Source organism: Ruegeria sp. Ofav3-42 (genome assembly GCF_022347725.1).
GTDB lineage: Bacteria > Pseudomonadota > Alphaproteobacteria > Rhodobacterales > Rhodobacteraceae > Ruegeria.
Map to the genome: position 1 here is coordinate 1 of NZ_JAKRGB010000008.1, position 55362 is coordinate 55362.

Consider the following 55362-nt stretch of genomic DNA (forward strand, 5'->3'; position numbering starts at 1 on the left):
CCCCCCGGGCTCCATGGGCGTCGACAAATACTGGTCCCCCGTCAACCGCGTCGACAACGCATACGGCGACAGAAACCTAATCTGCACATGCCCGCCAATGGACGCGTATGAGGAAGCCGCCGAGTAAGAGTAAGACCCCCGCATTAAAGCGGGGGTTGTTCTTAGGGAACGAAGTCGATGGGCACGCCAAATGGTGGGGTGTCCACGCTGCTGCCGGTCAACGCATGTAGAAATGCGACCAGATCGGTGATTTCCGCTTGTGACAGTGTCAACGGCGCGATGTCGATTTTACGGCGCACACGCTGCATCTCAAACTGGTCCTGCCAAACGACAAAATCCGCCTTTTGCAGCCACGGAACCTTTGGCAAAGCCGCCATTTCTGGCACCCAATTTGCCAAACTGGCCGCAGGATCCAGATGATGGCGGATCATGCTTTCAAGGTCGGGAAAGGCACCGTTATGTCCGTAAGGCGCGGTTAGGGCCACATTTCGCAGCATCGGGGTGCGGAAGCGATAGGCATCTTCGAGGCGATCACTTTCACCCATGCGGCCCACGTCGCGCACATAGGGGTCCCATTGCCGGGTGCGGCCGGGCCCAAAAGGTGGCAGGGCCAAAGCGTGGAATTTCTGGTCAGACAACAAAGGGCCGGAGTGACAGATCGAACACTGGGCTTTGCCGAAAAACAGGTCCATCCCGTTTGTCTGGGCAGGGGACAGCGCGTTGGTGTCGCCTGCAAGGTACTGGTCGAACGGGCTGTCTGTGCTGCGCCATTCAATGGCCATGAAAGCGGCCAGCGCATTTGCGATCTGGGTTATCGTGATGTCTTCGGCAGTCTCGATCCCTTCGAAGGCGGCAACCATTGCGGGGCCGTATTTTGGATCGGTACGCACACGTTTCGCCAAAATCGGCCAGCCCTTGTCTATGCGGTCATGCACCGCGCCTGTGACCTGATTTTCTGCAACGTTGCCGGCCATCTCGAACTGCGACGTGAGCGGGAACAGCGCTTGCGCGGCCAGCAGTGAGTTCAGCCCGCTGGGCAGCCACTCCTGTGCCGGTGAATTGAAACCGTTGCCATAGACATCCGAGATGCTCAGACGGCCATCGTGAAACACCGTATGAATGTCCTTGGCCCCGAGGTTCCACAGTCCCGGCGAATTTCGGGGAATACGTTTCCGGATTTTGTCGTCGCCTGTGCCCGGAGTGCGGTCAGGCCCCAGCCCTTGACCGCCTTCACCTATGCCAAGAGACAACCCGTCCGACGTGCCGAAATCCGGGTGATGGCAATGGGCGCAGGCGATGTTCTGATTGCCCGACAGGATCGGATCGTAAAACAGTTGATGACCGATGGCGGCCTGTTCCATATCAAAGGACAGAAAATCGTCATCTGTCAGCGGTCGTGGTAGTTCTTGTGCCATTGCCGTCCCGGCCCAGAGGAAAGCAGCCATCCCATGCGCAAGTTTGTTTTTGCCCTTTGTCTTCTTGCGTCTCCAGCGTTGGCCGAACTGGAACAGGCCCGTGACATGATGGAGGCGGGTGAGTTCGAAGCAGCGCGAGAAGAACTTTGGCCCGCCGCGCATTCTGGCAACGCCGAGGCTGAGGAGTTGATCGGTGTGATGTACGGCCTTGGTCTGGGTGTCGAACAGGACTATGAGAGGGCCTTTGAATGGTACTTGCGTGCTTCGATGAAGGGGCATCCCGGGGCGCAGTCTGGCGTCGGCTGGTACTATGAGCTGGGTCTGGGCATGCCCGCGCCCGATCTGGTTCGGGCTTACATGTGGTATACGCTCAGCGCCATTGGCGGTGATCCCGACGCGGCGATCAGCCTTGAGGAAGTGGTCAAGAAAATGTCGCCGGAGCAGATCGAAAAGGCTCATGTTCTGGTCAACGACTACAAAGGGTGGATGTACCCGTTTCGGTAAGGGCCGGACCATCAGGCCCGACCCACTATCGATTAGTTCAGATCGGCATCGCGCGACGCATTGATCTCGCCTTCGGCGATGGACACGGCTTCGGTCAGAGCGGCAAAGATTTCATCACCACGGGCCACGTTTGACTGGAACCATTCGTAAACAGGCGTGGCCGCATCTTTGAACGCGGCTTTCTGTTCGGGTGTCGGAACGTACAGATCGCCGCCGCCGGCAACGAAATCTTCATAGGCCTGGATCGACTTGCGCTTGGGCGAGGCAAAAGTGGCTTGCTGCAAAGCGTAGAAACCATCAACGACCACACGGCGCATATCCTCGGGCATCTCCTGGAACTTGGCGTTGTTCATCCACCACAGGGCACCCATGTATGCGTGACCGTCCAGCGTGACGTATTGCAGGCCAGCATCCGGGAATTTCATACCCATGATGTCGGTGATGCCGTTCTTGGAGCCTTCAACAACACCGGTCTGGAAACTGGTGAACAGTTCCGGCCACGGGATCGGAGTGGGCGAGGCGCCCAGTGCTTTGACCAGTTCCTGTGGCAGGTCGGCGACCACGGTGCGGATCTTCAATCCTTCCATGTCGGCGGGTTCGGCAATGCGGCGTTGCGTGTTCGCGAAGTTACGCCAGCCGCCCGTGTTGCCGATGGTCATCAGACGAATCGCGCCGCCGGAATCCTCCAACGCCATCTCGCGCATTGTGCGGGTGAAATCACCGGACAGTACACGCTCGGCCACACGGTCATCTGCCATCAGGTAGGGCAGGTCGAGGACCTGCACATAAGGGAAGATCCCCGAGGCTCCGCCAGAAGTAGAGATGTAGATGTCGATGGTGCCATCTGCCACACCCTGCAGGCATTCCGCGCCGTTCGAACACAGTTGCGTTCCGATGAACAGTTCGACTTCGATCGCACCGTTCGAAGCCGCTTCGACGTAGTTTTTGAAGACGATCAGGCCGTCATAATCTTCGTCGTTTTCATTCGAGTTCGCCGTAGCGCGCAGCGTGTAATCGGCGGCGGTTGCCGCAATGGCGGACGCGGCCACAAGCGATGTGGCCACCGCTGCGGTTTTGAAGAAAGATCTGAGCATGCGTTTCCTCCCTGTGGATCTCAGTCAGTTTGCAAATCCCGTTATGCGCGGGATCGTCATTGATAGTGCGGGGATATAGGTGATCAGAAAGATCACGATGATTTCGACAGCCAGGAATGGCAGGATCGCCTTGGCAATGGTTTCGACCTTTTCGCGTGACACGGCGGCGGCCACGAACAAAACCAGCCCCATGGGCGGTGTCGCAAGGCCAACGGTCAGGTTGACGCTCATGATGATCGCAAAGTGGATCGGATCAACGCCGAGGCTGGTAAAGATCGGGGCCAGGATTGGGCCAAGGATGATGATTGCGGGACCTGCGTCCAGGAACATTCCGACGATGAACAGCAGCAGGTTGATCAGAAACAGCAGGATCAGCGGGTTTTCCGACAGGCTGAGGATTAATGATGCCAGTTGTTCAGGCGCGTGGCTGAGGCTGACAACGGTTTTGAATGCCATCGCGGCACCGACAAGCAACAGGACGACGGCAGAGGTCAGCCCTGCATTGCTGAGAATCTCGGGAACCTCTTTCAGGGTCAACGTACGCAGGACAAAGAATCCGATGATGAAGGCATAGCCAACAGCGACGGCTGCCGCCTCGGTTGGCGTGAAGATCCCACCCAGAATACCGCCCAGAATGATGACAGGCGTCAAAAGGGGGAAGAACGCCTTGAGGCTGGCCTGGCGGCGCTCGGGCCAGGTGTATTTGCGGCTGGCGACCGGGAAGTCGTACTTGTCGGCCATGACCTTGATCATCAGCATCAGACCAACGCCCACCATGACACCCGGCACGATGCCAGCCAGGAACAGCGCCGCAACGCTTTCGCCCATAACATAAGCGTAGATGATCATGATGCCTGAAGGTGGGATGATCGGACCGATCACCGAGCTGGCTGCCGTGATGGCAGCGGCGAACTTTCGTGTATAGCCTTGCTTTTCCATTGCCGGGATCAGCATCGACCCAAGCGCCGATGTATCGGCCACGGCCGAGCCAGAGAGACCCGCAAAGAGGATGGAGCTCAGAACATTGACATGCGCCAAACCTCCCCGAAAGTGACCCATCAGAGCCTGACTGAATTCAACGAGGCGGATGGTGATGCCACCCCGATTCATCAGCTCTCCGGCCAGCATGAAGAAGGGGATCGCCATCAGTGGAAAGCTGTCCATGCCGTTATAGACATTGCGGTACAGCAGCGTGATGTCGTTGGTTTGGCCATTCAGCCATAGAAGGATACCGGGTGCAGCCAGCAAGGCGAAAAAGACCGGCAGGCCGATCAGCAGGAACACCAGAAACGTGGGCAGGAACCATATCAGCATTTATTCGGCCCCCACAGGTGCATCGGCGATGTCCGGCAGCAGATGTCCGCCGCCCATTAGGGTTACGAAGGCGCGCAGGATCAGTTCGATGTTTACCGAAATCAGCAGGATCACCCCCACCAACAGCGATGCCATCATCCAGCTGCGCGGGATGCGATACCACTCGTCAAAGCCAAGGGACGTTGGCAAGTACAGCGCGGCGGTGGCGAATTTTCCGCCAAACCCGGTGACCTCGGACCAGCCGATATTGACGGCTACCAGCAGTACGGCCAGCGAAATCAACAAGAGCAAGATATTCAAGATCTGACCCACTGCACGAGGCAGCATCAACGGTACCATGTCGATGGCGACGAACCCGCCACGCCGGAATGCCGTGGGCGCCATCAGGCCGGTCATCCATAACATGCAGAACCGTGCGGCCTCATCCGGCCAGGGTAGCGCGTTGCCCAGAACGTATCTGAAAAACACCTGAATCAGGATCGCGATCACCATAAGCGCAATCGCAACGATACCAACCGCGCGGCCCAATCGCAGCACGGTTTCATTCACAAACGCGATCGGCGCAAGCACCGATGTCAATCCGCCCATGCGGATCCTCCCTTTTCAGCCGCGAGTATTTCCCGCGACAGTTATCCCGCGCCTACTGGTGCGCGAATTGGCCGAGCTTTCCGGCGTAGAAGGTCAATGCGTCTCCGTCCGCCATACTGGCACGCAGGACCTTTCCAACAACAATCACGTGGTCGCCTGCATCGTGATAAGCGTGCTGCTCGCACTCGAAGCGGGCCAGGCAATCGGGCAGCAGCGGCGTTCCGTTTTCACAACGGTCGTGTTCGAGGTCCTGCAACGCGAAGGCGTCTTTCGAACATCCAAAGCACAGCTCGGCCTGTTCAGATGACAGGACGTGAACACTGAAATGGCGTGCCTCTTGGAAATAGCGGAACCGCCGGGAATTGCGGTCCCCCGCCCACATCACAAGCGGCGGATCCAGCGACAGCGACGAAAAGCTGTTGGCCGTGATGCAGACCGGTCCATCGGCGCTGTCGCAGGTGACGACGGTCACACCGGTGGCAAAGCGGCCAAAGGCGTCGCGCAGGGTTCGGGTATCGTCCTTATGCGGGACGAAGGTGTGGGTCATATCCTTTGAGATTGCATTCATCATGGTACCTCATGTCCCAGCGCCGCCTCGTACAGGCGGAACCAGCTCTCGCGATCCAGATTGACTTTCAGCGCATCGGAAATGCTTTTGATGCGGTCCAGATTGTTGGTGCCCAGAACCGGTAGAATGCCCGCCGGATGCGCCAACAGGAACGCTATCGCGACAGCGGCACGGTCCACGCCGAACTCTGCTGCGATCTCATCCGCAACCACTCCGACCGGAGGGTTGCCGGCCATCAACATGCCTCCACCAAGCGGAGACCAGGCCATCAGGGGGTGACCGTGTTGCTGGTGAAAGGCCAGATCGCCGTTGGTAAAAGGGCTGATCTCACCAAGCGAAATTTCGATTTGGTTGGTCACAAGCGGGGTTTTCATCGCCGACTGCAGCAGGTTCCAGTCCCGCGGGCGGAAATTAGAAACGCCAACCGCGCGCACCTTGCCGCTGGCGACGATTTCGTCCAATGCCGTCCCGGTTTCATTGTGGTCCATGAACGGGTCAGGTCGGTGGATCAGCAGCAGGTCGATATGGTCGATGGCCATTTCGGACAGAGACGTTTCGACCGACTTCAGGATATGCGCCCGCGAGGTGTCGTAGTATTTGACCTTCGCATGCGAATAGCGGCCGCAGGGCGCAACGATATCGCATTTGGTGACGATCTCCATCTTCTGGCGCAGTGCAGGGTTTTCCCGCAACGCAGCCCCAAGAACAGCCTCGGCGTTGTAGTCGCCGTAGATGTCGGCCTGATCGAAGGTGGTGATGCCCTGATCCAGACAGGCCTGAATCTTGGCCTCGACATGGGCTGCCGAGGTATCGCTGTCGTCGCCCAGGCGCCACATGCCATAAACAAGGCGGCTCATTTCCAGCGTGTCAGACAGTTTCACACGTTGCATCAGCGACGAACTCCGTTGCCCAGCGGAGTCGCTGGGGTGGTTGCAGGCACGCGCCCATAAGCTTCGGGCAGCGAGCAGGTTTTCAGGTTCGGCAGAACACGGCTGCCGAAATGGCGGGCTTCGTCCATGTGGGGATAGCCCGAGAAGATGAAGGCACGGATGCCCATCTTCTGATATTCTTCGATCTTGGACATGACTTGATCGGTCGACCCGACCAGCGCGGCGCCACAGCCAGAACGCGCACGTCCAACGCCTGTCCAGAGGCCGGGTTCGACATAGCCATACTCATCCGCCAGATCGCGGTTCTTGGCCTGATGCGCGACGCCCAGAGAAGTTGAATCCAAAGCCCGCTCTCGGATCGCGCGGCCGTATTCGTCATCCAGTTTCGAGACGATGTAATCGGCGTATTCCTGCGCCTCGGCCTCGGTATCGCGCACGATCATGTGCACGCGCAGGCCATAATCCAGCGTCCGGTTATAGGTCTCGGCAACAGTGTGAACGGCCTTCATCCGTTCGGCCAGTTGATCCTTGGTTTCGGGCCACATCAAGTAGACGTCACAATGCTCGCCGCACAGGTCCAGAGCCGACGGGGAATAGCCACCAAAGTACAGCAGCGGGCCGCCGGTCTGATAAGGTTTCGCCGGATCGGTGGTCAGGCCCGAGAAGTCATAGACCTCACCCGCATGATTGATTTCGTCCTGCGCCCAGGCCTGTTTCAGGATCTCGACCACCTCGCGCGAACGCTGATAGCGGTAGGCACTGTCGGCTTTCTCACCGGGGAAGTCGGATGAGATGATGTTGACCGTCAGCCGCCCCTTCAGCATGTGATCCAGCGTTGCGATTGTGCGGGCCAGCATGATCGGCTGCATCTCGCCGCAGCGGACGGCGGCCAGCATGTTGATCTTTTCGGTGATCGGCGCGCATCCCGCGACAAAGCTCAGCGTGTCCTGACCAACCTGATACGAGGACGGGCAGAGGATGTTCCGAAATCCCTGCGCTTCGGCTTCTTTCACGATGCCTGAGCAGTGGTCCCAGCTGGATCGCAGGTCGCCTTCCGGCACTCCGAGAAATTGATAATCGTCCGAACACAGCGCCGCGAACCACGAAACCTCGGCCGCGTCCAGATCGGGTGAGGTGATGGGGACGATGGTCATCTGATTCGTTCTCCGGTCGGCTGTGACTTTCCTCTTGCGTAGCAATCACATTGATGTAGATCAATGGTGTATCAATTTTTCCTGCGACCGAGTGAAGCGCCCCACGATGTCCTCAGCCAACCGAAACCCGAATGCTCTGCCTGTTTACGTCCAGATCGCAGAGCTTCTGATCCGCGACATTGCTGCTGGACGCCTGATCGATGGCGAGCGTTTGCCGCCGGAAAGAGATCTGGCAGCCGAACTGAAGGTTTCGGTCGGGACGCTGCGAAAATCGCTCGCTGAGCTTGAAAAAAAAGGAATGCTGGAACGTATTCAGGGATCCGGGAATTACGTTCGTGAGACCGGAACGCAGAACAGTGTTTACGCGATGTTCCGACTGGAATTGCCCGAGGGCGGCGGGTTGCCGCGCGCTGATATCCTCTCGGTCGATCATCTGAAAAAGCCTGCAGACCTCCCGCGTTTTGGGGCGTCTGAAATGGGATCGCGGGTGCGTCGGATGCGGTATTTGAATGACACAATTATCGCGGTCGAGGAAATCTGGCTGGATGATGCCGCCGGACGCATTGATCGGCAGCTGCTGTCGGACTCGCTGTATAGGTACTACCAGCACCAGCTTGGGTTCTGGATCACACGGGCCGAAGACAGGGTTTCGCTTGGGGCGCTGCCAGACTGGACGCCCCCTGACTTCACCAAACCAGCCGGGCAAACAGTCGGCTATATCGAACGGTTCAGCTGGTCGGAAAAACCCGAACCGGTTGAGTTTTCAAAAACATGGTTCGACCCGGATCGGGCCACCTATGTCCAACGACTGAAGTAAAAGGAACTGCGCATGACCCGGACCATCCACTACGGGCTGATCGGATGCGGTATGATGGGGCAGGAGCATCTGCACAACATTGCCCTGCTAGAGGGCACGCGCGTTTCAGCGATTTTCGAACCGGATGCCGGGATGGCGAAGGCGGCGCAGGCGATTGCGCCGGATGCGGTAATGGTGTCGTCGGTTGCCGAGTTGCTGGCGGTCGAAGACCTGGATTGCGTTGTCATCGTCAGCCCCAATCACCTGCACGTGGATCAGATCGAAGAGATTGCCCGGACGCGCCCGTTGCCGTTGTTGGTTGAGAAACCTCTTTTCACAGATCCGGTGGATGCGTCGCGACTTGAGGAGCTTCAGCGTGACTATCCGCACCCAATCTGGGTTGCGATGGAATACCGTTACATGCCGCCCATTGCTGCGCTGATTGCCGAGGCAGAGGCCACGGGCGGCGTAAAGATGCTGTCAATTCGCGAGCATCGGTTTCCGTTTCTGGAAAAGGTCGGGAACTGGAATCGGTTCAATCGGAATACGGGTGGCACTTTTGTCGAGAAATGCTGCCATTTCTTCGACCTGATGCGCCTGATCCTGCAATCCGACCCGGTGCGCGTCACTGCAAGCGGCGGGCAGGCGGTGAACCATCTGGACGAGACTTATGAGGGGGAAATGCCGGATATCCTAGATCATGGATATGTCCTCGTGGATTTCGCCTCGGGCGCGCGCGCAATGCTTGAATTGTGCATGTTCGCGGAGGGCTCCCGGTATCAAGAGGAAATCTCGGCCGTTGGGCCAGATGCCAAGATCGAAGCCTTGGTTCCGGGGCCGGGGCGGTTCTGGCCGGACCATCTGGGCGCGCCGCCGGTGCCGCAGGTCATCGTGAGCCCGCGTGACCCAAAGGGGCCTGTTTCAAAAGACATTCCCGTCGACCCGCACCTGCTGGCCGCCGGGGATCACAACGGCTCGACCTTCTATCAACATCAGGGCTTTCTGGCGGTTCTGAGGGGCGAAAAGGCTCAGCCGGACGTCACTCTGCACGATGGCCTCTGGGCCGTTCGCATGGGGCTGGCGGCACAAGAGGCGCTTGAAACCGGAGAGACGGTCCGCTTCAAGTCGTGATGCCGATAGGAAACTTGCGTTCCTGATTTGCACATAGTCGGGTGTCGTTTTTGGCACCCGATGCGTCTTTTCCGCTTGCTGAGCGATTTGCGACGCAATAGCTCTGTCCGTGGGACACCCCTCCCCAACGAGGGGCGTGTATCTGGAAGGGTAATACACATGAGCATTGAACAACCGGCAACGCGGCCGGCGAATCCGCGTTTCTCCTCTGGCCCCTGCGCCAAACCCCCCACATTTGATCTGACCAAACTGGCCGATGCCGCGCTGGGCCGGTCGCACCGAGCTGCGGTTGGCAAGGACAAGCTGAAAGCCGCGATCGAGGGTACGCGCGAGGTGCTGGGCATTCCGGCAGATTACAAGATCGGCATCGTTCCCGCCTCGGACACCGGCGCGGTTGAGATGGCGCTGTGGTCGCTGTTGGGCGAACGCAAGGTCGAGATGCTGGCCTGGGAAAGCTTTGGTTCCGGTTGGGTGACCGACGTCGTCAAGCAGCTGAAGATCGACGCCGAGGTCAAGACTGCGGATTACGGTCAGATCGTTGATCTGGCATCTGTCGATTTCGCCAATGACGTTGTCTTTACATGGAACGGTACGACCTCGGGTGTGCGAGTTCCAAACGGCGACTGGATCGCTGATGACCGTCAGGGATTGACGATTTGCGACGCGACCAGCGCAGCCTTTGCGATGGACCTGCCGTGGGACAAACTGGATGTGACCACCTTCAGCTGGCAAAAGGTGCTGGGCGGAGAAGCTGCCCATGGCATGCTGATCCTGTCGCCCCGTGCAGTAGAGCGGTTAGAGAGCTACACTCCCGCGTGGCCCCTGCCCAAGATTTTCCGCCTAACCAAAGGTGGCAAACTGATCGACGGTATCTTTACCGGAGCCACGATCAACACGCCGTCGATGCTGGCGGTCGAAGACTACCTGTTTGCCCTTGATTGGGCGCGCTCGGTCGGTGGTCTGCAAGGCCTGATCGCTCGCGCTGATGCCAATGCCGGTGCGGTGCATGCGTTCTGCGATCAGAACAACTGGATCGCCAATCTGGCCGAGGATGCGGCGACGCAGTCGAATACCTCGGTGTGCCTGAAATTCACCGACGCGCGAATTCAGGACGGTGCGACATTCGCCAAAGCCGTGGCCAAGCGGCTGGAAGCAGAGAATATCGCGCTGGACATTGGTGCCTACCGCGACGCGCCTGCGGGCCTGCGCATCTGGTGCGGCGGCACAGTCGAGACTTCGGATATCGAGGCGATGTTGCCCTGGCTGGCATGGGCTTTCGAGGCTGAGATTGCGGCGCAATCTGAGGCTGCCTGATCCTTTCCAATCTTCACCGGGCCGCCTCAGGCCCGGACATCTCATTACATTCAAGGACCACAAACATGGCTCCCAAAGTACTCGTCTCTGACAAGCTCAGCGAAACCGCTGTTCAGATTTTCCGTGACCGCGGCATCGACGTGGATTTCATGCCGGACCTCGGCAAGGACAAGGACAAATTGGCTGAAGTGATCGGCCAATATGACGGCCTTGCGATCCGGTCGGCCACCAAGGTGACGCCGACTATTCTGGAAAAGGCTGACAAGCTGAAAGTGATCGGCCGCGCCGGGATCGGCACCGACAATATCGACAAAGATGCGGCCTCGAAAAAAGGTGTGATCGTAATGAACACACCCTTCGGCAACATGATCACCACCGCCGAGCATGCGATTGCGATGATGTTCGCAGTGGCGCGTCAAATCCCCGAGGCCAGCACCTCGACCCATGCGGGTAAATGGGAAAAGTCCAAGTTTATGGGGATCGAACTGACCAACAAGACCCTGGGCGTTATCGGCGCAGGCAACATTGGCGGTATCGTCTGCGAGCGCGCGCTGGGCCTGAAAATGAAGGTGGTCGCCTATGATCCCTATCTGGGCGAAGAGAAAGCCGCAAAGATGGGTGTCGAAAAGGTCGAGCTGGACGAACTGCTGTCTCGGGCCGACTTTATCACCCTGCACGTGCCGCTGACCGATCAGACGAAAAACATCCTGAGCCGTGAGAATCTGGCCAAGACCAAGCCCGGTGTGCGGATCGTAAACTGCGCGCGCGGCGGACTGGTCGATGAGGCGGCTCTGGCCGAGATGCTGACAAACGGTCACGTTGCGGGTGCTGCCTTTGACGTGTTCAGCGAGGAACCAGCCAAGGATAACCCTCTGTTCAACCTGCCGAACGTGGTCTGTACGCCCCACCTTGGCGCGGCAACGACCGAAGCACAGGAAAACGTGGCGTTGCAGGTGGCCGAGCAGATCTCGAACTACTTGCTGACCGGTGCTGTCGAAAACGCGCTGAACATGCCCAGCGTGACCGCCGAAGAGGCCAAGGTCATGGGACCGTGGATCAAACTGGCGGGTCATCTGGGCAGCTTCATCGGCCAGATGACCGATGAGCCAATCAAGGCGATCAACATCCTCTATGACGGCGTTGCGGCGGAAATGAACCTGGCCGCACTGAACTGTTCCGTAGTCGCGGGGATCATGAAGAAATTCAATCCCGAGGTGAACATGGTCTCGGCCCCGGTCGTGGCAAAAGAACGCGGAATTCAGCTTTCGACAACCAACCAGGACAAGTCCGGGGCCTTTGAAGGCTACATCAAAGTGACCGTGGTGACCGAAAAGCGCGAACGTTCCATCGGGGGCACCGTGTTCAGCGATGGCAAGCCGCGTTTCATCCAGATCAAGGGTATCAATATCGACGCTGAAGTCGGCGCGCATATGCTCTACACCACGAACGAGGATGTTCCGGGCATCATCGGTGCGCTGGGTCAGACCATGGGCGAGAACAACGTGAACATCGCCAACTTTACGCTGGGCCGCTCCGAAGCCGGTGGCGAAGCCATCGCATTGCTTTACGTAGACGAGCCGGTTCCGGCCGAAGCGCGGGCGAAACTGGCGGAAACCGGGCTGTTCACCCAGATCAAACCGCTGGAATTCGACGTAGCCTGAGTTTTGGTCCAAAAAATTGTGATTTCGAAGATGCCCGTGCTTGAAAAGTGCGGGCATTGTCTTTTGTCTGCGATCAAGTTGCTTCCCAAGGCAGATTATATTTTGAAAGAGGCACCGTTTTGAGCACCACAGTTTACGCAATCGGCGACATTCATGGTCAGCTTGAGATGCTGCAGCAGGCGCTGAGCCTTATCGAAGCCGACGGTGGGACGGACGCCCGCGTGGTGTTTCTGGGTGATTACGTGGATCGTGGCCCGGACAGCCGCGCTGTTCTGGACCTCTTGGCCGCGGAACACCGCGCCGGGCGGAATTGGGTCTTTTTGCTTGGCAATCATGACCGGATGTTTGCCCGCTTCCTGCGCGATGGCTCCACGACCGAGGCCAAACTGCGGGTAGGGGAACACTGGTTGCATCATCGTCTGGGCGGGGCAGAGACCTTGGCGTCATACGGCGTCGTATTCTCGGAGGATGACCGCATCTACCGGCTTCTTGAGCGGGTGCGCGATGTTGTTCCGCAAACTCATATCGAGTTTCTGGACAGCCTTGTGACACATCATCAGGTACGAGAGGTGTTCTTTGCCCATGCAGGCATTCGCCCCGGTGTCGCTTTGGCGGATCAAACCGAAGAGGATCTGGTTTGGATACGGGGCGAGTTTCTGGACGACCCGCGCCCGCATCCCTGTCTGATTGTCCACGGCCACACGCCCGCTCAACGGGCCGAGCATCTTGGCAACCGGATCAACCTGGACGGCGGTGCCGGGATGGGCCGACCGCTGGTTCCGGCGGTGTTCGAGGGTCGCGACTGCTGGCTGTTAACCGAAAATGGCCGTGTGCCTTTGATCCCTAGTTCTTGACGAACAGGTCCCTGAACCGTTCGCGCAAGGCATTCTTCTGCACCTTGCCCATCGTGTTGCGCGGCAGTTCCTCCAGCACGATCAGCTTTCGGGGATGCTTGAACCGTGCCAACTCGTTCTGAACGCTGGCCAGAATGGCTTCAAGGTCATGCGTCCGGCCAGGTTCTGCCACCAGAAGGCCCAGCACTGTCTCGCCAAAATCAGGGTGCGGCACGCCGATCACGGCGCTTTCCAGCACGCCGGGTTGGTCGTCCAGCACCAGTTCAATCTCTTTGGGATAAATGTTGAACCCGCCCGAGATGATCAGGTCTTTGCCGCGCCCGACGATATGGACATAGCCATCCTCGTCCACGCGCCCCAGATCGCCTGTGATAAAGAACCCATCCGCTCGCAATTCCGCAGCAGTTTTTTCGGGCATCTGCCAGTACCCTTCGAACACGTTTGGGCCGCGTACTTCTATCATGCCGATCTCGCCTTGCGGCAGTGTTTCAGCTGTATCAGGGTCTGTTACCTTCAGTTCAACACCCGGCAGAGGAAACCCGACAGTCCCTGCGCGGCGTTCACCGTCATAGGGGTTCGAAGTGTTCATGTTGGTTTCCGTCATCCCATAGCGTTCAAGGATGCGGTGCCCGGTGCGCGCCTCAAACCGTTCATGGGTTTCAGCCAGCAAAGGGGCCGAGCCCGAGATGAACAGCCGCATGTGTCGCGCCAGATCGCCGGTAAAGTGCTCATCCCCCAACAGTCGGGTATAGAAGGTCGGCACACCCATCATCGAGGTTGCCTGGGGCATAAGACGCAGGATGTCATCCAGATCGAATTTCGGCAGAAAGATCATTGACCCGCCCGAGGCCAGAATGATGTTCGTCGCGACAAACAGGCCGTGGGTGTGAAAGATAGGAAGGGCATGCAGCAGCACGTCTTCCTTGGTAAACCGCCATTCCTGTACCAGCGTCTCGGCATTGGACAACAGGTTTTCCTGCGTCAGCATCGCACCTTTCGACCGTCCGGTTGTGCCAGAGGTATATAGAAAGGCGGCAAGGTCTTCCTCGGCCCTCTTCACCGGTTCAAATGCTGGCAGCATACCCAACGCCCGGCGCATGAGGGTGCCGGATCCGTCAGCGTTTAGCGTCTCTAATCTGGCGTTTTGCGCCTCGGCGATCGGTGTCAGTTCCGCCTCGCTTGCGGCGTCACAGACCACCAGTGCCGCGCCGCTGTTTTCGATGAAACAGCTGAGTTCGCCTGCCTTGTAGGCAGTATTCAGCGGCAGAAAGATCAGCCCGGTCTGAGCGCAAGCGGCGTATAGCGCCAGTGCTTCTGGCGACTTCTCCACCTGAACCGCAACCCGGTCGCCGGGCTCAAGCTCAAACCCTGTCAACGCGTTGGCAATCCGGGCTGCCATGTCCAGAAATACCGCGTGTGTGATGATTTGGCCGTCTGGCAGATGCAGGAATGGCGTATCCTCGCCTGCATGAATACCAAACAGTCGGTCATACAGTGGGTTGCCCATCCCATAGTTCCTTCGCGCCGGACCAAATTGCTCTGAATCTGGCGTGGATTACAGAGACGGTAAAGCGGAAATCGAAGTCAAATTCAGAACTGTGTGGTCATGCGGTAACCGGCGGCAAAATACATCTTCGCGAAGGTGACCGGCTGACCCTCCAGCCATGTGATCCTCTCGCCCGTGAACACCGGTTCGCCCACGGGGACATCCAAGAACCCAGCCACGGTTTCGTCAGCACGGCTGGCCAGGAAACTCAGCTCTACGTTGGTGAAAGGAACGGTTTGGATCAGCCACTCATTCGGGCCGATGGCAGCAAAATCCGCCTCAGTTACCTGCGGAACCGAGTCGATGACGATCCAGCGATCTTCGTACTGGAACGGGGTGTTGCCGTTGAAATGCATGCAGCGCACATGCATGACGCATTGATCCGGGTTCAACGCGAGACGCGCACGCAGCCAATCCGGGGCGTTCGAGACTTCCGACGAAACCAGCGCATAGCGATAGGTGCCGCCCAACGCCTCGACCTCGTCCCGCACCATGGGGATGGTAAAGCGGGCCTGCCGTTGCGGTGCGCTCAGGACGCGCGTGCCCGCTTTTCGACGACGCTCCAGATAACCTTCTTCGGCCAGTTCCCGCAGCGCGCGGTTCACCGTGGTCCGAGTGCAGGAAAATTCGACGGCAAGGTCCTGTTCATTCGGCAGCAGAGAATCGGGCCGCCACTGACCCGACCGAATGCGCGCCAGCACGGTTTCCTTGATGTCCCTGTAGCTGGTGGTTTCCGTCGGTTGAGCCATAGCCTGCTTTCCTTGATAGGTCGATTTAGACGTCAGCGAGAAGATCGGCAATTGCTGACCGATAGGCAGGGATGATCCTGTCCCGGTATACGTGGCGGCCTTGCTGCACCATGTGCCTTCCGGCCGACCACAGATCTGTCACCAACCCATCCGGGGCAGCAAAACTAAGGCCGTCCAGCAATTGTTCGTCGGTCAACGCACACAGCGTGGGATGGGTCCGGTCGATTGCAACGAGATCCGCCAGTTTGCCGACAGCTATTTCCCCGGCATTCCGCCCCAAGGCCTGGGCTCCCCCTAACGCGGACGCGGTGTAAAGCGCCTGACCGACCGACCCTTCGTCCTTGACCAGAACAGTTCGCGATTGGTCCCTCAGCCGTTGGGAGTACTCCAGCGTCCGCAGCTCCTCGGGCAGGGATATCCTAATATTAGAGTCTGATCCGACCCCAAATCGCCCGCCTTCGTTGATGTATTCGGCGCCGTTGAAGATGCCGTCACCCAGGTTGGCCTCGGTGATCGGACACAACCCCGCAACCGCGCCGGACTGCGCCAGAGCACGGGTTTCTTCGTCCGTCATGTGGGTTGCATGGATCAGGCACCAACGATGGTCGACCTCTGCATTGTCCAGCAACCAGGCAACTGGGCGCTGACCCAGAGCCGCTTCGACATCAGCGACTTCTTTGACCTGTTCCGCGATGTGAATGTGCACCGGACCATTAGGAGTGGCGTGCAGTACATTCTGCAAATCTGTGGGCGAAGTTGCCCGCAGTGAGTGCGGAGCGATCCCGATGACTGAGTCTGTATGAGGCAGCGCCGCTCGGCATTCCTCGACCAGATGCAAGAACCGATCCGGCGCATTGCCAAATCGTAATTGCCCGCCCGTCAAAGGTTGCTGTTCGACGCCGCCGTAAGTGTAGAGAACAGGAAGGTGAGTCAGTCCGATACCGGTTTGGTTGGCCGCAGAAAATACGCGCTGGCTTAGTTCGGACATGCGGTCGTAAGGTGTTCCGCCCGGTTCGTGATGGACATAATGAAACTCGCCGACCGAGGAATACCCGGCCTCCTGCATCTCCATAAAGACCAGCGCCGCAATGGCTTCGACGTGATCTGGCGTCAGCTTGTCCAGAAATCGATACATCAGAGTGCGCCAGGTCCAAAAGCTCTCGCGCCCGGCGGCGCGGACCTCGGTCATACCGGCCATGGCGCGTTGAAACGCGTGGCTGTGCAGGTTGCCCAGGGCCGGCAGCAGCACATCAACTTGTGTGTCACCGCGCAGCGCAGACGTTCCGGTTTGCACGTTCAGAATCTGCCCATGCTCGATTTCTACCCGCAAGTTGCTGACCCAATCAGAGCCTAACAAAGCGGTTTTTGCGTGGATCGACATCGTATTTCCATTTTGTGTAGACTTTAACTTTTTATACGTATACGAAAAAACCAACTGCAAAGGGAGCCCAAAAGAATCGTCATGGTGAAAAAATCTGTTCTTTTCAGCACGCGGGTGGCGACCATGGTCCATGGGGCCGAGCCTTACGGGATGGTCAAGGACGCGGCGCTCGCTGTCGACGGCGGAAAGGTCGTTTGGATTGGGCCCAAAGAGGCGCTGCCCGAAAAATATGACGATTGGTCCGCGACGGATTACGGCGACCGGCTGATCACGCCTGCTCTGATCGATGCCCACACACATGTGGTGTTCGGTGGGAACAGGGCGGTCGAGTTCGAAATGCGCCTGAACGGAGCCTCATATGAGGAAATAGCGCGCGCGGGCGGTGGCATTCTGTCCACGGTCACCGCGACCCGCTTGGCCAGTGAGGATGAACTGTTGGCGGATGCCTTGACCCGAGTGGATGCGTTGCTGTCCGAAGGGGTGTCCTGCATCGAGGTTAAGTCGGGCTACGGGTTGGACACGGATACCGAGTTGAAGATGTTGCGCTCTGCGCGCCGGATCGCCGAAGCGCGTCCGGTTCGCGTAAAGACCAGCTTTCTGGGCGCACATGCGGTGCCGCCCGAGTACAAAGCACACCCGGACGACTACATTGACAACGTTTGTATACCCACCCTGCGCCGGGCCCACGAAGAAGGGCTGGTGGATGCCGTAGACGGGTTTTGCGAAGGGATCGCCTTTAACCCGGCGCAGATCGCTCGTGTCTTTGACGTTGCAAAAGAGTTGGACCTTCCTGTCAAGCTCCACGCAGAGCAGCTTTCGAATCTGGGCGGCGCGGCGCTAGCGGCCTCGTATGGCGCGCTATCCGCCGATCATATTGAATACCTGGACGAGGCAGGTGTTGCCGCGATGGCGAAGGCTGGCACCGTTGGCGTGTTGCTGCCCGGGGCTTTTTACACGCTGCACGAGACACAAGTGCCGCCGGTTGACCTGTTACGCCAGTACGGGGTGCCGATCTCACTTGCGACGGACTGCAATCCCGGTTCGTCTCCTTTGACCTCGCTGTTGCTGACCATGAACATGGCTTGCACGCTGTTCCGTCTGACACCCGAAGAGGCGTTGACCGGTGTTACGCGTCACGCCGCGCAAGCCCTCGGGTTGGATGACACGGGGAAGATTGCTCCGGGTCAGCGCGCGGATCTGGCGGTCTGGGACGTCGAACATCCGGCCGAGCTGTCCTACCGCATTGGCTTCAATCCACTACACACACGCATTTCCGGAGGTTCGGTATGAAGGCCCTCTCGCTTGTCCCCGGACAGGTTACCTTGTCTGATCTGGCAGAGGTTTATTGGAACCAAACGGCCGTATCGCTGGAGCCCGCTTTCAGACCCATTGTGGAGTCTGCAGCCCGACGTATTCTGGACGCTGCGGCCGGTGAAGACCCCGTTTATGGCGTCAACACTGGGTTTGGCAAACTGGCCAGCCACAAGATTGCCGCCAAGGACACATCGACCCTCCAGCGTAATCTGATCCTCAGCCATTGCTGCGGTGTGGGTCCTGCGGTGTCACGTCGTGTCACGCGGTTGATGATGACCCTGAAGTTGCTGTCTTTTGGTCGTGGTGCGTCGGGCGTTCGTTGGGAATTGATCGATCTTCTGCAACAGATGCTGGCCAAAGGCGTTACGCCGGTGATCCCGGCACAAGGCTCTGTCGGTGCATCGGGTGACCTTGCGCCGCTGGCCCATATGACCGCTGTCGTCATTGGGGCAGGGAAAGCTGAGGTCAACGGTTCCATCCTGTCGGGTGACGAAGCGCTGAAATCCGTCGGATTAGAGCCTATTGAGTTGGGTCCGAAAGAAGGGTTGGCCTTTATCAACGGTACCCAGTTTTCGACTGCATTTGCGCTGGCGGGTTTGTTCGAGGCCTGGCGCGCCGCGCAGAGCGCGCTTGTGATCTCTGCCCTGTCGACCGATGCGATCATGGGGTCGACCGCTCCGCTACAACCCGAGATTCACACTTTGCGCGGTCACCGGGGGCAGACCGAGGCCGCCAGTGCCATGCGCGCCGCCCTGGCTGGGTCCGAAATCCGGGAAAGCCACCGGGATGGCGATACCCGCGTTCAGGACCCTTACTGCATCCGGTGTCAGCCACAGGTCACGGGTGCGGCGATGGACGTCATGCGTCAGGCCGCAGCTACGCTTGAGATCGAGGCCAACGCTGCCACCGATAACCCCCTTGTGCTGACTGAAGCCGGGATCATTGTTTCGGGTGGTAACTTCCATGCAGAACCGGTTGGCTTTGCTGCCGACATGATTGCGCTGGCGCTGTCTGAGGTCGGCGCAATTGCGCAACGGCGCATCGCGTTGATGGTGGACCCGACGCTCAGCTTTGACCTGCCGCCGTTCCTGACGCCAGACCCCGGACTGAACTCTGGCCTGATGATTGCCGAGGTTACTACGGCTGCGCTGATGAGCGAGAACAAGCACCTCGCCAACCCTTGTGTAACTGACAGTACCCCGACCTCAGCCAACCAAGAGGATCATGTGTCGATGGCCGCGCATGGCGCGCGACGTCTGACACGGATGGTCGAGAACCTGAATTACATTCTGGGCGTTGAACTGCTGTGTGCGGCGCAGGGAGTGGAGTTTCGCGCACCTCTGGCAACAAGTGAGCCGTTGCAACACGTGATCAACAGGCTTCGGGCAGACATTCCTCCGCTGGCAGAGGATCGCTATCTGGCGCCGGAACTGGAGACCTCTAAGCAACTGGTGGCTGAGGGCGAGATTCTTGCGGCCGTGGGCACGCCGATGCCGGGGTTGTACTAATGCAGGTCTTCAGCGTTCAACGTGGTGACGGGCCTGTGGTCCTGGGTCAGCCGCATGGGGGGACCTATGTGCCCGATGAAATAGCGGCCCGTCTGAATGACACCGGGCGCGGTTTGGCGGATACGGACTGGCACATAAACAGGCTCTATGAGGGGCTTTTAGGCAGCGCCACTGTCGTTCAGTCCCATGTGCACCGCTATGTCATCGATGCGAACCGTGACCCCGCAGGGGCCTCGCTGTATCCCGGACAGAACACGACGACCTTGGTGCCCCTGACCGATTTTGACGGGCAGCCGATCTGGCGACCGGGCCAAGAGCCGTCAGCGGATGAGGTCGAGGACCGGCGGCGAAAGTTCCACGCTCCGTACCATGCTGCTTTGCAAGAAGAGCTGAGCAGAGTGTGGGACAGGCACGGGGTAGCGATCCTGTTTGATTGCCACTCGATCCGCTCGGTGATTCCGTTTCTGTTCGAGGGCGAGCTGCCAGTGTTCAATACTGGAACGAATGACGGGCAGACATGTGATCCGGCGATTGAACAGGAGGTGCACCAAGTTGCCGCCAATGCTGGCGGATTTGACGCGGTTCTGAACGGTCGTTTTCGAGGCGGCTGGACCACCCGGCATTATGGTCGTCCGGACGAGGGCATCCATGCCATCCAGATGGAGATCGCCCAGCGGGCGTATATGGATGAAACGCCGCCTTGGGCATGGCGCGAGGATCGTGCCGCAAATCTCCGCCCTCATTTAAAAACCATGCTGACCCGCCTAAACGAACTTGCCCTTTCGGGCGCACTTACCGCACAAGGAGCCCAGACATGAGCGATCCGCGCAAGAATACCCGCGACATCTATCCGCCGACCGGCCCCGAGTTGAACACCAAAAGCTGGGTGACAGAAGCCCCCCTGCGGATGCTGATGAACAACCTACACCCGGATGTGGCCGAGAATCCGCATGAGCTGGTGGTCTATGGCGGCATTGGTCGCGCGGCGCGGACATGGCAGGATTTCGACACTATTGTTGCCGGTTTAAAGGATTTGGAAGAGGACGAGACCCTGATTGTCCAGTCCGGAAAGCCTGTTGCGATTATCCGGACACACAAGGACGCACCGCGGGTGCTGATCGCCAACTCGAACATCGTTCCGCATTGGGCGACCTGGGACCACTTCAACGAGCTCGATAAGAAGGGCCTGATGATGTACGGCCAGATGACGGCTGGCTCGTGGATCTACATCGGCACCCAGGGCATTGTTCAGGGCACGTATGAGACATTTGCCGAGGCCGGACGTCAGCACTATGACGGCGATCTGACCGGCAAGTGGATTCTGACCGGCGGGCTGGGCGGCATGGGCGGCGCGCAACCGTTGGCTGCGGTGTTTGCCGGGGCCTGTTGTCTGGCCGTTGAGTGCAACCCGGACAGCATCGATTTCCGCCTGCGCACGAAATACCTCGACGAAAAGGCGGAAACGCTGGATGAGGCGCTCGAGATGATCGACCGCTGGACCAAAGCGGGTGAGGCGAAGTCCGTAGGTTTGCTGGGTAATGCGGCAGAGATCTTCCCCGAGATATACCGCCGGATGGCCGAGGGCGGAATGCGCCCGGATATCGTCACCGACCAGACCAGCGCCCACGATCCGATCAACGGCTACCTGCCGCTGAGCTGGACCATGGGAGAGTGGCGCGAGAAGCGTGAAAAAGACCCTAAAGCAGTAGAAAAGGCCGCTCGTGTCTCGATGAAACAGCACGTGGCCGCGATGGTGGATTTCTGGAATGCGGGCGTTCCAACGCTGGATTATGGCAACAACATCCGGCAAGTGGCGCAGGATGAGGGGCTTGAGAATGCCTTTGCCTTCCCGGGTTTCGTGCCTGCCTACATCCGTCCATTGTTCTGCAAGGGCATCGGCCCTTTCCGCTGGTGTGCCCTGTCGGGCGATCCTGAGGACATCTACAAAACCGATGCCAAGATGAAGGAGCTGTTCCCCGAGAACGAGCACCTGCATCGCTGGATCGACATGGCGCAGGAGCGGATCGCGTTTCAGGGTCTGCCGGCGCGTATTTGCTGGATTGGTCTGGGTGACCGGCACCGAGCTGGGCTGGCGTTCAACGAGATGGTGGCCAATGGCGAACTGAAAGCGCCGGTTGTGATTGGTCGCGACCATCTGGACTCCGGTTCTGTTGCTAGCCCCAACCGCGAGACTGAGGCGATGCTGGACGGCTCGGATGCTGTTTCGGATTGGCCTCTTTTGAATGCTCTAATCAATACCGCGAGTGGTGCGACGTGGGTCTCGCTGCACCACGGTGGCGGCGTCGGAATGGGATTCAGCCAGCACGCGGGGGTCGTGATCTGTGCTGATGGAACCAAGGATGCCGCGCGGCGGTTGGAGCGCGTTCTCTGGAACGACCCGGCCTCGGGTGTCTGGCGCCACGCGGATGCGGGGTACGACATTGCCAAGGATTGCGCGCGTGAACATGGGCTACGCCTGCCGGGTATTTTGGGCTAGTTCGAAACTGTCTCTGGCGAAAATGCTGCACCTGCGATATGCGCAGGTGAGCTTGCCGGAGATCGAACATGTACGTTGCCACCCTGTTGACCAACCCCAACGCGCCTACGCTGGAACTATCGTTGGTCGAGTCCTTGCGGAATGCTTGGGGCGGCGATGAGATCGTGTGGCTCAGCCCGGATGAGGCGGCAGAGTTTGCCCTTTACGAAATGCCCGGCAACCGGTGGGATGTCTGGGCGGACCTGCAACAGATGGGCGTCGATCTGGTCGTTCAACAGGCAGAGGGGCGCCGCAAAAAGATGCTGCTGGCCGATATGGACAGCACCATGATCCAGCAAGAGTGCATTGACGAACTGGCGGATGAAGCCGGTGTTGGCGACCGTGTGAAGGACATCACTGCGCGTGCGATGAATGGTGAGCTGGACTTCGAAGGCGCGTTGACCGAGCGGGTTGGTCTGCTGAAGGGGCTGGATGAGGCGGTGATCGGAAAGGTCTTGGACGAACGCATCACGTTGATGCCGGGTGGCAAGGAACTGGTCGCCACGATGCGCCAGAACGGAAGTTTTGCCGCGTTGGTATCTGGCGGATTTACCGCTTTCACGGCGAAGGTAGCCGAGGCGCTGGGTTTTGACGAGAACCGGGCCAACACTCTGCTAGCCGAAGACGGGAAACTAACGGGTGATGTGCTGCGGCCCATTCTCGGGCGGCAGGCAAAGGTTGATGCGCTGGAACAAATCACGGCGCGTTTGGGTCTGGCTGAGGCGGATGTTCTGGCCGTAGGCGATGGGGCGAATGACCTGGGGATGCTTCATTTAGCGGGAACAGGTGTTGCGCTCCATGCCAAGCCCACGGTTGCTGAGCAATGCGAGGTTCGGGTCAACCATGGGGATCTGACGGCATTGCTGTATGTGCAGGGCTATAGCCGTTCGGAGTTTGTGAGCGGCTAAAAGTCTTCCCTTTATTTAACGCGCATGTTAAATAAAGGTCATGAACGCGCTATTAAACACTTTTTCTGCTTTATCCGATTCCACTCGGTTCTCGATTGTCGAGCAACTGATGCAGGACGGAGAGCTGCCCGCCGGTGATTTGATCCAGGGGCGCGGCATGTCGGGTGCCGCAATCTCACGCCATCTGAAAGTGCTGCGCGAGGCCGGGCTGGTGCAACAGCGCGTCCACGGCACCCAACGGATGTACTCGATCCAGCCTGACGGGCTTCGGGCGATCGCCGAATGGACCATTTCCAAGCGCCAGTTTTGGGAGAACAGCCTCGATCGACTGGGCGACCTCATTGAAAGGGAAAATTCATGGCCGACCTGAAACTGGAACGTGAGTTCCCCACCAGCCCCGAAAACCTGTTTGCCTGGATCAGCGATGGCGCAAAACTGCTGCAGTGGTGGGGGCCTGAGGGGGTGCATGTGCCCGAGCATAATCTGGACTTCTCGCGCACCGGACCATGGTATTCGGTGATGAAGAACGCCGAGGGCCAGACATTCAAGGTGTCCGGACATGTGACTCATGTTGATCCCCCAAACTCCGTTGGGTTCACCTGGGCCTGGCATGACGATCAGGATCAACGAGGTGCGGAAAGCCATGTGACCTTTTCGGTTGTAGCGGCGGAAAACGGCGCGCGGCTGGTGCTGGATCACCGTGAACTGGCGGATGCCGAGGCAGCCGCCAACCACAATTCTGGCTGGACCTCGTCGCTGCGCAAGCTTGAGGCGCAGCTGGGATAAGTTTTCATTAGGGAGGAAATACAATGCCACAGTATTTGTTTGTCTATCACGGCGGAACCACTCCGTCCGACCCCGCCGAAATCGAGGCAACCATGGCTGCCTGGGGCGCATGGTTCCAGAATATGGGCGAGGCGCTGGACATTCCTGGCAACCCGGTTGGTCAGTCCTATACCGTCAGTTCCGGCGGTGTTGTCGACAACGGCGGTGCAAACCCTGCATCCGGTTTTACCGTGATCAAGGCCGACAGCATCGATGCGGCAACCGAAATGGCCAAGGGCTGCCCGATGGTCGTCAACGGATCAGGTTCGGTCGAAGTGGCCGAGGTGCACGAGATCGAGATGTGACGACTTTAGCCGGGGAACCCCGGCGCAGGTCGGATCACGCCGCATTCCAGCCCGCGTCGGCTGTATTGAATGGCGTTCATGAATTTGCGGGTGGCCGGGTGATCGGCCTCCAGCACACCGAGGCTGACCAGAATGGCGGCAATCGCGCATTCGCTGGCGCGCGTTGTGCCGTCGGTGATTTTTAGGGCGACCCCCAGCTTCTTCTCAGGAATGATGGCGACAAACACCGCTTCGGCCCCGGTCTTGATTGCCGCGCGACCGTTCATGACGCGCATCAGTTCGGTGCAGGCGCGGCTTTCACCGGCCACCAACTCAGGGTGTTTGATCATGGCGGCCGTCAATTGCTGGGCTGCGTCGCTGGCCCGGTCAGACCGGTCGGCGGCTGACGCAAACCTCGCCATAGAACGCGCGAGCCCCACCAGCGAAGTCGCGAAGTTCGGGGCTGAGCATCCGTCGATCCCATAGGCCGGGCTGGTTTCACCGGTGGATTCTTCAAGCGCAGACAGGCAGGCCTGCTGCACGGGGTGGTCTATTTCCAGATATTCCGGTCCCGCACCCATATGCTGGGCGACCGTCAGAAACCCGCAATGCTTGCCTGAACAATTATTGTGGATCTGACACGGCGTATCATCGGCAAGGATCAGCCCATCGCGCGCAGCCATGTCTTGCGGCTCCTGCGGTCCGCAGCGCAGATCGTGCTCGGTCAAGCCGAGATGATCCAGCCAGGCGGACACGCGGTCCGTGTGGATATGCGCGCCACTATGCGAGGCGCAGGCCAGCGCCAGGTGTTCGCTGTTCAGCCCGTATTTTGCGGCCGCACCCGAAGTGATCAGGGGCAGCGCCTGTATCATCTTTGCCGAGGATCGCGGGTAAATGACCGCATTCGGATCGCCCCAGCTTTGCACAATCTGACCGCTGTCATCACAGATCACCGCATGGCCCAGATGCAGGCTTTCCAGCAACGGCCCGCGCCACAGTTCTGTCATTGGTATGGGCTGTGTCATCTGGACCTCCGGTTTTATGCGCAAAATTCTGCCAATCGCCCTTTCGCCTGTGGCGAAACCTGCGTTAGTGTGTGTATGTCGACAATCACCGGAATACGCAACTTACAGACGAACCGGCAGAGTTCGTACGCATGTCCGGTGGGTATGAGGTATTAGGTCGAGCTAGGAGGCTGGACAGATGGGATCAAAACTCGTCCGTGTAATCGCGGGCCTGTGCGTGGCGGGGATGGCCACAACCGCAACCGCGCAGCAGGCGACCAGCACCAATCGCGTGGCAGCCAAGACGGATTGGAGCGTTTTCGTCGAAGACGATCCTACCGAATGCTGGAGCGTTTCAGCCCCCAAGGAAACCGTCAACACGCGCGGTGGCCGTGTGGTTTCGGTGCGCCGCAGTGACATTCTGTTGTTCGTGTTCTACCGCCCGAATGCAGAGGTTAAAGGTCAGGTAACCTTTACCGGCGGCTATCCCTTTGCGGCAGGATCGACCGTGAACCTTGAGATCGACGGCACGGAATTCGAGCTGATCACCGAAGGTGAATGGGCCTGGCCAGCTACAGAGGGCGAAGATCTGAAGGTCGTCGCAGCCATGAAGCGTGGCACCGAGGCTGTGCTGACCGCACGGTCCGAGCGCGGCACACAGACTAAAGATACGTTCTCTCTGCTGGGCTTTACCGCCGCGATTGAAGACGCCGAAAAGCGCTGCACCAATTGATCCAGATGGAAATTCGCGGGGCCTTCGCGATCCAGTGGTAGCCTTAAGCCAACACAGGCATTTCTGATCAACGAGGTCCGCCATGCGAATCGCCGCCCTTCTTTGTTTTGTTCCGCTTGCGGCGTTTGCCGATCCAACGCTGGAATGCTCCGACGCGGGCTCGCAGGTTGAGATCGGCTATTGCGTGTCCAAAATGGAAGAGCGCGTGAATCAAGCGCTGGCTGAAAGCTTCTCATTTGCCTTGGCGGCCGCGCAGGAACTGGATGAGGTGAGAGGCCGCGTTGTGGCTCAGCCCGCGCTCGAAACATCGCAGAACGCGTGGGAAGCATACCGCAATGCGCAATGCGAGGCGGTAGGTGCATGGTTCGGTGGCGGATCGGGAACTGGTATTGGTATCACCTCCTGCCGCGTGGGTCTGGGCCGAGAGCGTGTGGACGAATTGCTGCGCATGGCAAATTAAGCGTCACGATTTCTTTTGATCTTTGCGCGCGATCCTATATAGAGGCGCATCCCAAGCCAGAATCCGTTGAGATAGCCACATGTCGCCCAAAGCGCCGATCACTCAAGACGTCATGACCATCCCCCGCAAATTGCCTGAGGGGAAGATTAACCTTGTTGGCCTGACCCGCGACCAGCTGCGCGAGGTTCTGATCGAACACGGCACGCCGGAAAAGCAGGCCAAGATGCGCACGGGCCAGATATGGCAGTGGATTTATCAATGGGGTGTGCGCGACTTTGCCGAGATGACGAACCTCGCCAAAGCCTATCGTGCGCAACTGGCGGAAAGCTTCGTGATCGAAATCCCCGAGGTTGTGACCCGTCAGGTGTCTGAAGACGGCACCCGCAAGTATCTGTGCCGCATTGCAGGCGGGCATGAGGTTGAGGTGGTTTATATCCCCGAGGAAGATCGCGGAACGCTGTGCATCTCGTCTCAGGTCGGGTGCACGCTGACCTGTTCATTCTGTCACACGGGCACACAGAAATTGGTGCGCAACCTGACGGCGGCCGAGATTGTCGGTCAGGTGATGATGGCCCGCGACGATCTTGAGGAATGGCCCGTCCCGGGCGCACCCAAGGACGAAACGCGCCTGCTGTCGAACATCGTTCTGATGGGCATGGGGGAGCCGCTTTACAACTTTGAAAACGTCCGCGACGCGATGAAGATCGCGATGGACCCCGAGGGGATTTCCCTCTCGCGCCGTCGGATCACCCTGTCGACCTCAGGTGTCGTGCCGGAAATCGCGCGGACGGCCGAGGAAATCGGCTGCCTTCTGGCGATCTCGTTCCACGCAACCACGGACGAGACCCGAGACGTTTTGGTGCCGATCAACAAGCGCTGGAATATCGAAGAGCTGCTGCAGGCACTGGCCAGCTATCCGAAAGCTTCGAATTCCGAGCGGATCACCTTTGAATACGTCATGCTGGACGGCGTGAATGACAGTGACAAGGATGCGCACCGTCTGATTGACCACATCAAGCGCCACAACATTCCGGCCAAGATCAACCTGATCCCGTTCAACGAATGGCCTGGCGCACCTTATAAGCGTAGTTCAAACAATCGCATCCGGGCCTTTGCCAACATCATCTATCAGGCGGGTTATGCCTCACCCATTCGCAAGACGCGGGGCGAGGACATCATGGCAGCCTGTGGTCAGTTGAAATCGGCCACGGAACGCGCCCGCAAATCGCGCAAACAGATCGAGGCCGAGGCAGGCTTGCACGACTAAAACCCTTGGGTTCTGCGAGATACATATTAAGAATTTAATGTTTGCGCCGCTGTTTTTTTCATGCGGTTTTTGATACATTTAATGTGTCAAAACCGGATGGGGAGTGCCTCACTTTCGAGCACAAAGCGGTGAGCGTCGCGATCCGGTCGTGGCGCGTTTGTTCATGGCCGCTATCTTTTTTCAGACGTAACATGCGGCGTTCAGGCGAACCTTGCGAACCAGGTGGGCCAGGTAAATGATTTTGCGATTTAAAACTCTGTTTTCGAAATTTCTTTTGGCTTTGCTGTCAGCGGGCCTTGCTGCGGCGGTTGCAAAAGCCCAATCCACGGATGAGGACGCGCACCTTGCCATCGAAAATCCCGCAGAACTGAGCAAAGAAGAAGCGTTGCGCATCTACAAGTCTCTGCAGCGGCGGATGGATCGCGGTTATGCAGCCGCGCAACTGGATTTGCTGATGAATTATCAGGCTTGGCCGCTATTCAATGATGCGCCCTATATCTCGGCTACCCACGGTCAGCGCTATGTGAATAGCTATGCCAACCGCATGGCGCATAACTATGGCACGCTGGAAGAGGGCGAAAAGCTGCCGATGGGGTCGGTTTTGGCCAAGGACAGCGTGACCGTCACGGACGAAGGCAACGTCCATCCGGGCGCCCTGTTCGTGATGGAAAAACTGCCCGAAGGTGTCAGTCCTGAAACAGCGGACTGGCGTTACATCATGGTGATGCCGGATGGGTCGCTGTTCGGCGACACGATGGGCGCGCGTGCGGGTGCGGTTGCCTATTGCCACGAGTGCCACGAAGCAGTCGCGGACCGGGATTACACGTTCTTCGTTCCCGAAGAATACGTTGTCGGCAACTGAGCTCGGTCAGACAGCCTCGTCCGGCAGCTTCAGAGCGGTGGCTTCGCGGCGACTGAGTTGTTCGCCTTGTTTGCGTTTCGACAGCACTTCCCGGGCCAGAGCATACTTTTCATCCTGCCAGAAGATCAGGCAGCCGTTGCACCCTTTGCCGCAGCAACCTTCGGTTCCGATGCGGTTGGTTTTGAAGCGGCGCTCGTTGCCATCCTCGCCGATCTTTTCGACCAGCTCGTTGCGGCGGCGCTCATAAGCCGTGGGATTGTCGCGGCCCGTAGTTTCCAGCCCCTGCACCAGCTTGTCAAAGCGGATGCGGCTCCAGTGTTCGTCGGTCAACGCGCGTTCCTTGCGCAGCACGGAATAGACAGGGAAACGGGCGCGCAGATCGTCGATATCTTCGTGATCGAACAAGGTGAAGGGCATGCGGATCACGGTTTTCGTGCTGCCATGAACCACGTCCAGCCGTGCCCCGTCCGAGACGCGTTCAAAATCATAGACCCGCAGCAGAACGGTCTCGCGCGAGATGGGTGAGACGAAATCCAGCACATCGCCGGGTTCAAGCTTGTTTTTCACCTCGACCAGAAACGCATCCTCAGTCACTTCGGTGACGATACCGGCATATTCCCATTGCGCGATCGAAGCGGTGTGTTCGTAATCATGCGCATAGTTGGTCAGGCGCCCTTCGTGGAAAGCCAGCGTGTAGCCGCGGTTCCCGACGGTTTCCAGCTCGCGCATATAGGGTTTTGGGTCCCAGTTTTCGGGGTCTTCGAAGTAATCATCGATGGCCATGCGATAGGCCCGCGCGACGATGGCAGCATAGTATTCCGACTTGCCGCGTCCTTCGACCTTTAGGCTGTCGACGCCGATCTTCAGATATTCGTCCAGCTTCGGCATGATGCACAGATCGCGCGAGTTGAGGATGTAGGAACCCCGGTCGTCCTCTTCGATAGGCATAAGATCACCCGGGCGGCAGCCTTCCTCGAGCAGGAACTCGAACAGGTCGGCGTTTTCCTCTGTGATACGAAGCTCCTGATTCGTGCCGTCCTTGAGGCGCAGTTTCAGCGCATAGTTCCAGCGGCAGGAATTGGCGCAGTTGCCTTGATTGGCCCCGCGCTCGGCCATGAAATTCGATAACAGGCAGCGGCCCGAATAGGTCATGCACATGGCACCGTGGACGAAGGCCTCAAGCTTAATATCCGGGCATTTTTCGCGGATTTCGACCAGTTCTGGGTATGAAACCTCGCGGGCCAGAACCACCAGCTCGGCTCCCTGATCCTGCCAGAACTTCACCGACAGCCAGGAACAGATATTGGCTTGTGTCGAGATATGCAGAGGCAGTTCAGGCGCGCGCTCGCGGACGTATTGAAACACACCGGGATCGGCGATGATCAGCCCATCGGGCTGCACCTTGCGTACCGTATCAATGTATTCGTCCAGCTTCGGGATATCCTTGTTGTGCGAGAACAGGTTCAGCGTCAGGTAGGCGCGCCGGCCGTGTTGATGGCAGAACTCGACCCCTTCGATCACCTCTTCCAGCGAGAACTCGGATTTCGTACGCAACGACATATCCGGCGTGCCCAGATACACCGCGTCCGCCCCGTAGAGGATGGCGAGTTTCAGCTTGCGCAGATTGCCCGCAGGCATCAGCAATTCGGATCTGGACTGGGTCATGAGCGTACCGGGCGTTGGATCAAGGGGGCCTTTTACGGCAATTCCCTGGCGTCCAAAAGACCGTTAGCTGCGACTGAATCGCGCTGTGCCGATGACCTCGATCAGTTGCTTGCGGACGGGTTCAGGCTGAGTCTCGACAGCGTTCAGAACCTCGCGCAGCTCGGCGCGCAGGCCGTGCATCTGGTCGATCAGAGACAGCATCATCGACAGCGCATCCGGCTCCATCTCATACTGATCGTGCAGTTCGCAGGCCAGTTCTAGACGGGCAACGTCGAGGGTGTGATACACCAGCCCCTGTTCGGTCTGCTCAGGGATTACGATTTCAGCCGCCAGGTATTCAGTCAAACGGGACGACGTCAGACGGGTGACGGTTGCGATCAGTTGCTCTTCGGTCAGGCTCATGACGGCATTCCTTTGCGCGGATCATAGCTGTGGCTTTCGCGCCACGTCTCCATGAATTGCTTCAGCTCATCATCAATCTTGTCGGGCATGGATACGGTCAGCTCGATCAACTGATCTCCTCGATCCGACGAGCCGCGTTTCTTGACCCCTTTGCCGCGCAGGCGCAGGGTCTTGCCGCTGCTGGTGCCTGCCGGGACACTGACGTTAACGCCGCCGTCGATGGTAGGCGCGGGGACTTTGCCGCCCAGAATGGCCTCATCGATCGTGATCGGCAGCGTGATGTGGATGTCGTCGCCCTGACGATCGAACACCGGATGCGTTGCCACTGACACGGTCACCAACGCGTCACCGGCCGGCCCGTCGCCGAAGCCCGGATCGCCTTTGCCGCGCAGGCGGATGGTTTGACCGTCAGTGATGCCGGCGGGGATCTTGACCTCAATCCGGTCGCCGTCGGGCAGGGTCAGTTTTTGACTGGCACCAAACACCGCATCCAGAAAACTGATCTGCAGGCTGTAACTGCGGTTGTGGCCGGGCGCGTGGAATTCATGCGTGCGCTGCTGGTATCCGCCCCGCCCTCGCATGAATTCGGCAAAGATGTCGGACATATCCTCCGGATCCGCCGCTTGTCCGCGATAGGGGTTTCCGGCAGCTTCGGCATACTCGCGGTAATATTGCTGCTGTGGCCGTTCCTGGCCCGAGGCATCAATCTCGCCATTGTCATAACGCGCGCGGGTGTCCGGGTCTTTCAGCAGGTCATAAGCAGCCGCGGCGGCCTTGAATTTGGCCTCGGCCTCGGCATCCCCGGGTTTCAAATCCGGGTGGCATTCCTTGGCGATGCGCCGATAGGCCTTTTTGATTTCGGCGGCACTGGCGTCTTTGGCAACGCCAAGGCCGGTATAGGGATCGTCGCTCATCTCACCTCTCGTCGATGTCAGGTGCGGGTCTGATCTTGATGAATGTGTTTTATCATGCGATTTCAATGGCCCAAAAGAAAGCGGCTTTTGAATCCGCTCGCAAATTCCCGCGAGTCTGTTAACATCTGCATGTTTCGAATTGTTTTTTGACGGAGACCCCCATGACGCGCAGACTCAAGTCCATTCTGGCCCTGCTGGCCGGCAATGCCATCGGGTTGTTGCTTGCAGCGATTTTGTTGCCGGGATTTGCGATCCGGCCGATCTCGTTCATCGTGGTGGTGATCGTCTTTACATTGGTCCAGTGGATCGCCGAGCCGTTGATCCTGAAGTTGGGCGAGAAAAGAGCGCCCGCGATCAAGGGGGGTATTGCGCTGATCGTGACGTTTGTCGGGTTGCTGGTCACCGATCTGGTCACAAATGGGCTGACCGTTGGTGGAATCTCCAACCTGCTGGCTGCGACGCTTCTGGTCTGGCTGGGTGCACTGATCGCCAGCGTTGTGCTGCCGATCTACGTGTTCAAGGAACTGCGCGAGCCTAAGAAGTAATCACAGCGCGTTCAGGCTGGCCTCGATTGCCTGCCACAGCTCTTCCACCGGTTCGCACCCAACGGACAAACGGATAAAGGCGGGGTCGACATCGTCGCCCCAACGCGCACGGCGTTCAGCGGAACTGTGGACGCCCCCGAATGAAGTTGCAGGTCGCAGCATCGGGCAGGCGTTGATGAACTCTTCGGCCTTGGCCTCCGACTCCAGTGTGATCGACAGCAGGAACCCGAACCGCTGGGTCTGTGCTTTGGCAAGCGCATGTGACGGATCGTTAGGCAGGCCGGGATAGCGGATCTGTTTCACGGCCTCATGACCTGCCAACCGTTGGGCCAAAACCTGGGCCGAGGAACACATCCTGTCGAACCGCACATCCAGCGTTTCCAACCCGCGATGCAACAGCCATGCCTCATGCGGGCCGGGGATTGCGCCTGAGACGCGTCGCCATTCCTTGACCCGCTCCATAATCTGCGCGTTGCGACTGGCGACATGGCCCATCAGCAGGTCGGAATGCCCGCCCATGGCCTTGGTGTCAGATGCAACCACAACGTCGATTCCCAGATCCAGCGGGCGTTGGCCCATAGGTGTCAGCGTTGTGTTGTCGGCAATCGTGATGCCACCGGCGGCCCGGACACAGGCCGCGACAGCAGACAGGTCGATCATGTCCAGTCCGGGGTTCGAAGGGCTTTCGACAAAAACCACGTCGAACCCATCAAAACCGCCGTCACCGAAGGCTGTCGTCGGGCGTTCAGTGACGTGGACCCCCAGGTTTGACAGGAACCGGTCGGCCAGCAGGCGCGTCACGTAATAGCCATCGGATGGGATCAGAATGCGCGACCCGGATTTGACCGTCGCAAACAATGCGGCCGAGATAGCGCCCATTCCCGACGGAAACGTCAGGCACGGCGCGCCTTCCAGATGGGCCAGAACATGTTCCAGATGCTGCCAGGTTGGGTTGTCGACCCGGCCATAGTTCGGGTGACCATCCGGCGCGCCGGGCAGATGGTACATGCTGCTTTGGGTCAGGGGCAGCGCCACCGGCTCGCCCTTGTCCAGTGCATTGCCGCGCAGGTGCAGCATCTCACCGGTCTTGGGGGTCGTCATGCCTCAGCGTCCCGGAATTTCGTCGCGCGGTGGGGCCGGTTCCCAGTTTTCGATGATGTCGACCGCTTCTTGCGCGGTGTCGACAAACCGGAACAGGTCCAGATCCTCGTCCGAGATCGTACCCGCGTCAGCCAGAGCCTCCCAGTTGATGACCTTTTCCCAGAACTCCCGCCCGAACAGCAGAAAGGGCACGCGCTCCATGCGACCTGTCTGGATCAGGGTCAGGGACTCGAACAGCTCATCCATAGTGCCAAAGCCACCGGGGAAGATCGTGATCGCGCGGGCCCGCATCAGGAAATGCATCTTGCGGATGGCGAAATAGTGGAAGTTGAAGCTGAGATCGGGCGTCACATAGAGGTTCGGGGCCTGTTCATGCGGCAACACGATGTTCAACCCGATGGAGCATCCACCCGCATCCTGCGCGCCACGGTTTCCGGCCTCCATCACGCCCGGGCCACCGCCAGTTACGATGACGTTTTCCCGGCAGCCGGTTTCATTGGACTTCTCGGTCATCAGACGGGCGAATTCCCGGGCCTCGTCATAGTACTTTGACAAGCCGGCCAGCGTGTCCGTCCGCGCGGTGTGTTTCTTTGACGGCTCTGGAATGCGCGCGCCACCGAACATGACGATGGTCGAGGTGATCTCACGCTCGGACATGATCATCTCGGGCTTCAGCAATTCCAGCTGCAGGCGCACCGGGCGCAGCTCATCCCGGCATAGGAAATCATCATCCGCAAAGGCCAGGCGATAAGCCGAAGAACGCGTCTGTGGCGTGTCCGGCACCTCGCTCGCGGTCGAGCGATCGGTTTGTGCGTCGCGGAAAGGGCTGAGGCGGTCTTCTCTCATCTCTGATGGTTCCCTGCTTGCGTGTTCTTAAAACAGCTATAGGGTTCGCGGGCAGAGTGCCAGTCACGGAAGAACAAGAATGAGTTGGAAGAGCGAAATTTCCGCAGCCGCCGAACGGATCAATGGGTATGCGCAGGTAACTCCTGTGATTCAAAGTCGTTTGCCCGGGTTGGACTATCCGATCGAGATGAAGCTGGAGCACATGCAGCACACCGGCAGCTTCAAGGCGCGCGGGGCGTTCAACACTTTGCTCAGCCTGGATGTTCCCGAGGCCGGGGTCGTGGCCGCCTCAGGAGGCAATCATGGAGCTGCGGCCGCTTACGCGGCGCAATCACTAGGCTACCCGGCCAAAATATTCGTGCCGGAACTTGCCGGACCGTCCAAGATCGCCCTGATCGAGCAGACCGGCGCGGACTTGACCGTTGTACAGGGCGAATACGCCAACGCACTGAATGCCGCGAAAGAGCATGAAGCCGCAACCGGAGCGATGCAAATCCATGCCTATGATGCGCCTGCAACCGTAGCCGGGCAGGGGACATGTTTTGCCGAATGGGAAAGGCAGGGCTTGGAGGCCGATTCTGTTCTTGTCGCCGTCGGCGGCGGTGGCCTGATCGCCGGTGCGCTGGCCTGGTTTGAAGGTTCCCGCAAGGTCGTGGCGGTCGAGCCAGAGACCTCTTGCGCCCTTAATGCAGCGTTGCAGGCGGGCGAGCCGGTGGATGTCTCGGTCTCAGGTATCGCGGCCAATGCGTTGGGTGCGCGGCGGATCGGGTCGATCTGTTTCGATCTTGCGCAGGGGATGACGTCGGTTCTGGTTTCTGATGACGCCATTGCACAGGCGCAGCAATCTCTGTGGCAGACCCATCGCATTCTTGTGGAACCTGCGGGTGCTACAGCATTGGCTGCATTGGCGTCGGGTGCATACCAGCCGGAACCGGGTGAACGCGTCGCGGTTCTGGTCTGCGGCGGAAATATCTCCCCCGATCCGTTTCTGGAGTGAATTATCGGCTTGTGGAAGCAGGTTAAGAATTTTATCGATAATCTATGACTGCTACCATCGCCGACACAATTTACCAGAACCTCAGCCAGAGGATCATCACCGGCGAATTGCTTGCCGGTGAAAAGCTGAGGCAGGACCACATCGCCAGGGCGTTTGAAACCAGCCATGTTCCGGTACGCGAGGCTTTGCTGCGTCTGGAGGCACATGGCCTGGCCCAAAGTGAACCGCGTCGCGGGATGCGCGTTACGGCGCTGGACCCGGCAGAAGTTCGGGAAGTCGTCGAAATGCGCGTCGCCCTGGAATCTCTGGCTTTGCAGCATTCGGTGCAGAACATGACCCCCGGCGCGCTCAAAGTGGCTGATGACGCACGAATTGCGTGCGACGCAGCACAGACGATGCCAGAGTGGGAGGCCCGCAACCGCACCTTTCACCGTTCAATTCTGACCCCGTGCGGGCTTCCACGCTTGCTGCACGCCATCGATGACCTGCATATCGCCGGCGCGCGCCACCTGTTTGCCCACTGGCGTCCCAAGTGGGTGCACCGCGCTGACAGTGATCACGCGGCGATCGTTCAGGCGCTCAAGCGCAAGGACGCGTCCACGGCAACAGCCATTCTGACGCGCCATATCCGTCGCGCGAGCTGATCAAAGGTTGACCTAGCCGCAAATCGTACCTTCTGCGTCGCATTGCACCGCGAGGTGCACTTGCGTATAGGCCAAACAAACGTGAACAGATTCTGCAGGGAGCCCTCCGATGTCCAACGCGCAACTGGAAACCGCTATCGAAGCCGCCTGGGAGGCGCGCGACTCCATCACGCCCGCCACCAACGGCGAACAGCGCGAAGCGATCGAAGACACGCTGAACGCACTGGACAGCGGCTCGTTGCGGGTTGCTGAAAAGCTGGAGAGCGGTGATTGGCACGTGAACCAGTGGGCCAAGAAGGCGGTTCTGCTGGGCTTCCGCATCAAGGACATGGAAATCCAGAACGGCGGTCCGCAGGATGGCGGCTGGTGGGACAAGGTGGACAGCAAGTTCGCAGGTTGGGGTGAAAACCAATGGCGTTCCGCTGGTTTCCGCGCGGTTCCGAACTGTGTTGTCCGCAAGTCGGCCTATATCGCGCCAGGCGTGGTTCTGATGCCGTCCTTTGTGAACCTCGGCGCTTATGTCGACGAAGGCACCATGGTCGACACCTGGGCCACCGTCGGGTCCTGCGCGCAGATTGGCAAAAACGTGCATCTGTCGGGCGGTGTTGGTATCGGTGGCGTTCTGGAACCGATGCAGGCCGGTCCGACCATCATCGAAGACAATTGCTTTATTGGCGCACGCTCGGAAGTGGTCGAAGGCTGCATCGTCCGCGAAGGTTCGGTTCTGGGCATGGGCGTTTTCATCGGCAAGTCCACCAAAATCGTTGACCGGGAAACCGGTGAGGTCATGTACGGCGAAGTACCGCCTTATTCGGTGGTTGTTGCGGGCTCAATGCCGTCCAAGAACAATGTCAGCTTGTATTGCGCAGTGATTGTGAAGCGTGTTGACGAAAAAACCCGTTCGAAAACCGGGATCAACGAACTGCTGCGCGACTAAATCAATCGCAGATTCGAAACGGGGCTGTAGCGGAATTCGCTGCAGCCCTTTTTGTTTCCTACTTAGGCTTTGATCGGATAACGGTCGGGTTCTTCAAAGACGTCAATCACCCGGGTTCCGGCCTTGATCGTTCCTCCATGCTCGACACCGGAAGGGATCGAGTAGCTGTCACCGGGGCGATAAATCTTGGTCTCATCGCCGATGGTCAGTTCAACCTCACCTTCGATCACCGTACCCCATTGCGCCTTGTGCGAATGCGGGGGCAGTTCGAAATCTTTGAGGAAGGTGAAGAACGCCACCAATCCTGCATCTGACCGGATGACGGCGGTTTGCACCACGTCCTCGGGGAATGGCACGTCGAGGGCCGGGAAGTCCGTAATGAAATCTGGATACGCCATGAAATGATCCTTTGCGGTCTGAAACAGGTTTTCGCGCTCACTATGGACGCGCGGTGGGCATCCTGCAATTCCCGGCCGCTTGACCACGGACAGGCGCAGCGCTATGGCCCCCACCATGGAAAAGCAAAAGAAACCGTCCCGTCAGCAAGTCTATACATTGCTCGTTCAGATCGGCCGCAAAGAGGGCGACGGTCTGCCCGAAGGTGCGACCGGGGCAGCGTTGATGTGCTTTGCCAGCGGAGTGGATGAGGCCGAGGCCGTGCGCGAAACCGTCGCCATCCTGAAACAGGCTGACACCGCACCACTGGATGTCACAGGCTATGGCACCTTGGCTGAGCGCGAAGCGCAGGGGCACGACATCGACCCTGACGAACGTGCACTGATGCAGCGGGCATTGGATGAGAACGCCGTTATCGTCGCCCAGATGACGCCGTTTTTCGGGGATGAGAAACCGGCTTAGTTCCGTACTCCGAACCACTTACGGTAAATGTCGTCATAGGTTCCGTCTTCGCGCAGCGCGAGCAAGGCCTGATTGACGTCCTCGACCAGAGGTGAGCCCGTGGGGAAGGCGATTCCGTAGTTCTCGCGCAGGAAAACACCACCTGTCATCGATGCGATCCGGCGTCCTTCATGTGATGCGAAATAGGACAGGATCGGTGCGTCAAAGACGACGGCGTCCAGTTCTTTTTCCCGGAACGCGGTCAGCACGTCGTCTAAATTCTCATACCCGGAAAACTCGATTTCGCGCCGGTTCAGGAAATTGGCCGCCGTTGACTGCGAGATCGTACCGACTTGCTTGCCATAAAGATCGTTTACCGAATTCACGCTGCCACTAATCGCATCTACGGTCATGACCGATGTGATGCGGGCGGTGAAGACAGATACGATGAACAGCGAGGATACAACCAGAACAACGCCCAGCATCCGCCCAAACGGTGTGCGCGGCATACGTTCTTCAAATCCGCCATTCACCACAAGGTTCAGAGCCCACCAAAAAGATGGGAACCACGCCTCGTTCAGCTTGCGATCGAAATAGGGCTGGGCGCGCCGTTCAAAGCCCCACATCAGCATCCCGCCGCCCAAAAGGATGGCAAAGGCCAGACCGATGGCGATGAAAAGTTCGACCGACAACAACGCATGCAACAATGAGGGTGTGCGGACGGCATCGGACGGAACCATGATCTGCAAGCCGGCCTCAAAGATAGGCTGGCTGAAGTCCATTTGCGTTTCCCGCGCCGCCGTGATCGAGATGTTGGCAATCGCCAGATCGGCGGATCCGTCCTGAACCGCGCCCAACATATCGCCGAACGCCTCAACCCGGTTTACCGAGTAGTCCCAATTCAGCGACTCTGCCAAGGCTTCGAGCAGTTCTATGGAAAAACCTGTCTGGGCCCCGTCCTCGATATAGGAAAACGGGGGGCGGGTCACCGTGGTGACCGTCAGCGTCTGAGCCTGGCTTTGCTGTGCAAGAACGGCGAAAGTCAGGCAGAACAATCCGAAAATGGCGCGTTTCATCGTCGACTTACCTGCTTCGCGGCCCTCTAACGCAGATTTGATCCGAGCGGCAAGGTGGTCGCAGGGTAAACATCCATGATTTATTGGGGTGTCATCTTGAGGCGCGCGGAGAAAAACCCGGCAGATTCGGTCCGGAGGGGGTTGGCAAGCCGGACAATTCGTTGAATCTGTGCGTGAACCAACCAATGAGGGCAGATAATGACAGATCCGGTAGAGTTGACGGCAAATCTGATCCGTTGCCCATCGGTCACACCTGTTGAGGGCGGTGCGCTTGTTTTGTTGGAAACACTCCTGACCGAGGCAGGGTTCGAATGCACCCGCGTGGATCGCGGTGACGTCAGCAACCTTTTCGCCCGCTGGGGTGAAAAGGGAGACGCGCGGACCTTTGGCTTCAATGGCCATACCGACGTTGTCCCGGTGGGTGACGAGGCTGCGTGGACAATGCAGCCGTTCGGCGCTGAAATCCGCGACGGCGTGATGTACGGCCGGGGCACCACCGACATGAAATCGGGTGTTGCGGCGTTCGCGGCAGCGGCGATGGACTTTGTACGCGAAACGCCTCCGGACGGGGCGGTGATCCTGACCATCACGGGCGACGAAGAGGGAGACGCGGTGGACGGCACAACGGCGCTGCTGGATTACATGGCCGAGGCGAATGAACAAATGTCGGTCTGTCTGGTGGGCGAGCCGACTTGCCCGAATACAATGGGCGAGATGATGAAGATCGGGCGGCGCGGCTCGATGACTGCATGGTTTACCGTGACCGGCGTGCAGGGTCATTCCGCCTATCCGCATCGGGCCAAGAACCCTCTGCCCGCGATGGCGCGGCTGATGCATCAACTGGCCAGCCACGAGTTGGATCAGGGGTCGGATCATTTCGACGCCTCGACGCTGGCGGTTGTGAATATCGACACCGGTAACACGGCGACCAACGTGATCCCGGCCCAATGCACCGGAGCAGTAAATATCCGGTTCAACGACCTGCATTCGGGCGGAAGTCTCAGCGAATGGCTACAGGCCGAGGCGCGCGCTGTTGCCGAAGCATATGACGTCGATGTGGACGTTCGCATCAAGATATCGGGCGAAAGCTTTCTGACCCCGCCCGGACCCTTGTCCGATCTGGTCTCGCAGGCGGTCGAGGCCGAAACCGGCATCCGCCCCGAGATGTCGACAACAGGCGGCACATCAGACGCGCGGTTTGTCAAAAACCATTGCCCTGTCGTGGAATTCGGGCTGGTCGGCCGGACGATGCATCAGGTGGATGAATGTGTCGAGGTGGCACAGATCGAACAGCTCAAGGCGATCTACACACGTATTCTGCAGGACTATTTCGCCTGATCAATGCAGCGCACACTGGTCATCATGGTGAAAGAGCCACGTCCGGGCCGGGTCAAGACCCGGCTGGGGCGCGACATCGGTATGGTCGGCGCTGCGTGGTGGTTTCGTCACCAGACGCGTTCGCTGATCCGCCGTCTGCGTGATCCGCGCTGGCAGATCGTACTGGCGGTTTCTCCGGACCGGGAAGGTTTGAACAGCCGCATCTGGCCCGCCGATCTTTCGCGCGCCGCGCAAGGGCGCGGTGATTTAGGTGACCGAATGGGGCGGATGTTGCGTGGCATGCCGAAAGGTCCGGTCTGCCTGATCGGGGCGGACATTCCCGGCATTACGCGCTCGCACATCGCGCGGGCGTTCAAGGAACTGGGGCGGGCACAAATGGTGTTCGGCCCCGCACCGGACGGCGGCTACTGGCTGGTCGGTGCGCAGCGATACTCTCCGCTGCCGAAAAATCTGTTCCGGGATGTTCGCTGGTCAACGGAAAATGCGCTGGCTGATACTCTGGCATCGGTACCGGGGTGCCGCGTGGCATTTCTGGACCAGTTGCGCGACGTGGATACGGTTGCGGATCTGAAAACCTGACCCACGCTGCCGCTTTTTGGTCATGACGCCGTCGCATCCCCGTGATAGGCCGGAACTATGACTCGCATCCCCACCAAGCAGGAGGTCCTCGATTGGATCTCGGCGAACCCCACCCTCACCTCGAAACGCGATATCGCCAAAGCCTTTGGTATCAAAGGCGCGGATCGGATCGATCTGAAACGTATCCTAAAAGAGCTTGAGGCCGAGGGGCATCTGGAAAAGCGCAAACGCAGCTATCGTGACCCGGATCGTTTGCCACCAGTCAGCGTGTTGCAGGTGAAGGCTCCGAACGCGGATGGTGATCTGTTTGCGCGGCCTTTGGAATGGCACGGAGAGGGGGTCGAACCTATAGTTCTGATAATCACTCGTGGCAGTGATCCGGCGCTGGGCGAAGGCGACCGAATTCTGGCCCGGCTGACGGTGGTGCATGAGGAAGACCACAATTACGAGGCGCGCCTGATCCGTCGCATCGGAACCAATCCGCGCAAGATCGTCGGTATCTTTCGCAAGGGGGCCGAGGGCGGGCGGATCGTACCTATCGACAAGACCGGCCAGACGGAGTGGCTGGTCCATGACGGCGCCGTTCTGGGCGCGAAGGACGGCGAACTGGTCGAAGCCGAACAAGCGGGACCCAAGAACCGCATGGGCCTGCCGCGCGCGCGCATTGTGGAACGGCTGGGCGATCCGTCTGCGCCAAAGGCTGTCTCGCTGATCGCCATCCATCAGCACGGCATCCCGGACGATTTCCCGGACAAGGTGATTGCCGAGGCAGACAAAGCCAAACCCGTCGGCCTGAAGGGGCGCGAAGACTTGCGGGACATGCCGCTGCTGACCATAGACCCGTCGGACGCACGGGACCATGACGATGCGTGTTATGCGCATGCGGATGATGATCCAAAGAACGCCGGCGGCCATGTGATCTGGGTCGCCATTGCCGACGTCGCCGCCTATGTGCAGCCCGGTACCGCGCTGGACCGTGAGGCGCGCAAGCGGGGCAACTCCAGCTACTTCCCCGACCGGGTTGTTCCGATGCTGCCGGATCGTCTGTCTGGCGATTTGTGCTCGCTGCATGAAGGCGTCCCGCGCGCCTGTATCGCCGTGCGGATGCAGATCGATGCAGACGGCAACAAGATCGGCCATCGCTTTGTGCGCGGGCTGATGCGCTCCGCCGCATCGCTGCACTATGCCGAGGTGCAAGAGGCTATCGACGGTACCCCCAATGACCGCACCGGGCCTTTACTAGAGCCTGTATTGCAGCCGCTCTACGCCGCTTACGCGGCCCTGAAAAAGGCGCGGGCGGAACGTCAGCCGCTGGAGTTGGATCTGCCAGAACGCAAGATCGTTCTTAGCGACGCGGGCGAGGTTCAAAGCGTGGCTTTCCGCGACCGTCTGGATGCGCACAAGCTGATCGAGGAATTCATGATCCTCGCCAACGTGGCCGCCGCGGAAACCCTGATCGCAAAACGCCGGCCGCTGTTGTTCCGCGTCCATGAAGAGCCGGCACCTGAGAAACTGGAAAGCCTTCGGGAAACAGCTCAGGCCGCCGGTCTGAACTTGGCCAAGGGACAGGTGCTGCAGACACGCCACCTGAACGCGCTGCTGAATGCCGCCGCTGGGACAGAGGATGCCGAGCTGATCAACCTGACCACTCTGCGGTCGATGGCACAGGCCTACTACAACCCCGAAAACTTCGGTCACTTCGGCTTGGCGCTGCGCAACTATGCGCATTTCACCTCACCCATCCGCCGCTATGCCGACCTGGTCGTGCACCGTGCGCTCATCACAGCCCACGGATGGGGCGACGACGGTCTGACCGAGGATGAAATCGCCCGGCTGGATGAAACGGCCACGCATATCTCGGACACCGAGCGCCGCTCGATGATGGCCGAGCGGGATACGACGGATCGCTACCTTGCTGCTTATCTGAGCGAGCGTGTGGGTAATGAGTTCAGCGGTCGTATCAGTGGCATCGCCCGGTTCGGCGCATTTGTGAAGATGGACGAAACCGGCGCGGACGGGCTTGTTCCGGTGCGCTCGCTTGGGCGCGAGTTCTTCCATTTCGACCGCGAAGCGGGAACGTTGATGGGGTCAGACACAGGGTTGATTATCGCCATTGGACAGCGTGTCACCGTGCGCCTGACCGAGGCCACGCCTGTCACCGGCGGGTTGGAGCTGGAGCTGCTCTCTATCGACGATCAGGCCCTTCCTCGCGGGCGTGGACCGGCCAAGCGGGGCACGCGACGCAAAGCAGTCAGCACCAAGCGCAAGAAAGACAAGATCAAGCGCAAGGTGGAACGCAAGCGACGTCAAAGGTGATAAGTCAACGCCCGAGCGATCAGCCAGCCATGACGGGCTTCGTCGATCTGATCCGGATCATCGAACAGGATGGCCCGATTCCCGTCGATCCGATCCTTGCCCGGAAAGGCCGAGGTGAAATCGCCCATCAACCGGCTTTGACAATGCACGAACAGGGCAAAGCTGGCCGATTTGTGCCCGCCCAGCCGGATGGTCGAACCTTTGGGGGCCAGATAAGCGGGCTGCCCCCAGCGCAGTGCTTCCTGCAATGGGTTCGCCTTGGGCAATGTTTCAGCTGTTGAGAGCACCAAATCACGCAGGGCAAGAACACCCGTGCGGGTGTCCCTGGGAAATGCCTCAAAAGCTGCCTCAACGGCGGGGTCGTCAAACGGTGTCATAACAGCGGAATCGCCTGTTCCATCCGGTCTATGTAGCTGTTCAGCAGATTATCCTGCTTTATCCGTCGGGTCAGCGGTGTATCTGCCGGTGTCGCGCGCATGGCGGCCAGCATGGGGCCTACACTCATGTCCGCCGAGGTTGGTTGATCGCCTAGCAAATAGGGCGATTGCCATAGATAGGCGGATATCGCCTCAAGATCCCGTTCCAGCCTGTCATGACGTTCTATGGGCGAGAAACGGGCGACACCCTGAAACCCCAGCCCATTGACGACTTTCTTGCGTATGGAATTCGAAACTGGTGTCCGGATCAACGCTGGAATGACGGAAAAGAAGGTCTTGCGCAGGACCGGCCAGACTTCGTCATTGTCCCAACGATCCAACACGATCTGAAAATAGATATGCTCTTCCGCCATGCGGATTAGCGCACGGGACTGCGCTTTTTGTATGTCGGTCAATCCCTTGTCGAAATCCGCTCCCTGAGCTTCAAGCCAATCGCGGATCAGGTCACTGTCAGGGACCAGTCGGTCTGGCGTGCGCAGAACGGGCAGTTTCTGGTGCGGCATCTTGCGAGGGTCCAGCATATCGGACCGCTGCCAGTGCTGGCCAGCTTGCTGAAGCATATAGGCGGTTTTCACACAGAAGGGGCTGGCGCTGAACAGGCCAAAGGCAGAGGGGTAGGTCAGAAGGGTCAGCATCGTCGGCTCCTTGATTGTGGTGCCAAACGATTAGATCAGCCTGATGACAGAAATTGGCATTAGGTTTAAGGTAGGCTGCATTATGTCCCGTACCGCCCGCCTGTTCCAGCTGATGCAAGCCCTGCGTTCTGGTCCGTCGCCAAAGACGTCCCAACAACTGGCGCAGGATCTTGGCGTTTCTGCCCGCACCGTGCACCGCGATATCGACTCGTTGCGCGGACTTGGAGCGGTGATTGACGGCGAAGCCGGGTTTGGCTTTACCCTGATCGAAGACGCAACTTTGCCACCGCTCGGGTTCACTGACGATGAACTGGAGGCGCTGGTTCTGGGCCTGCGCGAGGTTCAAGCCATTGGCGATCCAGGACTGGCCGAAGCGGCCAGCAATGCGTTGCGCAAACTGCAGGGACGTTTGCCCCAACGCCAATCCCATCGCCTGAGCCACGCGGTGCTGACCGCGACGCGCTTTGACCGCCCGGCAAAGCCGACAATCGACGTGGCCGACTTGCGGCAAGCCACTTGGGATGAACGCACGATCGAATTCGCCTACACGGACGCCAAGGGCGATGATACCCGCCGTAAGGTCAATCCGCTGAGCATCGTGTACATGGATCGCTCCAGTGTCATGCTGTCCTGGTGCCATCTGAGAGAGGATTTCCGGTTCTTTCGGCTGGACCGGATTCGAGAAATGTCCGTTACGGATGAAAGCTTTAGACCAAACCGTGTGCCCTTACTACGCGAGGCTTTGGCCCAAATTCGCGCCGAGCGAGAAGCAAATGATTGCTAGAACGAAAGCTGAGCGCTTTGGAAAATCCCGATTCTGCGCTATCCTGCGGTTGAGCAGTACTCAGGAAAATTCGGAATGCGTAAATGCATAGGTGGCGTCATGACCGCCGCATTATGGGCATCCATTGTGCAGGCGGAATCAATCAACTCGCTGAGCGGGTCACAAGCCATACAGCTGGCATCGGCTGGCGTTGTGGTGTCGATCCGACCGGTCTTGCGGCCCTCAGTTAAGGAGTACCGGGTGTCAACGGAAGGAAACGCGCGATTTCAGGCGTGGCTGGGGGCTTTTCGGGAACGAGCCGTCGAGCAGGGGATAGCGACCTCGACTTTAGACCGGTCGCTGGCTGGGCTGACCTACGACAGGGACGTTATCAAGCGAGACAGAAATCAGGCCGAGTTTTCAAAACCCATCTGGGAATATCTTGATTCCGCTGTCTCGGACACAAGGGTCAAAAACGGACGTGCCGGGTTGGAACGACATCGCGACACGCTGACCAGGATCGAAGCTAAATACGGCGTTGAAAAGGAAGTTGTTACGGCGATTTGGGGGCTTGAGACTGCGTTTGGGACGTATCGAGGCAGCGACCAGATCATCCGGTCACTGGCGACACTCGCGTTTGACGCCCGCCGCGCGCAGTTTTTTGAAACCCAGCTGATTGCCGCGTTGCAGATCGTTCAGGCCGGTGATGTCAGCCCGGGCAGCATGGTCGGCAGCTGGGCCGGAGCGATGGGGCACACGCAGTTCATGCCGACCTCGTACCTCGACCATGCGGTGGATTTTGACGGCGACGGGCGGCGCGATATCTGGTCGGATGATCCAACCGATGCGCTGGCCTCGGCGGCGGCTTATCTGGCGCGGCACGGATGGACCAAAGGGCAACCCTGGGGCGTCGAAGTCACCTTGCCTGAAGAGTTCGACTACTCCACCGCAAGGCGGGACCATACTCTGAAGCCCTCGGAATGGGCCGCGCGCGGGGTTGTGACGACAAACGGTCAAGCAGTTTCGGACCACGGGCAAGCGGCGATCCTGTTGCCCGCCGGAGGGCGGGGCGTTGCACTGATGATCTTCGACAACTTCAAGGTGATCGAGAAATACAATGGCGCGGATGCCTATGTGGTCGGGATCGGCCATCTCTCAGATCGCTTGGCCGGGGGCGACCCGTTTCAGACAGATTGGCCGCGTGGTGACCGGGTGTTGAGTTTTACCGAGAAAAAAGAACTGCAAGCCCGCCTGACCGAGGCTGGGTTCGATACACAGGGCGTCGACGGGCGCACAGGGCCAAACACGGTTAATGCTGTGCGGGCGTATCAGCTTGCACAGGGGTTGTTGCCAGACGGGTACGCCAGCTTGAAACTGCTGGAACGGCTGCGGTGACTTAGCGGCACCTGCCCTGAGATGAAATTCTATCTGTCAGTCGGGAGTTCTGCACCATAGGCAAACAAACCCATCCTCGTCCCTGTGCCCGACACAAGGATCGTCTCACCGGGCTTTATGGTGGTGGCGAGTTCCTCAGACAGATTGCAAAGCCTGTCCCAAGGTGACGGCACACCTTCCAGTTCAACAGAGTACGGGCAACGGCCGTCTGGTCCAGAACCACCATACCAGTCTGAGGTATAAGGCAATTCGATTTCCTCCCCCGCGAAAGTGGAAACTATTATCGGGAAGCCATATGTGACCGGCCCAGCGCCGCCAAAAAGGACAAACCAAACCGGAAATATACTGAAATTAAACCACTGCCAAAAGACGTGTGGCTTGGCGGATCGAGAGTTTTGGTTCATCCACAGTCTAAAACACACGACGCTGATAAAACATAGTACAGCAACGCACAAAGCAATGTCGAATGGCCGAGCTTTGATTAACCAGTCAGGAGACGGAAAATACTGTACTGAAAAGAAATTTAGGATGATGTGCGAAGCGGAAAGCACAAGATAAACTAGCAGTACAATTCTAACCCACCATGCAACGAATGGGTTCTTTTGATTTGCCAGCGTTTTCTCGGACATTGGACTTAAAAGCTCTTAAATCGAATGCCTTAGAATTAAGTTTCAAACTTAGCAGTTGTAAAGACGTCATTCAGCTTTGAGTTGAAAAAAGGGCGATTGTCGCACCAACCGCCCCATACTTCCTTTCAGTCCAGACCGCCAGTTTATGACGCCGACTTCATCAGCCCCTGCTTGGTAATCTCGGCATGCGCCTCGTCCAACGACTTGTAAATCCGCACGAACATTTCGTCGATTTCCGCAGGGGTCATGACCAGCGGCGGCGAGATGATCATGCGATCGCCCACATGGCGCATAACGAGGTTGTTTGCGAAACAGCGGTCTCGGCAGATGTAACCGATTGTTCCGGGTTCGGATGCAAACTTGGCGCGGTTCTCTTTGTCCGGGGTCAGGGCGATCGAGGCCATCATTCCAACGATCTTGGCTTCACCTACCAGAGGGTGATCGACCAGTGCCTCCCACTTTTTCTTCAGGTATGGCCCGGCGACGTCGCGGACATGATCAACGATCCCCTCTTCTTCGAGGATGCGCAGGTTTTCCAGTGCAACGGCCGCCGCAACTGGGTGGCCGGAATAGGTATAGCCGTGATTGAATTCGGTGCCGCCGATCACTTCGGCAATCTCATCATTCACGATGGACCCGCCAATCGGCGCATAGCCTGAGCTGAGGCCCTTTGCGATGGTCATGATATGCGGTTTGATCCCAACGGTTTCAGAGCCGAACCAGTTGCCGGTACGACCAAAGCCGCAGATCACCTCATCCGCGATCAGCAGGATATCGTACTTGTCGCAGATGCGCTGCACTTCGGGCCAATAGGTTTCGGGCGCAACAATTACGCCGCCAGCACCCTGAACAGGTTCGGCGATAAAGGCCGCGACGCGGTCTTCGCCCAACTCTTGAATGGCTCCTTCCAGTTCCCGCGCGCGGGCCAGGCCGAATTCCTCGGGCGACATGTCACCGCCTTCGGCCCACCAGTTCGGCTGGTTGATGTGGTGGATGTTCGGGATCGGAATGCCGCCTTGCGCGTGCATTCCCGCCATGCCACCCAGCGAGGCCGAACCTACGGAAGACCCGTGATAGGCGTTCTTGCGGCTGATGATGATGTTCTTGTCGGGCTGGCCTTTTTCAGCCCAATAGGTGCGCACCAGACGAATGTTGGTATCGTTCGCCTCGGACCCGCCGGCGGCAAAGAAGACATGGTTCAGATCGCCCGGCGCCAGCTCTGCAATTTTGGCTGCCAGAGCGATGGCTGGAACGTGGGTCGTTTTAAAAAACGTGTTGTAATAGGGCAGTTCACGCATCTGGCGGGCTGCAACCTCGGCCAGTTCATCGCGACCGTACCCGATATTGACGCACCACAGACCGGCCATGGCGTCCAGAATCTCTTCGCCTTCACTGTCCGTCAGGTACACGCCATTCGCGCGAGTGATGACACGAGCGCCTTCTTTGCCCAATGATCCGTTGGCGGAAAACGGGTGTATGTGATGCGCCGCATCCAAAGTCTGCAACTCGGCGGTCGGCATGTGATTGGTGATGGTCGACATCAGAGAATCTCCTGCAAATGCGGTTGCCTGTCACAATATGATCAAATTTCCAAGTGTCAATCGAATCGGATTGAATCAGGCGTCTGTTAAAGCGTCCGACATCAATTCCATTCCTTGTTCAATGTCCTGCGCGGTCGCTTTCGCCACTTTTTCGGCATCCCCGGCGCGCAGAGCAGAGATGATGTCCTTGTGTCGGTCAGGCAAGCTATGAGTGCCAAATCGCCCGCACACAACGCGCAGGGAAGGGCCGAAACGCAACCACAACCGCTCGGCCAGATCGTTGAGAATCGGCGCATCTGCATGGGCATATAGCGTTTCGTGAAACTGATGGTTCAGACGCAGGTAGCCGCTGACATCTCCATCTACGATGGTCTGGTCCAATCGCTGATCCAGCCGCTCAAGATGGTCGATGTCTTCGGGTGTCACGGTCGCAGTTGCGCGCCGAGAAAGCTCTGATTCTATTGATATTCTAGCAAAGATCATCTGTTCGACGTCGGCGTTGGACAGAAGCGGAACGCTGACGCGGCGGTTGCCCTGAAACACAAGCGCGCCGTCCGAAATCAACCGCCGGATTGCCTCGCGGACCGGGGTCATTCCGACGCCAAGCGAATCAGTCAGACCTTGTATCGTGACGGGTTGTCCCGGGACCAGTTCCCCGTACATGATCTGTGATCTCAGGGTTTGGTACACCTGCTCATGCGCCGGCCTCTTTCCTTCATTCTCATTGGCGCCGGATGCTTTATTTTTGATCAAATCCAAGTGGTTTACCCTGTTTCGCGTGGTGTCGACTTGCCAGATGTCCGACCTCGTGAAACCATACGATGGATCGAGGGAAAACGCAAAACTTGATCAAATCCAAAAAAACGGGAAAATACCCGTACATTTGCAGGGAGAAAAAAATGTCAATCAAAATGCTGACGATGACTGCGATCGTCGCGCTGGGGACTTCGGCGGCTTTTGCCGAAGAAGTGCGCGTCTATAACTGGTCCGACTACATCGACGAAGAACTGCTGAAGAAATTCGAGGAAGAGACGGGCCTGACCCTTATCTACGACGTGTTCGACAGCAACGAGGTGCTGGAGACCAAAATGCTGGCCGGCGGTTCGGGCTATGACGTGGTGGTGCCTTCTGGAACATTCCTACAGCGTCAGATTCAGGCCGGAGCCTTTCAGGAACTGGACGGATCGAAGCTATCGAATTCCGGAAACCTCTGGGACGTGATCCAAGAGCGGACCGCGGGCTATGATCCGAACAATGCCTATTCGATCAACTACATGTGGGGAACGACCGGCCTCGGTGTGAACGTCGCTAAGGTCAAAGAAGCGCTGGGCGACGATGTCGCGCTAAACAGCATGGACCTGGTTCTGAAGCCTGAAAACATGGAAAAACTCGCGGCGTGCGGTGTGTATTTCCTGGACGCTCCGTCCGAGATTATTCCGATGGTGCTGCAATACATCGGAGAAGACCCTGACAGCCACGACAAAGACGTAATTGCAAAGACGGAAGAAGTTCTGCTGAGCGTCCGCCCGCACATCCAGAAGTTCCACAGCTCGGAATACATCAACGCGCTGGCTAATGGCGATATCTGTGTGGCCGTTGGCTGGTCGGGTGACATTCTTCAAGCGCGGGACCGTGCGGTAGAGGCGGACAATGGCGTAGAGATCGAATACCATGCGTTCGCTGAGGGTTCTTTGATGTGGTTCGACCAAATGGCAATCCCTGTGGATGCGCCGAACCCGGATGGCGCGCACAAGTTCCTGGACTTCATTCTTGACGCCAACAATATGGCTGCCGCCTCGAACTATGTGTACTTTGCAAACGGCAACAAGGCCTCGCAGGAGTTCCTGGAAGAAGACGTTATCGGTGATCCGGCGATCTATCCGGATGATGCCACAATGCAAAAGCTCTACATCACGACGCCTTACCCGGCAAAAACACAGCGGGTTGTCACTCGACTGTGGACTAAGGTCAAATCGGGCACCTGATCCGAAGTGTCAGAGCAAGGCGGCCTGACCGCCTTGCTTTTTAATCAGACTGTCGAACGGGGGCCGTTTTGAACACTACCGTCTTTGCGCCGTGGGAAGACCCACAGGCGAAACCATTGATCCAATTCCAGAATGTGACCAAACGTTTTGGCGGATTCACGGCCATCGACAACCTGTCTTTGGATATTTTCGAAAAGGAATTCTTTGCCTTGCTGGGTCCGTCTGGCTGCGGCAAGACCACCATGATGCGGATGCTTGCGGGGTTTGAAACGCCGACCGAAGGGCATATTCTGCTGGGTGGTCAGGACATCGACCCGGTTCCGCCGAACAAGCGGGCGGTGAACATGATGTTCCAGTCCTATGCGTTGTTTCCTCACCTGAGTATCTGGGAAAACATCGCTTTCGGTCTGCGACGGGACAACATGCCAAAGCATGATCTTGAGGATCGTGTCGAAGAAATGCTGCGCCTGACCCGGTTGGAACAATTTGCCCGCCGCAAGCCGCACCAGATCTCGGGCGGGCAACGTCAGCGGGTTGCGCTGGCGCGATCTCTGGCCAAGGCTCCGAAACTGCTGCTGTTGGACGAACCGCTGGGCGCGCTGGACAAAAAGCTGCGGCAGGACACGCAGTTTGAGCTAATGGATATTCAGGAAAAGACCGGCACCACCTTTGTGATCGTGACCCATGATCAGGAAGAGGCGATGACCGTCGCCAGCCGCGTCGCCGTTATGGATCAGGGCAAGCTGATGCAGGTCGCGACGCCAGACCGGATCTATGAAAACCCGAATTCGGTCTACGTGGCCGACTTTATCGGGGACGTGAACATCATCGAAGGCCGCGCAACCTCGAACGGGGACGAGACCTACAAGATCGACTGGGCCGAGGGGCAAGCGCCTTTGACGGCAACATCGGCCAACGGGTTTTCGAACGGACAGGCCTGCAATATCGCAATCCGGCCCGAAAAGGTGACGATCTCGGCAGACCGACCGGCAGATGCGATCAATGCGGTGCAGGGCAAGGTGCATGACATCGCCTATCTGGGGAACCTGTCCACCTATCACGTCGAATTGCCCAACGGCACGATCATCAAGGCGCAGACGGCCAATACCCGTCGTATCTCGCGCCGTTCGTTCACATGGGAAGACCCGGTCTGGTTGTCGTGGACGGCAACGGCTGCGGTTCTGCTGGCCAACTGATGCGCCGCGCTTTTCTGATCGCCGTTCCTTATGTCTGGCTGCTGGCGCTGTTTCTGGTGCCGTTCTTCATCGTTCTGAAGATTTCGCTGTCTGACACGGCATTGGCCATTCCGCCGTACACTCCGACATTGGACCTGTCGCAGGGCTGGGCGGGAATCAAAGACTTCTTCAGCCAGTTGGACTTCGAAAACTATGTCTGGCTGACCGAGGACGATCTTTACTGGAAAGCCTATCTGTCCAGTGTCAAGATCGCCCTGATCTCGACGGTTCTGACCCTGCTGGTGGGCTATCCCATCGCATACGGCATGGCCCGTGCGCCCGAGGAATGGCGCCCGACGCTTATGATGCTGGTGATCCTGCCATTCTGGACCTCGTTCCTGATCCGGGTCTACGCTTGGATGGGCATTCTGTCGAACGAAGGATACCTGAACCAGATCTTGCTGTGGCTGGGTATCATCTCGACTCCGCTGACCATTCTGAACACGAATACAGCAGTCTATATCGGCATCGTTTACACCTATCTGCCGTTCATGATCCTGCCGATCTATTCCTCGCTGGAGCGCATGGACGGATCGTTGATCGAAGCGGCCGAGGATTTGGGCTGTTCCCGGCTTCAGGCATTCTGGCTGGTGACCATACCCTTGTCTCGCCCCGGCATCATTGCAGGCTGTTTCCTTGTGATGATCCCGGTGATCGGTGAGTTCGTGATCCCATCATTGCTGGGCGGTTCCGGCACCCTGATGATCGGTAAAGTGCTTTGGGAAGAGTTCTTCTCGAACCGCGACTGGCCGGTGGCCAGTGCCGTCGCCGTTGTCTTGCTGCTGATCCTCGTGATCCCGATTGTGCTGTTCCAGCGCAATCAGCAAAAACAGACGGAGGCCGAGCAATGAACAGGATGAGTTGGTTCAACGCGGTCTCGCTGACTTTAGGATTCGCGTTCCTCTATATCCCGATGATCATTCTGATCATCTTTAGCTTCAACGAAAGCAAACTGGTCACGGTCTGGGCTGGATTTTCGACCAAATGGTACGGTGAACTGGCTCAGAACGAAGCGTTTCTGGATGCGGCCTGGGTGACGATCCGGGTGGCGGTATTCTCGTCGACGCTGGCGACTATTCTGGGGACGGCTGCAGCCTATGTTCTGGTGCGTGGCGGGCGGTTCTTTGGCCGCACACTGTTTTCCGGCATGATCTATGCGCCGCTTGTGATGCCCGAGGTGATCACGGGCCTGTCGCTGTTGCTGCTGTTTATCGGCATCGGACTGGACCGGGGCATTCTGACCATCGTTCTGGCGCACACCACATTCTCGATGTGTTTCGTGTCAGTCGTGGTGTCGTCGCGCCTTGTGACTTTTGATAAGTCACTGGAAGAGGCCGCGTTGGATCTGGGCTGTTCGCCCGCGCAGGCGTTTCGGCTTGTGACCCTGCCCATCATTGCGCCGGCGGTGATTTCGGGTTGGTTGCTGGCGTTCACCCTGTCGCTGGACGATCTGGTGATTGCGTCGTTTACGTCGGGACCGTCGGCGACGACTTTGCCGATCAAGATTTTCTCGGCCGTGCGCCTTGGCGTCAGCCCCGAGATCAACGCCTTGTCGACCATCATGATTGCGGTCGTTACAGTCGGCGTCATCACCGCCTCTCTGGTCACGAAACGCGCAATGGTGCGGCAAAAACAGGATGAACTTGCCGCTGCGCGCACCGAATGAAGCGCCTGTTCCCGGATTACACCTATGGCCCCGGGCCGCGGCAGAACTGTTGGTGGGACGAAACGATTGCGGCGCCGGATTGGCCAATTCTAAATGGCGATCTGAGCGTCGACGTCGCCATCGTAGGAGGCGGGTTCACGGGCCTTTCGGCGGCGCTGTATCTGGCGGAAGCCGGTACATCTGTTGCCGTATTGGAGGCCGCAACCCCGGGGTGGGGGGCTTCGGGCCGCAATGGCGGGTTCTGCTGCCTCGGCGGTTCCAAGCTGAGTCATTCGGCCATGACCCGGCAGTTCGGTTTGGAGGCTGCAGAATCTTACGAGCAGGCCGAATGTGACGCCGTCCAATTGGTTGCCGACCTGCTGGAGACACACAAGATCGACGCCGATACGCATTCAAACGGGGAAACCCAGTTGGCGCATTCGGCACGAGCGATGGAAAAGTTGCGTCGCAACGCCGAAGACACGGGCATCTTGCATGAAGCAGGCGAATTGCAGGGACTGGGTTTTGGGGGTGACTTTCACGGCGGGTACACCAATCCGGTCGGGTTTGGTCTGAACCCCAGAAAGTACCTTTTTGGGCTCGCCTCTGCGGCGGAATCTCAAGGCGCTCGCCTTTTTCAGAAAACGGCGGCTGAAAGCATCCGAAAGACGCAATTCGGTTTCGATATTCAAACTGGAACAGGCGTTATCCGCGCTGCGAACGTGCTGATCTGTACAAACGGGTACTCCAGCGAAGACGTTCCGCAATGGATGTCTGGTCGGTACATGCCCACTCAGTCCACTGTTCTGGTGACCCGGCCCCTGTCTGAAACCGAGTTGCAGGCACAAGGGTGGACCTCGAACCAAATTTGTTACGACACCCGAAACTTGTTGCATTACTTCCGCCTGATGCCCGACCGGCGGTTTTTGTTTGGCATGCGCGGAGGGTTGCGATCTTCGCCCAAGGCCGAAGTTGCTATTCGTAGGACGGTTCAACAGGATTTCCTGCGTATGTTCCCGAAATGGAAAGACGTAGAAGTCAGCCACATGTGGTCCGGCATGGTATGCCTATCCCGCAATCTGATGCCCTATGCCGGACCAGTGCCCAATCAGTCGGGCTTGTTTGCCGCCTTCGCCTATCACGGGAATGGCGTCGCGATGGGGACATACTGCGGACGCGCCCTTGCACGCATGGTCCTGAGCCAGCCGGACGAACTGCCCCAACCGATTGCGCAACCCCCATCGCGGTTTCCCCTTGGATCGTGGCGGCGAGCCCTTATGCCGCCTGCCTATGCCGCCATGGCGATCGCTGATCGCTGGTCGCTCTAAAGCGCGGCGACTTCCAGTTCCAGCGATTCAGCATAATCCGCGGCCCCGTTTTCGATGCGCCATAGGCAATAGGCCGCCATTCGCCATGCATACCAAGGGCGCAACTCGGTAAATCGCGCGACCGTTTCGGGGTGATCGTAGGCGGTCAGAAATTGCTCTTCTTCCGTCCGGTTGAGCGGAGATCCCCGATAGAGCCGTTGCATGGCTGGCGACAGGAACATTGCAATGTCCTCGCACGGGTCGCCCCAAGCCGGACATTGCCAGTCAATCAGGGTCATGCCCGACCGTGCGACAAGAATGTTTCCCGCCACCGTATCGCCATGAATAAGGCACGTGCGCGCGGTCGGGGCCACGTGACCCGCCGGACAAAGTTGTGCCAGACGGTCCCGCGTGTCCGACCGGCATTCACTCAGAATGCGCTCTGTGTGCTCAGCCAGATCCGTACTGCCATTGCATCCCTCCGGCACCTGAACTGCGGCATCGAGCCTGTGCAGCTTGCTCAGCAACTCCGCTACATCCTCTGGTCCCTCTTTCCAAGGTGATCCCGGAGCGTGATCGTAGAAAACCCAATGGCCTGTGTCATGCGTTCCGGTTGCGCGCAGACGCGGAACAAAACCGGTTGGTTCCAAGGCGCGCAGGCATTGCGCTTCGAGTTCCGGGTCGTTGCGAAACAGGGGATTGCGCGGCGTCGCGCGATAAAGTTTCAGAACCTTGTCACCGCCGCCGCCCAGCACTTTCCAGACCTGATTGGTGCGCCCCCCATACAACGTTTGAAACTCCGCACCCGGCTTAACAAGGTCGCGGGCGCGAAGGGCGTCAATAAGATCAGATGGGGGGCAGGTTGGGGCAGGCAGTGGGTTCACCAGTTTGGTAAGCGAGTCGAATTTGCCAAGGTTTGGCCTGTCCCGGCCT

At 58.6% G+C, this 55362-nt stretch carries 57 protein-coding genes; 33 read left to right on the forward strand and 24 right to left on the reverse strand.

The genetic code is table 11. The features are described from left to right. Positions 1-161 precede the first annotated feature (161 nt). Positions 162-1415 carry a cytochrome-c peroxidase gene (locus tag MHN28_RS12900; RefSeq protein ID WP_239340369.1) on the reverse strand — a complete coding sequence of 418 codons (1254 nt, stop codon included), beginning with the start codon at positions 1413-1415 and terminating at the stop codon, positions 162-164. A 33-nt stretch (positions 1416-1448) separates the two neighbouring features. On the opposite strand from MHN28_RS12900, the gene MHN28_RS12905 reads away from it, so the two are divergent. Further along, positions 1449-1919: a tetratricopeptide repeat protein gene (locus MHN28_RS12905; RefSeq protein ID WP_239340371.1), complete on the forward strand. Its 471-nt coding sequence runs from the start codon at positions 1449-1451 to the stop codon at positions 1917-1919. Positions 1920-1951: 32 nt separating this feature from the next. On the opposite strand, the gene dctP is transcribed toward MHN28_RS12905, so the two are convergent. Genes dctP through MHN28_RS12935 form a run of 6 tightly spaced genes read right to left on the reverse strand, consistent with a single transcriptional unit; the run spans position 1952 to position 7527 of the window. Then, the gene (gene dctP, locus MHN28_RS12910) at positions 1952-3013 is read right to left on the reverse strand and encodes a TRAP transporter substrate-binding protein DctP (RefSeq protein WP_239340373.1); all 1062 of its coding nucleotides are present in this window, start codon (positions 3011-3013) and stop codon (positions 1952-1954) included. Positions 3014-3037: 24 nt separating this feature from the next. Beyond that, positions 3038-4327, reverse strand: a complete 1290-nt coding sequence (locus MHN28_RS12915) for a TRAP transporter large permease (RefSeq protein ID WP_239340375.1) — start codon at positions 4325-4327, stop codon at positions 3038-3040. After that, complete coding sequence (locus tag MHN28_RS12920; RefSeq protein WP_239340377.1) at positions 4328-4915, reverse strand: TRAP transporter small permease; 588 nt, start codon at positions 4913-4915, stop codon at positions 4328-4330. 52 nt (positions 4916-4967) lie between these two features. Next, positions 4968-5483 carry a flavin reductase family protein gene (locus tag MHN28_RS12925; RefSeq protein WP_239340379.1) on the reverse strand — a complete coding sequence of 172 codons (516 nt, stop codon included), beginning with the start codon at positions 5481-5483 and terminating at the stop codon, positions 4968-4970. Beyond that, positions 5483-6373, reverse strand: a complete 891-nt coding sequence (locus MHN28_RS12930) for an aldo/keto reductase family oxidoreductase (protein ID WP_239340381.1) — start codon at positions 6371-6373, stop codon at positions 5483-5485. Before MHN28_RS12930 ends, MHN28_RS12925 begins: the two co-directional genes overlap by 1 nt. Continuing rightward, positions 6373-7527 (reverse strand): LLM class flavin-dependent oxidoreductase, encoded by a 1155-nt coding sequence (locus MHN28_RS12935; protein WP_239340383.1) that lies wholly within the window; start codon positions 7525-7527, stop codon positions 6373-6375. Before MHN28_RS12935 ends, MHN28_RS12930 begins: the two co-directional genes overlap by 1 nt. Before the next feature lie 106 nt (positions 7528-7633). Between MHN28_RS12935 and MHN28_RS12940 the strand changes: the two genes are divergently transcribed. The 5 genes from MHN28_RS12940 (at position 7634) to MHN28_RS12960 (ending at position 13283) form a co-directional block, all read left to right on the forward strand. Continuing rightward, a complete protein-coding gene (locus MHN28_RS12940; protein WP_239340385.1) occupies positions 7634-8344 on the forward strand; it encodes a GntR family transcriptional regulator in 711 nt (236 codons plus the stop codon). Positions 8345-8356: 12 nt separating this feature from the next. Further along, the gene (locus MHN28_RS12945) at positions 8357-9454 is read left to right on the forward strand and encodes a Gfo/Idh/MocA family protein (protein WP_239340387.1); all 1098 of its coding nucleotides are present in this window, start codon (positions 8357-8359) and stop codon (positions 9452-9454) included. 159 nt (positions 9455-9613) lie between these two features. Beyond that, positions 9614-10768, forward strand: coding sequence for a phosphoserine transaminase (locus tag MHN28_RS12950; RefSeq protein ID WP_239340390.1), 1155 nt, complete (start codon positions 9614-9616; stop codon positions 10766-10768). Between the two features lie 65 nt (positions 10769-10833). Beyond that, entirely contained in the window at positions 10834-12429 is a 1596-nt protein-coding gene (serA, locus tag MHN28_RS12955) for a phosphoglycerate dehydrogenase (RefSeq protein ID WP_239340392.1), read from the forward strand. 119 nt (positions 12430-12548) lie between these two features. Then, on the forward strand, positions 12549-13283 hold the full coding sequence (locus MHN28_RS12960; RefSeq protein ID WP_239340394.1) for a metallophosphoesterase family protein: 735 nt from the start codon (positions 12549-12551) through the stop codon (positions 13281-13283). On the opposite strand, the gene MHN28_RS12965 is transcribed toward MHN28_RS12960, so the two are convergent. From MHN28_RS12965 to MHN28_RS12975, 3 genes are all read right to left on the reverse strand, one after another. Further along, complete coding sequence (locus tag MHN28_RS12965) at positions 13273-14790, reverse strand: malonyl-CoA synthase (RefSeq protein WP_239340396.1); 1518 nt, start codon at positions 14788-14790, stop codon at positions 13273-13275. The two genes, MHN28_RS12960 and MHN28_RS12965, sit on opposite strands and share 11 nt — an antisense overlap. An 83-nt stretch (positions 14791-14873) precedes the next feature. Next, a complete protein-coding gene (locus MHN28_RS12970) occupies positions 14874-15578 on the reverse strand; it encodes a GntR family transcriptional regulator (RefSeq protein WP_239340406.1) in 705 nt (234 codons plus the stop codon). A 25-nt stretch (positions 15579-15603) separates the two neighbouring features. Next, entirely contained in the window at positions 15604-16959 is a 1356-nt protein-coding gene (locus MHN28_RS12975) for a formimidoylglutamate deiminase (RefSeq protein ID WP_239340409.1), read from the reverse strand. An 81-nt stretch (positions 16960-17040) separates the two neighbouring features. Between MHN28_RS12975 and hutI the strand changes: the two genes are divergently transcribed. The 8 genes from hutI to MHN28_RS13015 all read left to right on the forward strand — a co-directional run bounded on the left by hutI (position 17041) and on the right by MHN28_RS13015 (position 24355). Then, positions 17041-18249: an imidazolonepropionase gene (gene hutI / locus MHN28_RS12980; protein ID WP_239340411.1), complete on the forward strand. Its 1209-nt coding sequence runs from the start codon at positions 17041-17043 to the stop codon at positions 18247-18249. Then, positions 18246-19781, forward strand: a complete 1536-nt coding sequence (gene hutH / locus MHN28_RS12985; RefSeq protein WP_239340413.1) for a histidine ammonia-lyase — start codon at positions 18246-18248, stop codon at positions 19779-19781. Before hutI ends, hutH begins: the two co-directional genes overlap by 4 nt. Further along, on the forward strand, positions 19781-20599 hold the full coding sequence (gene hutG / locus MHN28_RS12990; RefSeq protein WP_239340415.1) for an N-formylglutamate deformylase: 819 nt from the start codon (positions 19781-19783) through the stop codon (positions 20597-20599). The genes hutH and hutG overlap by 1 nt, the downstream gene beginning before the upstream one ends. After that, positions 20596-22278 (forward strand): urocanate hydratase, encoded by a 1683-nt coding sequence (hutU, locus tag MHN28_RS12995; RefSeq protein ID WP_239340417.1) that lies wholly within the window; start codon positions 20596-20598, stop codon positions 22276-22278. The genes hutG and hutU overlap by 4 nt, the downstream gene beginning before the upstream one ends. A gap of 68 nt (positions 22279-22346) precedes the next feature. Then, a complete protein-coding gene (gene serB, locus MHN28_RS13000; RefSeq protein ID WP_239340418.1) occupies positions 22347-23225 on the forward strand; it encodes a phosphoserine phosphatase SerB in 879 nt (292 codons plus the stop codon). A 40-nt stretch (positions 23226-23265) separates the two neighbouring features. After that, positions 23266-23595 (forward strand): helix-turn-helix transcriptional regulator, encoded by a 330-nt coding sequence (locus MHN28_RS13005; protein ID WP_239340421.1) that lies wholly within the window; start codon positions 23266-23268, stop codon positions 23593-23595. Next, positions 23583-24011 (forward strand): SRPBCC domain-containing protein, encoded by a 429-nt coding sequence (locus tag MHN28_RS13010; RefSeq protein WP_239340424.1) that lies wholly within the window; start codon positions 23583-23585, stop codon positions 24009-24011. The genes MHN28_RS13005 and MHN28_RS13010 overlap by 13 nt, the downstream gene beginning before the upstream one ends. A gap of 23 nt (positions 24012-24034) precedes the next feature. Next, positions 24035-24355, forward strand: a complete 321-nt coding sequence (locus MHN28_RS13015; RefSeq protein ID WP_239340436.1) for a YciI family protein — start codon at positions 24035-24037, stop codon at positions 24353-24355. Between the two features lie 5 nt (positions 24356-24360). On the opposite strand, the gene MHN28_RS13020 is transcribed toward MHN28_RS13015, so the two are convergent. Next, positions 24361-25359 (reverse strand): asparaginase, encoded by a 999-nt coding sequence (locus tag MHN28_RS13020; RefSeq protein ID WP_239340438.1) that lies wholly within the window; start codon positions 25357-25359, stop codon positions 24361-24363. Between the two features lie 178 nt (positions 25360-25537). Between MHN28_RS13020 and MHN28_RS13025 the strand changes: the two genes are divergently transcribed. The 4 genes from MHN28_RS13025 (at position 25538) to MHN28_RS13040 (ending at position 28660) form a co-directional block, all read left to right on the forward strand. After that, complete coding sequence (locus MHN28_RS13025) at positions 25538-26071, forward strand: invasion associated locus B family protein (RefSeq protein WP_239340441.1); 534 nt, start codon at positions 25538-25540, stop codon at positions 26069-26071. Positions 26072-26153: 82 nt separating this feature from the next. Then, positions 26154-26531 (forward strand): lysozyme inhibitor LprI family protein, encoded by a 378-nt coding sequence (locus MHN28_RS13030; protein ID WP_239340444.1) that lies wholly within the window; start codon positions 26154-26156, stop codon positions 26529-26531. 79 nt (positions 26532-26610) lie between these two features. After that, positions 26611-27798 carry a 23S rRNA (adenine(2503)-C(2))-methyltransferase RlmN gene (rlmN, locus tag MHN28_RS13035; RefSeq protein WP_239340447.1) on the forward strand — a complete coding sequence of 396 codons (1188 nt, stop codon included), beginning with the start codon at positions 26611-26613 and terminating at the stop codon, positions 27796-27798. A gap of 235 nt (positions 27799-28033) precedes the next feature. Beyond that, positions 28034-28660, forward strand: coding sequence for a cytochrome P460 family protein (locus MHN28_RS13040; RefSeq protein ID WP_239340458.1), 627 nt, complete (start codon positions 28034-28036; stop codon positions 28658-28660). Between the two features lie 6 nt (positions 28661-28666). On the opposite strand, the gene MHN28_RS13045 is transcribed toward MHN28_RS13040, so the two are convergent. From MHN28_RS13045 to MHN28_RS13055, 3 genes are all read right to left on the reverse strand, one after another. Further along, complete coding sequence (locus MHN28_RS13045; protein WP_239340460.1) at positions 28667-30325, reverse strand: U32 family peptidase; 1659 nt, start codon at positions 30323-30325, stop codon at positions 28667-28669. Between the two features lie 63 nt (positions 30326-30388). Next, the gene (locus tag MHN28_RS13050) at positions 30389-30727 is read right to left on the reverse strand and encodes a chaperone modulator CbpM (RefSeq protein ID WP_239340462.1); all 339 of its coding nucleotides are present in this window, start codon (positions 30725-30727) and stop codon (positions 30389-30391) included. Then, positions 30724-31641: a DnaJ C-terminal domain-containing protein gene (locus tag MHN28_RS13055; protein ID WP_239340464.1), complete on the reverse strand. Its 918-nt coding sequence runs from the start codon at positions 31639-31641 to the stop codon at positions 30724-30726. The genes MHN28_RS13050 and MHN28_RS13055 overlap by 4 nt, the downstream gene beginning before the upstream one ends. A 161-nt stretch (positions 31642-31802) precedes the next feature. Here MHN28_RS13055 and MHN28_RS13060 point away from each other — a divergent pair, with 161 nt between their 5' ends. Beyond that, the gene (locus MHN28_RS13060; protein WP_239340481.1) at positions 31803-32186 is read left to right on the forward strand and encodes a hypothetical protein; all 384 of its coding nucleotides are present in this window, start codon (positions 31803-31805) and stop codon (positions 32184-32186) included. Here the strand turns inward: MHN28_RS13060 and MHN28_RS13065 are convergent, their stop codons facing one another. Beyond that, positions 32187-33287, reverse strand: coding sequence for a cystathionine gamma-lyase (locus tag MHN28_RS13065; protein ID WP_239340483.1), 1101 nt, complete (start codon positions 33285-33287; stop codon positions 32187-32189). A gap of 3 nt (positions 33288-33290) precedes the next feature. Further along, on the reverse strand, positions 33291-34133 hold the full coding sequence (locus MHN28_RS13070; RefSeq protein WP_239340506.1) for a TIGR00730 family Rossman fold protein: 843 nt from the start codon (positions 34131-34133) through the stop codon (positions 33291-33293). 79 nt (positions 34134-34212) lie between these two features. Here MHN28_RS13070 and MHN28_RS13075 point away from each other — a divergent pair, with 79 nt between their 5' ends. From MHN28_RS13075 to dapD, 3 genes are all read left to right on the forward strand, one after another. After that, positions 34213-35130 carry a threonine/serine dehydratase gene (locus MHN28_RS13075; RefSeq protein ID WP_239340517.1) on the forward strand — a complete coding sequence of 306 codons (918 nt, stop codon included), beginning with the start codon at positions 34213-34215 and terminating at the stop codon, positions 35128-35130. A 44-nt stretch (positions 35131-35174) separates the two neighbouring features. Beyond that, on the forward strand, positions 35175-35774 hold the full coding sequence (locus MHN28_RS13080; protein WP_239340519.1) for a GntR family transcriptional regulator: 600 nt from the start codon (positions 35175-35177) through the stop codon (positions 35772-35774). 109 nt (positions 35775-35883) lie between these two features. Next, positions 35884-36711, forward strand: a complete 828-nt coding sequence (gene dapD / locus MHN28_RS13085; protein WP_239340522.1) for a 2,3,4,5-tetrahydropyridine-2,6-dicarboxylate N-succinyltransferase — start codon at positions 35884-35886, stop codon at positions 36709-36711. Positions 36712-36773: 62 nt separating this feature from the next. On the opposite strand, the gene MHN28_RS13090 is transcribed toward dapD, so the two are convergent. After that, positions 36774-37109 carry a cupin domain-containing protein gene (locus tag MHN28_RS13090; protein WP_239340534.1) on the reverse strand — a complete coding sequence of 112 codons (336 nt, stop codon included), beginning with the start codon at positions 37107-37109 and terminating at the stop codon, positions 36774-36776. 115 nt (positions 37110-37224) lie between these two features. Between MHN28_RS13090 and MHN28_RS13095 the strand changes: the two genes are divergently transcribed. Next, positions 37225-37569 (forward strand): hypothetical protein, encoded by a 345-nt coding sequence (locus MHN28_RS13095; RefSeq protein WP_239341822.1) that lies wholly within the window; start codon positions 37225-37227, stop codon positions 37567-37569. On the opposite strand, the gene MHN28_RS13100 is transcribed toward MHN28_RS13095, so the two are convergent. Beyond that, positions 37566-38624 carry a transporter substrate-binding domain-containing protein gene (locus MHN28_RS13100; RefSeq protein WP_239340536.1) on the reverse strand — a complete coding sequence of 353 codons (1059 nt, stop codon included), beginning with the start codon at positions 38622-38624 and terminating at the stop codon, positions 37566-37568. The genes MHN28_RS13095 and MHN28_RS13100 overlap by 4 nt on opposite strands. Positions 38625-38822: 198 nt before the next feature. Between MHN28_RS13100 and dapE the strand changes: the two genes are divergently transcribed. Genes dapE through rnr form a run of 3 tightly spaced genes read left to right on the forward strand, consistent with a single transcriptional unit; the run spans position 38823 to position 42857 of the window. Beyond that, positions 38823-39962 carry a succinyl-diaminopimelate desuccinylase gene (dapE, locus tag MHN28_RS13105; RefSeq protein WP_239340538.1) on the forward strand — a complete coding sequence of 380 codons (1140 nt, stop codon included), beginning with the start codon at positions 38823-38825 and terminating at the stop codon, positions 39960-39962. 3 nt (positions 39963-39965) lie between these two features. Then, positions 39966-40541: a TIGR04282 family arsenosugar biosynthesis glycosyltransferase gene (locus tag MHN28_RS13110; RefSeq protein ID WP_239340543.1), complete on the forward strand. Its 576-nt coding sequence runs from the start codon at positions 39966-39968 to the stop codon at positions 40539-40541. A gap of 57 nt (positions 40542-40598) precedes the next feature. After that, entirely contained in the window at positions 40599-42857 is a 2259-nt protein-coding gene (rnr, locus tag MHN28_RS13115; protein ID WP_239340545.1) for a ribonuclease R, read from the forward strand. On the opposite strand, the gene MHN28_RS13120 is transcribed toward rnr, so the two are convergent. Both MHN28_RS13120 and MHN28_RS13125 read right to left on the reverse strand, forming a co-directional pair. Further along, positions 42848-43234 carry a DUF1801 domain-containing protein gene (locus MHN28_RS13120; RefSeq protein ID WP_239340547.1) on the reverse strand — a complete coding sequence of 129 codons (387 nt, stop codon included), beginning with the start codon at positions 43232-43234 and terminating at the stop codon, positions 42848-42850. The genes rnr and MHN28_RS13120 overlap by 10 nt on opposite strands. Further along, the gene (locus MHN28_RS13125) at positions 43231-43929 is read right to left on the reverse strand and encodes a glutathione S-transferase family protein (protein ID WP_239340550.1); all 699 of its coding nucleotides are present in this window, start codon (positions 43927-43929) and stop codon (positions 43231-43233) included. The genes MHN28_RS13120 and MHN28_RS13125 overlap by 4 nt, the downstream gene beginning before the upstream one ends. 82 nt (positions 43930-44011) lie before the next feature. Between MHN28_RS13125 and MHN28_RS13130 the strand changes: the two genes are divergently transcribed. Both MHN28_RS13130 and MHN28_RS13135 read left to right on the forward strand, forming a co-directional pair. Further along, a complete protein-coding gene (locus MHN28_RS13130) occupies positions 44012-44713 on the forward strand; it encodes a YafY family protein (RefSeq protein ID WP_239340553.1) in 702 nt (233 codons plus the stop codon). 75 nt (positions 44714-44788) lie between these two features. After that, positions 44789-46087 (forward strand): lytic murein transglycosylase, encoded by a 1299-nt coding sequence (locus MHN28_RS13135; RefSeq protein WP_239340556.1) that lies wholly within the window; start codon positions 44789-44791, stop codon positions 46085-46087. 29 nt (positions 46088-46116) lie between these two features. On the opposite strand, the gene MHN28_RS13140 is transcribed toward MHN28_RS13135, so the two are convergent. The 3 genes from MHN28_RS13140 to MHN28_RS13150 all read right to left on the reverse strand — a co-directional run bounded on the left by MHN28_RS13140 (position 46117) and on the right by MHN28_RS13150 (position 49016). Continuing rightward, the gene (locus MHN28_RS13140; RefSeq protein WP_239340559.1) at positions 46117-46716 is read right to left on the reverse strand and encodes a hypothetical protein; all 600 of its coding nucleotides are present in this window, start codon (positions 46714-46716) and stop codon (positions 46117-46119) included. 143 nt (positions 46717-46859) lie between these two features. Further along, positions 46860-48257 carry an aspartate aminotransferase family protein gene (locus MHN28_RS13145; RefSeq protein ID WP_239340561.1) on the reverse strand — a complete coding sequence of 466 codons (1398 nt, stop codon included), beginning with the start codon at positions 48255-48257 and terminating at the stop codon, positions 46860-46862. 75 nt (positions 48258-48332) lie between these two features. Next, a complete protein-coding gene (locus MHN28_RS13150; protein WP_239340564.1) occupies positions 48333-49016 on the reverse strand; it encodes a GntR family transcriptional regulator in 684 nt (227 codons plus the stop codon). Between the two features lie 140 nt (positions 49017-49156). Between MHN28_RS13150 and MHN28_RS13155 the strand changes: the two genes are divergently transcribed. The 5 genes from MHN28_RS13155 (at position 49157) to MHN28_RS13175 (ending at position 54450) form a co-directional block, all read left to right on the forward strand. Next, positions 49157-50242: a polyamine ABC transporter substrate-binding protein gene (locus MHN28_RS13155; protein ID WP_239340567.1), complete on the forward strand. Its 1086-nt coding sequence runs from the start codon at positions 49157-49159 to the stop codon at positions 50240-50242. 68 nt (positions 50243-50310) lie between these two features. Beyond that, on the forward strand, positions 50311-51438 hold the full coding sequence (locus tag MHN28_RS13160; protein ID WP_239340583.1) for an ABC transporter ATP-binding protein: 1128 nt from the start codon (positions 50311-50313) through the stop codon (positions 51436-51438). Then, on the forward strand, positions 51438-52328 hold the full coding sequence (locus MHN28_RS13165) for an ABC transporter permease subunit (RefSeq protein ID WP_239340585.1): 891 nt from the start codon (positions 51438-51440) through the stop codon (positions 52326-52328). The genes MHN28_RS13160 and MHN28_RS13165 overlap by 1 nt, the downstream gene beginning before the upstream one ends. Next, positions 52325-53143 (forward strand): ABC transporter permease, encoded by an 819-nt coding sequence (locus tag MHN28_RS13170; RefSeq protein ID WP_239340595.1) that lies wholly within the window; start codon positions 52325-52327, stop codon positions 53141-53143. Before MHN28_RS13165 ends, MHN28_RS13170 begins: the two co-directional genes overlap by 4 nt. Next, on the forward strand, positions 53140-54450 hold the full coding sequence (locus tag MHN28_RS13175; protein ID WP_239340604.1) for an FAD-binding oxidoreductase: 1311 nt from the start codon (positions 53140-53142) through the stop codon (positions 54448-54450). The genes MHN28_RS13170 and MHN28_RS13175 overlap by 4 nt, the downstream gene beginning before the upstream one ends. On the opposite strand, the gene MHN28_RS13180 is transcribed toward MHN28_RS13175, so the two are convergent. Further along, on the reverse strand, positions 54447-55217 hold the full coding sequence (locus tag MHN28_RS13180; protein WP_239340607.1) for a phosphotransferase family protein: 771 nt from the start codon (positions 55215-55217) through the stop codon (positions 54447-54449). The two genes, MHN28_RS13175 and MHN28_RS13180, sit on opposite strands and share 4 nt — an antisense overlap. Positions 55218-55362: the final 145 nt, after the last annotated feature.

Coding starts and splice junctions, on each gene's coding strand:
- hutG (WP_239340415.1), top strand. CDS start 19,781: ATGCAGGTCTTCAGCGTTCAACGTGGTGACGGGCCTGTGGTCCTGGGT.
- MHN28_RS12965 (WP_239340396.1), bottom strand. CDS start 14,790: ATGGGCAACCCACTGTATGACCGACTGTTTGGTATTCATGCAGGCGAG.
- MHN28_RS12925 (WP_239340379.1), bottom strand. CDS start 5,483: ATGAATGCAATCTCAAAGGATATGACCCACACCTTCGTCCCGCATAAG.
- MHN28_RS13025 (WP_239340441.1), top strand. CDS start 25,538: ATGGGATCAAAACTCGTCCGTGTAATCGCGGGCCTGTGCGTGGCGGGG.
- MHN28_RS13165 (WP_239340585.1), top strand. CDS start 51,438: ATGCGCCGCGCTTTTCTGATCGCCGTTCCTTATGTCTGGCTGCTGGCG.
- MHN28_RS13030 (WP_239340444.1), top strand. CDS start 26,154: ATGCGAATCGCCGCCCTTCTTTGTTTTGTTCCGCTTGCGGCGTTTGCC.
- MHN28_RS13100 (WP_239340536.1), bottom strand. CDS start 38,624: ATGAAACGCGCCATTTTCGGATTGTTCTGCCTGACTTTCGCCGTTCTT.
- hutH (WP_239340413.1), top strand. CDS start 18,246: ATGAAGGCCCTCTCGCTTGTCCCCGGACAGGTTACCTTGTCTGATCTG.
- MHN28_RS13070 (WP_239340506.1), bottom strand. CDS start 34,133: ATGAGAGAAGACCGCCTCAGCCCTTTCCGCGACGCACAAACCGATCGC.
- MHN28_RS12970 (WP_239340406.1), bottom strand. CDS start 15,578: ATGGCTCAACCGACGGAAACCACCAGCTACAGGGACATCAAGGAAACC.
- MHN28_RS12905 (WP_239340371.1), top strand. CDS start 1,449: ATGCGCAAGTTTGTTTTTGCCCTTTGTCTTCTTGCGTCTCCAGCGTTG.
- dapE (WP_239340538.1), top strand. CDS start 38,823: ATGACAGATCCGGTAGAGTTGACGGCAAATCTGATCCGTTGCCCATCG.
- MHN28_RS12920 (WP_239340377.1), bottom strand. CDS start 4,915: ATGGGCGGATTGACATCGGTGCTTGCGCCGATCGCGTTTGTGAATGAA.
- MHN28_RS12915 (WP_239340375.1), bottom strand. CDS start 4,327: ATGCTGATATGGTTCCTGCCCACGTTTCTGGTGTTCCTGCTGATCGGC.
- MHN28_RS12900 (WP_239340369.1), bottom strand. CDS start 1,415: ATGGCACAAGAACTACCACGACCGCTGACAGATGACGATTTTCTGTCC.
- MHN28_RS13010 (WP_239340424.1), top strand. CDS start 23,583: ATGGCCGACCTGAAACTGGAACGTGAGTTCCCCACCAGCCCCGAAAAC.
- MHN28_RS13015 (WP_239340436.1), top strand. CDS start 24,035: ATGCCACAGTATTTGTTTGTCTATCACGGCGGAACCACTCCGTCCGAC.
- serB (WP_239340418.1), top strand. CDS start 22,347: ATGTACGTTGCCACCCTGTTGACCAACCCCAACGCGCCTACGCTGGAA.
- rlmN (WP_239340447.1), top strand. CDS start 26,611: ATGTCGCCCAAAGCGCCGATCACTCAAGACGTCATGACCATCCCCCGC.
- MHN28_RS13170 (WP_239340595.1), top strand. CDS start 52,325: ATGAACAGGATGAGTTGGTTCAACGCGGTCTCGCTGACTTTAGGATTC.
- MHN28_RS13075 (WP_239340517.1), top strand. CDS start 34,213: ATGAGTTGGAAGAGCGAAATTTCCGCAGCCGCCGAACGGATCAATGGG.
- MHN28_RS13110 (WP_239340543.1), top strand. CDS start 39,966: ATGCAGCGCACACTGGTCATCATGGTGAAAGAGCCACGTCCGGGCCGG.
- MHN28_RS13155 (WP_239340567.1), top strand. CDS start 49,157: ATGTCAATCAAAATGCTGACGATGACTGCGATCGTCGCGCTGGGGACT.
- MHN28_RS13045 (WP_239340460.1), bottom strand. CDS start 30,325: ATGACCCAGTCCAGATCCGAATTGCTGATGCCTGCGGGCAATCTGCGC.
- MHN28_RS13055 (WP_239340464.1), bottom strand. CDS start 31,641: ATGAGCGACGATCCCTATACCGGCCTTGGCGTTGCCAAAGACGCCAGT.
- dapD (WP_239340522.1), top strand. CDS start 35,884: ATGTCCAACGCGCAACTGGAAACCGCTATCGAAGCCGCCTGGGAGGCG.
- MHN28_RS13040 (WP_239340458.1), top strand. CDS start 28,034: ATGATTTTGCGATTTAAAACTCTGTTTTCGAAATTTCTTTTGGCTTTG.
- MHN28_RS12935 (WP_239340383.1), bottom strand. CDS start 7,527: ATGACCATCGTCCCCATCACCTCACCCGATCTGGACGCGGCCGAGGTT.
- MHN28_RS13175 (WP_239340604.1), top strand. CDS start 53,140: ATGAAGCGCCTGTTCCCGGATTACACCTATGGCCCCGGGCCGCGGCAG.
- hutI (WP_239340411.1), top strand. CDS start 17,041: ATGGTGAAAAAATCTGTTCTTTTCAGCACGCGGGTGGCGACCATGGTC.
- serA (WP_239340392.1), top strand. CDS start 10,834: ATGGCTCCCAAAGTACTCGTCTCTGACAAGCTCAGCGAAACCGCTGTT.
- MHN28_RS13020 (WP_239340438.1), bottom strand. CDS start 25,359: ATGACACAGCCCATACCAATGACAGAACTGTGGCGCGGGCCGTTGCTG.
- MHN28_RS13005 (WP_239340421.1), top strand. CDS start 23,266: ATGAACGCGCTATTAAACACTTTTTCTGCTTTATCCGATTCCACTCGG.
- MHN28_RS13065 (WP_239340483.1), bottom strand. CDS start 33,287: ATGACGACCCCCAAGACCGGTGAGATGCTGCACCTGCGCGGCAATGCA.
- rnr (WP_239340545.1), top strand. CDS start 40,599: ATGACTCGCATCCCCACCAAGCAGGAGGTCCTCGATTGGATCTCGGCG.
- MHN28_RS13120 (WP_239340547.1), bottom strand. CDS start 43,234: ATGACACCGTTTGACGACCCCGCCGTTGAGGCAGCTTTTGAGGCATTT.
- MHN28_RS13140 (WP_239340559.1), bottom strand. CDS start 46,716: ATGTCCGAGAAAACGCTGGCAAATCAAAAGAACCCATTCGTTGCATGG.
- MHN28_RS13080 (WP_239340519.1), top strand. CDS start 35,175: ATGACTGCTACCATCGCCGACACAATTTACCAGAACCTCAGCCAGAGG.
- dctP (WP_239340373.1), bottom strand. CDS start 3,013: ATGCTCAGATCTTTCTTCAAAACCGCAGCGGTGGCCACATCGCTTGTG.
- MHN28_RS13090 (WP_239340534.1), bottom strand. CDS start 37,109: ATGGCGTATCCAGATTTCATTACGGACTTCCCGGCCCTCGACGTGCCA.
- MHN28_RS13095 (WP_239341822.1), top strand. CDS start 37,225: ATGGAAAAGCAAAAGAAACCGTCCCGTCAGCAAGTCTATACATTGCTC.
- hutU (WP_239340417.1), top strand. CDS start 20,596: ATGAGCGATCCGCGCAAGAATACCCGCGACATCTATCCGCCGACCGGC.
- MHN28_RS12930 (WP_239340381.1), bottom strand. CDS start 6,373: ATGCAACGTGTGAAACTGTCTGACACGCTGGAAATGAGCCGCCTTGTT.
- MHN28_RS13125 (WP_239340550.1), bottom strand. CDS start 43,929: ATGCTGACCCTTCTGACCTACCCCTCTGCCTTTGGCCTGTTCAGCGCC.
- MHN28_RS12975 (WP_239340409.1), bottom strand. CDS start 16,959: ATGTCGATCCACGCAAAAACCGCTTTGTTAGGCTCTGATTGGGTCAGC.
- MHN28_RS13135 (WP_239340556.1), top strand. CDS start 44,789: ATGCGTAAATGCATAGGTGGCGTCATGACCGCCGCATTATGGGCATCC.
- MHN28_RS12945 (WP_239340387.1), top strand. CDS start 8,357: ATGACCCGGACCATCCACTACGGGCTGATCGGATGCGGTATGATGGGG.
- MHN28_RS12950 (WP_239340390.1), top strand. CDS start 9,614: ATGAGCATTGAACAACCGGCAACGCGGCCGGCGAATCCGCGTTTCTCC.
- MHN28_RS13130 (WP_239340553.1), top strand. CDS start 44,012: ATGTCCCGTACCGCCCGCCTGTTCCAGCTGATGCAAGCCCTGCGTTCT.
- MHN28_RS13050 (WP_239340462.1), bottom strand. CDS start 30,727: ATGAGCCTGACCGAAGAGCAACTGATCGCAACCGTCACCCGTCTGACG.
- MHN28_RS12940 (WP_239340385.1), top strand. CDS start 7,634: ATGTCCTCAGCCAACCGAAACCCGAATGCTCTGCCTGTTTACGTCCAG.
- MHN28_RS13145 (WP_239340561.1), bottom strand. CDS start 48,257: ATGTCGACCATCACCAATCACATGCCGACCGCCGAGTTGCAGACTTTG.
- MHN28_RS13060 (WP_239340481.1), top strand. CDS start 31,803: ATGACGCGCAGACTCAAGTCCATTCTGGCCCTGCTGGCCGGCAATGCC.